This window comes from Streptomyces sp. PKA51 (assembly GCF_057552455.1).
This window is the reverse complement of the sequence record NZ_BAAJPZ010000024.1, coordinates 1-56,081: the sequence shown is the minus strand read 5'-3', so window position 1 is coordinate 56,081 and position 56,081 is coordinate 1. Positions and strand designations below refer to the sequence as shown.

The 56,081-nt window shown below is 72.4% G+C and carries 51 protein-coding genes, 1 pseudogene and 1 riboswitch; of the genes and pseudogenes, 16 read left to right on the top strand and 36 right to left on the bottom strand.

Annotation, left to right across the window (positions count from 1 at the left end):
• Nucleotides 1–14: 14 nt before the first annotated feature.
• The 5 genes from AC27L3_RS26200 to AC27L3_RS26180 all read right to left on the bottom strand — a co-directional run bounded on the left by AC27L3_RS26200 (nt 15) and on the right by AC27L3_RS26180 (nt 6,961).
• Complete coding sequence (locus AC27L3_RS26200; protein ID WP_487236525.1) at nt 15–2,117, bottom strand: putative bifunctional diguanylate cyclase/phosphodiesterase; 2,103 nt, start codon at nt 2,115–2,117, stop codon at nt 15–17.
• Nucleotides 2,118–2,290: 173 nt separating this feature from the next.
• A complete protein-coding gene (gene ligA / locus AC27L3_RS26195; RefSeq protein WP_487236524.1) occupies nt 2,291–4,522 on the bottom strand; it encodes an NAD-dependent DNA ligase LigA in 2,232 nt (743 codons plus the stop codon).
• Nucleotides 4,523–4,556: 34 nt separating this feature from the next.
• On the bottom strand, nt 4,557–5,588 hold the full coding sequence (locus tag AC27L3_RS26190; protein ID WP_487236523.1) for a methionine synthase: 1,032 nt from the start codon (nt 5,586–5,588) through the stop codon (nt 4,557–4,559).
• Between the two features lie 88 nt (nt 5,589–5,676).
• Nucleotides 5,677–6,375 (bottom strand): SDR family oxidoreductase, encoded by a 699-nt coding sequence (locus tag AC27L3_RS26185; RefSeq protein WP_487236522.1) that lies wholly within the window; start codon nt 6,373–6,375, stop codon nt 5,677–5,679.
• 46 nt (nt 6,376–6,421) lie between these two features.
• On the bottom strand, nt 6,422–6,961 hold the full coding sequence (locus AC27L3_RS26180; protein ID WP_487236521.1) for an LOG family protein: 540 nt from the start codon (nt 6,959–6,961) through the stop codon (nt 6,422–6,424).
• Nucleotides 6,962–7,182: 221 nt separating this feature from the next.
• On the opposite strand from AC27L3_RS26180, the gene AC27L3_RS26175 reads away from it, so the two are divergent.
• A complete protein-coding gene (locus AC27L3_RS26175) occupies nt 7,183–7,782 on the top strand; it encodes a hypothetical protein (RefSeq protein WP_487236520.1) in 600 nt (199 codons plus the stop codon).
• A 14-nt stretch (nt 7,783–7,796) separates the two neighbouring features.
• Here AC27L3_RS26175 and mnmA read toward each other — a convergent pair whose 3' ends face one another.
• Nucleotides 7,797–8,954 carry a tRNA 2-thiouridine(34) synthase MnmA gene (gene mnmA / locus AC27L3_RS26170; protein ID WP_487236519.1) on the bottom strand — a complete coding sequence of 386 codons (1,158 nt, stop codon included), beginning with the start codon at nt 8,952–8,954 and terminating at the stop codon, nt 7,797–7,799.
• Nucleotides 8,955–9,027: 73 nt separating this feature from the next.
• Here mnmA and AC27L3_RS26165 point away from each other — a divergent pair, with 73 nt between their 5' ends.
• Complete coding sequence (locus AC27L3_RS26165; RefSeq protein WP_487236518.1) at nt 9,028–9,687, top strand: N-acetylmuramoyl-L-alanine amidase; 660 nt, start codon at nt 9,028–9,030, stop codon at nt 9,685–9,687.
• Between the two features lie 238 nt (nt 9,688–9,925).
• Here AC27L3_RS26165 and AC27L3_RS26160 read toward each other — a convergent pair whose 3' ends face one another.
• Together AC27L3_RS26160 and AC27L3_RS26155 are read right to left on the bottom strand one after the other, a co-directional pair.
• A complete protein-coding gene (locus AC27L3_RS26160; protein ID WP_487236517.1) occupies nt 9,926–11,095 on the bottom strand; it encodes a cysteine desulfurase family protein in 1,170 nt (389 codons plus the stop codon).
• 13 nt (nt 11,096–11,108) lie between these two features.
• Nucleotides 11,109–12,134 (bottom strand): helix-turn-helix transcriptional regulator, encoded by a 1,026-nt coding sequence (locus tag AC27L3_RS26155; RefSeq protein WP_487236516.1) that lies wholly within the window; start codon nt 12,132–12,134, stop codon nt 11,109–11,111.
• Nucleotides 12,135–12,255: 121 nt separating this feature from the next.
• On the opposite strand from AC27L3_RS26155, the gene AC27L3_RS26150 reads away from it, so the two are divergent.
• The gene (locus AC27L3_RS26150) at nt 12,256–12,846 is read left to right on the top strand and encodes a TIGR03086 family metal-binding protein (protein ID WP_487236515.1); all 591 of its coding nucleotides are present in this window, start codon (nt 12,256–12,258) and stop codon (nt 12,844–12,846) included.
• A gap of 28 nt (nt 12,847–12,874) precedes the next feature.
• Here the strand turns inward: AC27L3_RS26150 and AC27L3_RS26145 are convergent, their stop codons facing one another.
• From AC27L3_RS26145 to AC27L3_RS26100, 10 genes are all read right to left on the bottom strand, one after another.
• A complete protein-coding gene (locus tag AC27L3_RS26145; RefSeq protein ID WP_487236514.1) occupies nt 12,875–13,555 on the bottom strand; it encodes a trimeric intracellular cation channel family protein in 681 nt (226 codons plus the stop codon).
• 79 nt (nt 13,556–13,634) lie between these two features.
• Nucleotides 13,635–15,209 (bottom strand): M1 family metallopeptidase, encoded by a 1,575-nt coding sequence (locus AC27L3_RS26140; RefSeq protein WP_487236513.1) that lies wholly within the window; start codon nt 15,207–15,209, stop codon nt 13,635–13,637.
• Between the two features lie 98 nt (nt 15,210–15,307).
• On the bottom strand, nt 15,308–16,366 hold the full coding sequence (locus AC27L3_RS26135; RefSeq protein WP_487236512.1) for an ABC transporter ATP-binding protein: 1,059 nt from the start codon (nt 16,364–16,366) through the stop codon (nt 15,308–15,310).
• Nucleotides 16,367–16,377: 11 nt separating this feature from the next.
• Nucleotides 16,378–17,427 carry an ABC transporter ATP-binding protein gene (locus AC27L3_RS26130; RefSeq protein WP_487236511.1) on the bottom strand — a complete coding sequence of 350 codons (1,050 nt, stop codon included), beginning with the start codon at nt 17,425–17,427 and terminating at the stop codon, nt 16,378–16,380.
• Nucleotides 17,424–18,434 carry an ABC transporter permease gene (locus tag AC27L3_RS26125; protein WP_487236510.1) on the bottom strand — a complete coding sequence of 337 codons (1,011 nt, stop codon included), beginning with the start codon at nt 18,432–18,434 and terminating at the stop codon, nt 17,424–17,426. The genes AC27L3_RS26130 and AC27L3_RS26125 overlap by 4 nt, the downstream gene beginning before the upstream one ends.
• A gap of 107 nt (nt 18,435–18,541) precedes the next feature.
• Nucleotides 18,542–20,302, bottom strand: a complete 1,761-nt coding sequence (locus AC27L3_RS26120; protein ID WP_487236509.1) for an ABC transporter substrate-binding protein — start codon at nt 20,300–20,302, stop codon at nt 18,542–18,544.
• A gap of 113 nt (nt 20,303–20,415) precedes the next feature.
• Nucleotides 20,416–21,414: an ABC transporter permease gene (locus AC27L3_RS26115; RefSeq protein WP_344435809.1), complete on the bottom strand. Its 999-nt coding sequence runs from the start codon at nt 21,412–21,414 to the stop codon at nt 20,416–20,418.
• 304 nt (nt 21,415–21,718) lie between these two features.
• A complete protein-coding gene (locus AC27L3_RS26110; RefSeq protein ID WP_487236508.1) occupies nt 21,719–22,522 on the bottom strand; it encodes an enhanced serine sensitivity protein SseB C-terminal domain-containing protein in 804 nt (267 codons plus the stop codon).
• A 41-nt stretch (nt 22,523–22,563) separates the two neighbouring features.
• Entirely contained in the window at nt 22,564–23,310 is a 747-nt protein-coding gene (locus tag AC27L3_RS26105) for an enhanced serine sensitivity protein SseB (protein ID WP_487236507.1), read from the bottom strand.
• Between the two features lie 192 nt (nt 23,311–23,502).
• Nucleotides 23,503–24,075, bottom strand: a complete 573-nt coding sequence (locus tag AC27L3_RS26100; protein WP_487236506.1) for an AAA family ATPase — start codon at nt 24,073–24,075, stop codon at nt 23,503–23,505.
• 179 nt (nt 24,076–24,254) lie between these two features.
• A riboswitch (glycine riboswitch) is annotated at nt 24,255–24,361 on the top strand.
• A gap of 154 nt (nt 24,362–24,515) precedes the next feature.
• Between AC27L3_RS26100 and gcvT the strand changes: the two genes are divergently transcribed.
• The 4 genes from gcvT to AC27L3_RS26080 all read left to right on the top strand — a co-directional run bounded on the left by gcvT (nt 24,516) and on the right by AC27L3_RS26080 (nt 28,954).
• On the top strand, nt 24,516–25,634 hold the full coding sequence (gene gcvT / locus AC27L3_RS26095; RefSeq protein WP_487236505.1) for a glycine cleavage system aminomethyltransferase GcvT: 1,119 nt from the start codon (nt 24,516–24,518) through the stop codon (nt 25,632–25,634).
• Between the two features lie 67 nt (nt 25,635–25,701).
• Nucleotides 25,702–26,079, top strand: coding sequence for a glycine cleavage system protein GcvH (gene gcvH, locus AC27L3_RS26090; protein ID WP_487236504.1), 378 nt, complete (start codon nt 25,702–25,704; stop codon nt 26,077–26,079).
• A 35-nt stretch (nt 26,080–26,114) separates the two neighbouring features.
• Entirely contained in the window at nt 26,115–27,377 is a 1,263-nt protein-coding gene (gene glyA / locus AC27L3_RS26085; RefSeq protein ID WP_365966641.1) for a serine hydroxymethyltransferase, read from the top strand.
• A gap of 194 nt (nt 27,378–27,571) precedes the next feature.
• Nucleotides 27,572–28,954: an L-serine ammonia-lyase gene (locus tag AC27L3_RS26080; RefSeq protein WP_344435797.1), complete on the top strand. Its 1,383-nt coding sequence runs from the start codon at nt 27,572–27,574 to the stop codon at nt 28,952–28,954.
• A 75-nt stretch (nt 28,955–29,029) separates the two neighbouring features.
• Here AC27L3_RS26080 and AC27L3_RS26075 read toward each other — a convergent pair whose 3' ends face one another.
• The 5 genes from AC27L3_RS26075 to AC27L3_RS26055 all read right to left on the bottom strand — a co-directional run bounded on the left by AC27L3_RS26075 (nt 29,030) and on the right by AC27L3_RS26055 (nt 32,655).
• Nucleotides 29,030–29,503: a hypothetical protein gene (locus tag AC27L3_RS26075; protein WP_487236503.1), complete on the bottom strand. Its 474-nt coding sequence runs from the start codon at nt 29,501–29,503 to the stop codon at nt 29,030–29,032.
• Between the two features lie 309 nt (nt 29,504–29,812).
• Nucleotides 29,813–30,328, bottom strand: a complete 516-nt coding sequence (locus AC27L3_RS26070) for a hypothetical protein (RefSeq protein WP_487236502.1) — start codon at nt 30,326–30,328, stop codon at nt 29,813–29,815.
• Nucleotides 30,329–30,389: 61 nt separating this feature from the next.
• Nucleotides 30,390–30,932, bottom strand: coding sequence for an RNA 2'-phosphotransferase (locus AC27L3_RS26065; RefSeq protein WP_487236501.1), 543 nt, complete (start codon nt 30,930–30,932; stop codon nt 30,390–30,392).
• 32 nt (nt 30,933–30,964) lie between these two features.
• Nucleotides 30,965–31,741, bottom strand: a complete 777-nt coding sequence (locus AC27L3_RS26060; protein ID WP_487236500.1) for a helix-turn-helix transcriptional regulator — start codon at nt 31,739–31,741, stop codon at nt 30,965–30,967.
• 2 nt (nt 31,742–31,743) lie between these two features.
• The gene (locus AC27L3_RS26055; RefSeq protein ID WP_487236499.1) at nt 31,744–32,655 is read right to left on the bottom strand and encodes an SRPBCC domain-containing protein; all 912 of its coding nucleotides are present in this window, start codon (nt 32,653–32,655) and stop codon (nt 31,744–31,746) included.
• Nucleotides 32,656–32,783: 128 nt separating this feature from the next.
• On the opposite strand from AC27L3_RS26055, the gene AC27L3_RS26050 reads away from it, so the two are divergent.
• The 3 genes from AC27L3_RS26050 to AC27L3_RS26040 all read left to right on the top strand — a co-directional run bounded on the left by AC27L3_RS26050 (nt 32,784) and on the right by AC27L3_RS26040 (nt 36,208).
• Nucleotides 32,784–34,100 (top strand): ABC1 kinase family protein, encoded by a 1,317-nt coding sequence (locus AC27L3_RS26050; protein WP_487236498.1) that lies wholly within the window; start codon nt 32,784–32,786, stop codon nt 34,098–34,100.
• A 24-nt stretch (nt 34,101–34,124) separates the two neighbouring features.
• Nucleotides 34,125–35,384 (top strand): KR domain-containing protein, encoded by a 1,260-nt coding sequence (locus AC27L3_RS26045; protein ID WP_487236497.1) that lies wholly within the window; start codon nt 34,125–34,127, stop codon nt 35,382–35,384.
• Between the two features lie 206 nt (nt 35,385–35,590).
• The gene (locus tag AC27L3_RS26040; protein ID WP_487236496.1) at nt 35,591–36,208 is read left to right on the top strand and encodes a DUF4352 domain-containing protein; all 618 of its coding nucleotides are present in this window, start codon (nt 35,591–35,593) and stop codon (nt 36,206–36,208) included.
• Here the strand turns inward: AC27L3_RS26040 and AC27L3_RS26035 are convergent.
• From AC27L3_RS26035 to AC27L3_RS26020, 4 genes are read right to left on the bottom strand one after another with little or no spacing between them, the layout of a single operon-like run.
• Nucleotides 36,198–37,211, bottom strand: coding sequence for a methyltransferase (locus tag AC27L3_RS26035; protein WP_487236495.1), 1,014 nt, complete (start codon nt 37,209–37,211; stop codon nt 36,198–36,200). The two genes, AC27L3_RS26040 and AC27L3_RS26035, sit on opposite strands and share 11 nt — an antisense overlap.
• 24 nt (nt 37,212–37,235) lie before the next feature.
• Complete coding sequence (locus tag AC27L3_RS26030; RefSeq protein WP_487236494.1) at nt 37,236–39,326, bottom strand: methyltransferase domain-containing protein; 2,091 nt, start codon at nt 39,324–39,326, stop codon at nt 37,236–37,238.
• Nucleotides 39,327–39,381: 55 nt separating this feature from the next.
• Entirely contained in the window at nt 39,382–40,053 is a 672-nt protein-coding gene (locus AC27L3_RS26025; RefSeq protein WP_487236493.1) for a DUF6073 family protein, read from the bottom strand.
• A gap of 53 nt (nt 40,054–40,106) precedes the next feature.
• Nucleotides 40,107–41,432: a HEAT repeat domain-containing protein gene (locus AC27L3_RS26020; RefSeq protein WP_487236492.1), complete on the bottom strand. Its 1,326-nt coding sequence runs from the start codon at nt 41,430–41,432 to the stop codon at nt 40,107–40,109.
• A 318-nt stretch (nt 41,433–41,750) separates the two neighbouring features.
• Here AC27L3_RS26020 and AC27L3_RS26015 point away from each other — a divergent pair, with 318 nt between their 5' ends.
• Nucleotides 41,751–42,245: a hypothetical protein gene (locus AC27L3_RS26015; protein ID WP_487236491.1), complete on the top strand. Its 495-nt coding sequence runs from the start codon at nt 41,751–41,753 to the stop codon at nt 42,243–42,245.
• A 110-nt stretch (nt 42,246–42,355) separates the two neighbouring features.
• Here AC27L3_RS26015 and AC27L3_RS26010 read toward each other — a convergent pair whose 3' ends face one another.
• Complete coding sequence (locus tag AC27L3_RS26010) at nt 42,356–43,075, bottom strand: TetR/AcrR family transcriptional regulator (RefSeq protein WP_487236490.1); 720 nt, start codon at nt 43,073–43,075, stop codon at nt 42,356–42,358.
• A 92-nt stretch (nt 43,076–43,167) separates the two neighbouring features.
• Here AC27L3_RS26010 and AC27L3_RS26005 point away from each other — a divergent pair, with 92 nt between their 5' ends.
• Nucleotides 43,168–44,841 carry a CocE/NonD family hydrolase gene (locus AC27L3_RS26005; RefSeq protein WP_487236489.1) on the top strand — a complete coding sequence of 558 codons (1,674 nt, stop codon included), beginning with the start codon at nt 43,168–43,170 and terminating at the stop codon, nt 44,839–44,841.
• Between the two features lie 99 nt (nt 44,842–44,940).
• Here AC27L3_RS26005 and AC27L3_RS26000 read toward each other — a convergent pair whose 3' ends face one another.
• A complete protein-coding gene (locus tag AC27L3_RS26000) occupies nt 44,941–45,342 on the bottom strand; it encodes a hypothetical protein (protein WP_487236488.1) in 402 nt (133 codons plus the stop codon).
• A gap of 151 nt (nt 45,343–45,493) precedes the next feature.
• On the opposite strand from AC27L3_RS26000, the gene AC27L3_RS25995 reads away from it, so the two are divergent.
• Complete coding sequence (locus tag AC27L3_RS25995; protein ID WP_487236487.1) at nt 45,494–46,408, top strand: LysR family transcriptional regulator; 915 nt, start codon at nt 45,494–45,496, stop codon at nt 46,406–46,408.
• A 65-nt stretch (nt 46,409–46,473) separates the two neighbouring features.
• Here AC27L3_RS25995 and AC27L3_RS25990 read toward each other — a convergent pair whose 3' ends face one another.
• Nucleotides 46,474–46,890 carry a TetR/AcrR family transcriptional regulator gene (locus AC27L3_RS25990; RefSeq protein WP_487236486.1) on the bottom strand — a complete coding sequence of 139 codons (417 nt, stop codon included), beginning with the start codon at nt 46,888–46,890 and terminating at the stop codon, nt 46,474–46,476.
• Nucleotides 46,891–47,050: 160 nt separating this feature from the next.
• Here AC27L3_RS25990 and AC27L3_RS25985 point away from each other — a divergent pair, with 160 nt between their 5' ends.
• A complete protein-coding gene (locus AC27L3_RS25985) occupies nt 47,051–47,620 on the top strand; it encodes a dihydrofolate reductase family protein (RefSeq protein WP_487236485.1) in 570 nt (189 codons plus the stop codon).
• A 15-nt stretch (nt 47,621–47,635) separates the two neighbouring features.
• Here AC27L3_RS25985 and AC27L3_RS25980 read toward each other — a convergent pair.
• The 3 genes and pseudogenes from AC27L3_RS25980 to AC27L3_RS25970 form a co-directional block, all read right to left on the bottom strand.
• A pseudogene (locus AC27L3_RS25980) lies at nt 47,636–48,158 on the bottom strand (transposase); the annotation flags it as partial.
• A 117-nt stretch (nt 48,159–48,275) separates the two neighbouring features.
• On the bottom strand, nt 48,276–48,782 hold the full coding sequence (locus tag AC27L3_RS25975) for a DUF6624 domain-containing protein (RefSeq protein WP_487236484.1): 507 nt from the start codon (nt 48,780–48,782) through the stop codon (nt 48,276–48,278).
• Between the two features lie 897 nt (nt 48,783–49,679).
• The gene (locus tag AC27L3_RS25970) at nt 49,680–50,249 is read right to left on the bottom strand and encodes a DUF6415 family natural product biosynthesis protein (RefSeq protein ID WP_487236483.1); all 570 of its coding nucleotides are present in this window, start codon (nt 50,247–50,249) and stop codon (nt 49,680–49,682) included.
• 245 nt (nt 50,250–50,494) lie between these two features.
• Here AC27L3_RS25970 and AC27L3_RS25965 point away from each other — a divergent pair, with 245 nt between their 5' ends.
• Together AC27L3_RS25965 and AC27L3_RS25960 are read left to right on the top strand one after the other, a co-directional pair.
• Entirely contained in the window at nt 50,495–51,364 is an 870-nt protein-coding gene (locus AC27L3_RS25965; RefSeq protein ID WP_487236482.1) for a helix-turn-helix domain-containing protein, read from the top strand.
• Nucleotides 51,354–51,647, top strand: coding sequence for a DUF397 domain-containing protein (locus tag AC27L3_RS25960; protein WP_487236481.1), 294 nt, complete (start codon nt 51,354–51,356; stop codon nt 51,645–51,647). The genes AC27L3_RS25965 and AC27L3_RS25960 overlap by 11 nt, the downstream gene beginning before the upstream one ends.
• Here AC27L3_RS25960 and AC27L3_RS25955 read toward each other — a convergent pair.
• Genes AC27L3_RS25955 through AC27L3_RS25945 form a run of 3 tightly spaced genes read right to left on the bottom strand, consistent with a single transcriptional unit; the run spans nt 51,565 to nt 55,891 of the window.
• Entirely contained in the window at nt 51,565–52,467 is a 903-nt protein-coding gene (locus AC27L3_RS25955; RefSeq protein WP_487236480.1) for a hypothetical protein, read from the bottom strand. The genes AC27L3_RS25960 and AC27L3_RS25955 overlap by 83 nt on opposite strands.
• A gap of 14 nt (nt 52,468–52,481) precedes the next feature.
• Entirely contained in the window at nt 52,482–52,913 is a 432-nt protein-coding gene (locus tag AC27L3_RS25950) for an acyl-CoA thioesterase (RefSeq protein ID WP_487236479.1), read from the bottom strand.
• Nucleotides 52,910–55,891, bottom strand: a complete 2,982-nt coding sequence (locus tag AC27L3_RS25945) for an SDR family NAD(P)-dependent oxidoreductase (protein WP_487236478.1) — start codon at nt 55,889–55,891, stop codon at nt 52,910–52,912. Before AC27L3_RS25945 ends, AC27L3_RS25950 begins: the two co-directional genes overlap by 4 nt.
• Between the last annotated feature and the right edge of the window lie 190 nt (nt 55,892–56,081).

Sequence of the window (56,081 nt, the reverse complement as noted above, 5' to 3'; positions counted from 1 at the left end):
GGGCCGGGGCATGGCTACGTGACCGGCTGATCGGCCGCGTCGGGGTCCGGGGCCGCAACGGCCTCCGTCGTGAGGGGGGCCCGGCGCCAGCCGGACTCGTGGCGCAGCCGCAGCCACGCCGTCGTCTCGTCCGGCGGCATCGCGGCCGCCACCAGCCACCCCTGCACTGCGTCGCACCCCAGGTCGCGCAGCCGCTCCCAGGTCTCGTCGTCCTCGACGCCCTCGGCGACGACGAGCAGGCCCAGGGAATGCGCGAGGTCCAGTGTGCAGCGGACGATCTCGGCGTCCTCGTTGTCGATGGCGAGCCGGGCCACGAAGGAGCGGTCGATCTTCAGCTCGCTGACCGGCAGCCGGCGCAGGTGGACCAGGGAGGAGTAGCCGGTGCCGAAGTCGTCGAGGGACATCTTCACCCCGTGCCCGGTCAGTCCGGCGAGCGTGTCGGCCGCCCGCTGGGGGTCCTCCAGCAGCACGTGCTCGGTTATCTCCAGTTGCAGGGCGCCCGGCGGGACGCCGTGCCGGGCGAGGCGGGCGGCGACGGAGCCGGCGAAGCCGGGGGTGTGCACGTCGCGGGGCGAGACGTTGACGGCGACGGGCACCTCCAGGCCCATCGCCCGCCACTTGGCGACCTGCCCGAGGGCGGTCTCCAGGACGTACTCGGTCAGGCGGGGCATCAGCCCGGAGGACTCGGCGATGGCGATGAACTCGTCCGGCGAGACCCGGCCGCGCTCGGGGTGGACCCAGCGCACCAGCGCCTCCAGGCCCTCGACGTGGCCGTCGAAGCCGACCTTGGGCTGGTAGTGCAGTTCGACGTCGCCGGCGTCGAGGGCGCGGCGCAGGTCGCCGAGCAGGCCGAGCCGGTCGGGCGTGTTGCCGTCGCGGCGGGCCTCGTAGACCTCCACGCCGCTGCGGTCGCGCTTGGCCTGGTACATCGCGACGTCGGCGCGGCGCAGCAGCCCCTCGGCGTCGAGGGCGTGGTCGGGGTAGACGGCGACGCCGGCGCTGGCTTCGAGGACGAGGGTGAGCCCGTCGAGGTCGAGCGGGGAGCCGAGGTCGGCGACGAGGGAGCGGGCCACGCGCTGGGCGCTGGTGAGGGAGTCGGTGACGGGCAGCAGGACGGCGAACTCGTCGCCGCCGAGCCGGGCGGCCTCCGCGTCGCGCGGCAGGGCCAGGCGCAGCCGTTCCGCTATTTGCAGCAGCAGCCGGTCGCCGGCGAGGTGGCCGAGGGTGTCGTTGACCGACCGGAAGCGGTCGAGGTCGATCAGGACGAGGGCGGTGCGGGCGCCGGCCTGTTCGGCCTCGTCGAGGGCGGTCCAGGTGCGCTCCAGCAGCCACTGGCGGTTGGGCAGGCCGGTGAGGGGGTCGCGCAGTTGTTCCTCGGCGCGGGCCCGGGCGATCCACAGGGTGGAGTCCAGGGCGACGAGGGGGACGGCGAACAGGGGCAGCAGGACCGGCGAGTGGTCGGCGACGACGGCGATGAGCGGGGCGATGCCGAGCAGGGCGCCGCCGACGAGGGCCTGGCGCAGCAGTGCGGTGCGCGCGATGGAGGTGAGCGCGGCGCGCGGGGCCATGGAGCGCCACAGCAGGGCGCGGGTGACGGCGAGGTAGCAGAACGCGGCGGCGGCGATCTTGGGGGCGGCCGCGGGCGTCCAGGTGTCGGGCAGCCAGGGGGCGTCGACGCCGGGGCCGGCTCCCAGGGCGGCGAGGCCGAGACCGGCGGCGGCGATGCCGAGGACGTCGACCGCGCCGTGGAGTAATGCCTGGCGCCATCGGTGCCGGCGGGCGGCGGTGACGAGGGTGACGACGGCGACGCCGGCGAGGGCGGCGGGCACCCAGCCGTACAGCAGGAGCACCGCGAGGGTGAGGGCGGCACCGGATCCGGTGCCGCCCCACCAGCGGTCCCTGCCGAGGGCCACCAGATGGACGACGATGAGCGCGGTCAGCGCGGCCAGCGCCCCGCCGGCGGTGCCGCCGGGGAAGAGGGGGTGCCCGCCGGCGAGCTCGCCGAGGACGCCGCCGGCGAGGGTGAGCGCGGCCAGGGTCACGCAGACCGTGGGCAGCGTGGGTGGGGAGAGCCGGCGCAACCGTGATGCCGGTTCGGCGCTGTCGGTGGGTTTCATGCCCGTCCCTCTCACAGCCGGCGGTGCCCGCGTCACGGCAGGCGCACATCTCAACAGTAGGCCGCAGAAGGCTACGGCGGGCAGCGATCGGCAGCGGTTGCCCGAATGCGATCCGGCGTTCTGTAGCCATCTGGTACGCGCTGTAGGGGTAATGCCCACTGACTATGCGGGCATTACTCCGCGGGGGTGGCCTCCTGGGGCACGGCCGCCGCGCGCGCCGCCTCCGGCCCTTCGTTCAGGAGTACGACGAAGGCGTCCTCTTCGAGCACGGGAACCTTCAGCTGCATCGCCTTGTCGAACTTGGAGCCGGGGTTGTCGCCGACGACCACGAAGTCGGTCTTCTTCGACACCGACCCGGTCACCTTCGCTCCGCGCTGCTGCAGGGCCTCCTTGGCGGCGTCGCGCGTGTAGCCGGCGAGGGTGCCGGTGACGACGACGGTCAGTCCGGCCAGCGGACGCGGCCCCTCGTCCTCGGCGACCTCCTCCTCCATCCGCACGCCCGCGGCCTTCCACTTGGCCACGATCTCGCGGTGCCAGTCCTCGGCGAACCACTCCTTGACCGAGGCGGCGATGACGCCGCTCACTCCCTCGACGGCGGCCAGCTCCTCCTCGCTCGCCTCGGCGATCCGGTCGATCGAGCGGAACTCGCGGGCCAGCGCGACGGCCGCGACCGGGCCCACGTGCCGGATGGACAGGCCGGTCAGGATGCGGGCCAGCGGGCGCTGCTTGGCGGCCTCGATGTTGGCGAGCATCGCCTCGGTGTTCTTCTTCGGCTCGCCCTTCTGGTTGGCGAAGAAGGTGACGACCTTCGGCTCGCCCGTCTCCGGGTCGCGCTTGGGCAGGCCGGAGTCCGGGTCGACCACGTAGGACTTGACGGGCAGCAGTTCGTCGATGGTCAGGTCGAACAGGTCGCCCTCGTTGCGCAGCGGCGGCTCGGAGGGCTCCAGCGGCTGGGTGAGGGCGGTGGCGGCCACGTATCCGAGGTTCTCGATGTCCAGGCACTTGCGGCCGGCGAGATAGAACAGCCGTTCGCGGATCTGGGCGGGGCAGGAGCGGGCGTTGGGGCAGCGGAGGTCGATGTCGCCCTCCTTCATCGGGCGCAGCTCCGTCCCGCACTCGGGGCACTGCGCCGGCATCATGAACTCCCGTTCGGTGCCGTCGCGCAGGTCGGACACCGGGCCGAGGATCTCGGGGATGACGTCGCCCGCCTTGCGCAGCACGACGGTGTCGCCGATGAGCACCCCCTTGGCCTTGACGACCTCCTGGTTGTGCAGGGTGGCGAACTCCACCTCGGAGCCGGCGACCGTGACCGGCTCCACGACCGCGTACGGGGTGACCCGGCCGGTGCGGCCGACGCCGACGCGGATGTCGAGCAGCTTGGTGTTGACCTCCTCCGGCGGGTACTTCCAGGCGATCGCCCAGCGGGGCGCGCGGGAGGTGGAGCCGAGGCGGCCCTGCAGCGGGATCTCGTCGAGCTTGACGACCACGCCGTCGATCTCGTGCTCCATCGAGTGCCGCACCTCGGGGTCGCCGTAGTGCGCGATGAACGTGCGCACCTCCGCCAGCGAGCCCACGACCTTGGCATGCGCGGCGGTGGGCAGGCCCCACTCGCGCAGCAGCTCGTACGCCTGCGACTGGCGCTCGATGGCGAAGCCCTCGCGGGCGCCGACGCCGTGCACGACCATGTGCAGCGGGCGGGAAGCGGTGACCTTGGGGTCCTTCTGCCGCAGGGAGCCCGCGGCGGCGTTGCGCGGGTTGGCGAAGGGCGGCTTGCCGGCCTCCACCAGGCGCGCGTTGAGCTCCTCGAACTTCTCCACCGGGAAGTAGACCTCGCCGCGCACCTCGACCAGGGCGGGGATCCGCTCGCCCTCGAGCTGCTCGGGGACGTCGGTGATGGTGCGGATGTTGGGCGTGATGTCCTCGCCGGTACGGCCGTCCCCGCGGGTGGCGGCGCGGGTGAGACGGCCGTGCTCGTAGGTGAGGTTGACCGCGAGGCCGTCGACCTTGAGCTCGCACAGGAAGTGGTACGGCGTGCCCTCGCCGATGTCCTTGGCGATGCGCTCGGCCCAGACGGTGAGCTCCTCGTCGTCGAAGGCGTTGTCGAGGGAGAGCATCCGCTCGCGGTGCGCGACCTCGGCGAACTCCGTCTCGTACTGCCCGGCCACCTTCTGGGTCGGCGAGTCGGGGCTGCGCAGCTCCGGGTACTGCTCCTCCAGCTGCTCCAGGGAGCGCATCAGCTTGTCGAACTCGGCGTCGCTGATGACGGGAGCGTCCTTCACGTAATAACGGAAGCGGTGCTCCTCGATCTGCTCGGCGAGCAGGGCGTGCTTCTCCCGCGCCTCCGCGGGCGTGGTGCTCGTGCTCGTACTGCCCGCGAGCTCTTTGCCGTCCCGTTCGACCGCCACCGTCTCGTTCCTCCCGTTGCGCCCCCGAGCACCGTCACTCAGGGTTGTCTGCGAGTGATTTCGCCGCCCGGACGCAATGGGCGAGCACCGCGCGGGCATAGGCGGGTGAAGCGCCCGCGAGCCCGCACGCGGGAGTGACCACCACGGACTCGCTCAAAGTCCCCGGGGGCAGCCCCAGCCTGCGCCACAGCGTCCTGACACCCATGACGCTACCGGCAGGGTCCGACAATCGGCCGTCCACGCCGGGCACGACGCCCGCGAACAGCGTGGTGCCGGCCTCCACCGCCTCGCCCAGCGCGTCGTCCTCACGCTCGGTGAGCAGCGAGAAATCGAACGACACGGCGTCGGCGCCCGCCCTGCGCAGCAGCTCGAAGGGCACGCCGGGGGCGCACGAGTGCACGACGAGCGGGGCCCCGGCCTCCTTCGCGACCGCCGCGAGCTCCCGCAGCGCGCCCTCGACGACGGCCCGGTCCACCGCCCGGTGGGTGCGGTAGCCGCTGGCCGTGCGCACCCGTCCGGCCAGCACGGCCGGCAGCGACGGCTCGTCCAGCTGCAGCACCGGCCGCGCGCCCGGCACCCGGCGGCGCAGGTCCGCCAGGTGGGTGCGCAGGCCCTCGGCGAGCGAGGCCGTAAGGTCCCGGCAGGCGCCGGCGTCGCTCAGGGCGGCCTCGCCGCCGCGCAGCTCCAGGGAGGCGGCGAGCGTCCACGGGCCGACGGCGGAGACCTTCAGCGCGCCCTCGTGGCCCTGGGTGAACTCCTCCAGCGCGTCGAGGTCCTCGCCGAGCCAGGCGCGGGCCCGCCGGGTGTCGCGCCCGGGCCGGTCACTGATCCGCCAGCCGCTGGGCTCGACGTGCGCGTACACGTCGACCAGGAGCCCGGCCGTCCGCCCGATCATGTCGGCGCCCGGACCGCGCGCGGGCAGCTCCGGCAGATGGGGCAGCGCCTCCAGCGACCCGGTGACGGTCTTCGCGGCCTCGCGGGCGTCCTCCCCGGGCATCGAACCGACGCCGGTGGCGGCTCCGGCGCCCCACACCTTCGACTTACTGTTCTCGCTGTTGTGGCTCACGGAAGGAGCCTACGAGACCCGGCGCCGGCGCCTGTCCGGCGGATCGCGCAGTGGCCCGTCAGGGGCGCGGGACCGTACGGGGCGCCGACTAGCCGCCGGAGTAGCCCGGGCGCACCGACAGGTCGTGGACCTCCGCGTCGCGCGGCAGGTCCAGGGCGAGCAGCATGGTGGCGGCCACCGACTGCGGGTCGATCCACTTCTCGCCGTCGTACGCGGCGCCCTCCTGCTGGCGCACGCGCACCTGCATGGGCGTGGCCACGCGGCCCGGGTAGACGCTGGTGACCCGCACGCCGTTGGTGTGCTCCTCGGCGCGCAGCGAGTCGGCGAGCGCCTTCAGGCCGTGCTTGCTGGCCGCGTACGCGCCCCACTGGGGGTTGGCGCGCAGGCCGGCACCGGAGTTGACGAAGACCACGTGTCCCTTGGAGACGCGCAGCTGCGGCAGCAGCAGCCGCGTCAGCTCGGCCGGGGCGACGAGGTTGACCGCAAGGGTGCGGTTCCAGGTCCTGGTGGTCAGCTCCCCCACCGCGCCCAGGTCGGCGACGCCGGCGACGTGCAGCAGGGAGTCCAGCCGGTCGGGCAGTTCCTGGTGGCCCAGGGCCCACGACAGCCGGTCGGGGTTCTCGAGGTCGGCCACGAGCGTGCGCGCACCGGGGAAGCGCCCGGCCAGCTCCTTGGCCCGCCCGGCGTCCCGGGCCACGAGCCACAGCTCGTCCCCGCGCTCGTGCAGCCGCCGGGCGACGGCCTCGCCGATGCCCGACCCGGAACCGGTGATCAGATGTGTTGCCATGCCCCCAGCTTGCCCTAGGCCGCGCCCGGCGGACATGCGGTGCCCCTTACAGGACGCCGTGCGCCTCCTCCAGGTACGCCATGGCCGCGGCGCCGTCCTCGGCGAAGAAGACCAGCTCGGCCAGCGGGCGTGGCAGGAAGCCCTCGGCCTCCATCCGGCGGAACTGCTGCAGCAGGCCGTCGTAGAAGCCCGCCGCGTTCAGCAGCACGACCGGCTTGTCGTGCAGCCCGTGCTTCTTCAGTTCCAGGATCTCGGTCGCCTCGTCCAGCGTGCCCGTCCCGCCGACCATGACCACGATCGCATCGCCCCTGGCGAGCAGTTGGGCCTTGCGCTCGCCGAGGTCCTTGGCGATGACCATCTCGTCGGCGTTCTTGCGGGCCTTCGCCGCGAGGAATTCCACCGAGACGCCCACCAGCCGGCCGCCGTGCTCCTGCACGCCGTCGGCCATCACCTTCATCAGCCCCGACTCCGAACCGCCCCACACGAGGGTGTGTCCTCCCTTGCCGATGAGTTCGGCGAACTCGCGGGCGGGAGCGGTGTAGCGCTCGTCGAGATCGGCGGCGGAGCAGAAGACGGTGATGTGCATGGCATCACGGTACGCCGGGGCGCACCACCCGCGCGCCCTTGCGTATATGACCCGTTTTCAGCCGCCCCAGGTAGCGGTTCGGAACCCGTTCCGTCGCGGTGGTGTCACAGAACGCCCCTGGATTTGGCGGGGTGTAAGGACGTTGTTAGCGTGACGTGCGCTCGTCAAGAGACGGCAAAATCCAGTCATCGATCCAGTCACTCCAACGGGGGAGTTCCAGCGTGAAGCTTCGTCACGTCCGCGCGGCCGCGGTCTTCGGCGTCTGCGTCGTGGCCCTGACCGGTGCGCGCGGCCACCACGGCGGCAGCTGCGGCGGGTCCAGCCACGGCAGCAGCCACCACTCGTCCTCCGACAGCGGCAGCACCTCGACGAGCGGCGGCACCACCGGGGGCTCCACGGGCAGCGACTCCTCGTCGGGCGGCTTCACCTCGGGCGGCACGGGCAGCGGCACCACCAGCGGCACGGGCAGCAGCGGCAGCACGACCTCCGGTTCCACCACCGGAGGCGGCATCGGCGGCAGCCGCAACGACGCCATGCGCGACATCAAGATCAACGACTGCGCCTACAGCGACCGCCTCGGCATCACGGCGAAGCTCAGCGCCACCAACAGCAGCGCGACGCTGAAGTACACCTACCGCCTGACGGTGCAGTTCACCGACCCCACGGGCAAGGTCACCGTCCGCAACCCGTCGATCCCCTACGTCGCCCCCGGCAAGACCGAGAACCTCGACGTCTCGACCCCGTACGTGCCCAAGGCGGGCTCGCCGAGCACCGGCGGCAAGTGCGAGGTCACCAACGTGACGCGGACGATCGAGCGCTGATCCCGGAGGAACCCCTAGCGGGCGGCCGCCGACGAGGTGGTCGCCCGCTCCGTCGAGGCGATCGTCGCCGAGCCGACGACGCGCGTGCCGTCGTACAGCACGATCGCCTGGCCGGGGGCCACGCCGCGCACCGGCTCGGCGAAGCGGACGCGCAGCTCGCCGTCCACCAGCTCCGCCGTCACCTCGGTCTCGCCGCCGTGCGCACGCAGCTGCGCGGTGTACGTGCCGGGGCCCTCGGGGGCGACGCCGCACCAGCGGGGCTTGATCGCGGTGAGGGCCGAGACGTCCAGCGCCTCGACCGGGCCGACCGTCACCGTGTTGTTCACCGGCGAGATGTCGAGGACGTAGCGCGGCTTGCCGTCCGGGGCCGGGTGACCGATGCGCAGGCCCTTGCGCTGGCCGATGGTGAAGCCGTACGCACCCTCGTGGGTGCCCAGCTTGGCGCCGGACTCGTCGACGATGTCGCCCTCCGCCCTGCCCAGGCGCTTGGCCAGGAAGCCCTGGGTGTCGCCGTCGGCGATGAAGCAGATGTCGTGGCTGTCGGGCTTCTTCGCCACGGCCAGGCCCCGGGCCTCCGCCTCGGCGCGGATCTCTTCCTTCGTGGTGATCGTGTCACCCAGCGGGAAGAGCGCGTGCGCCAGCTGGCGCTCGTCGAGGACACCGAGGACGTACGACTGGTCCTTGGCCATGTCGGAAGCCCGGTGCAGCTCGCGCGTGCCGTCCTCGTTGACGACGATCGTGGCGTAGTGGCCGGTGCACACCGCGTCGAAGCCGAGGGCGAGCGCCTTGTCCAGCAGCGCCGCGAACTTGATCTTCTCGTTGCAGCGCAGGCACGGGTTCGGGGTGCGGCCGGCCTCGTACTCGGCGATGAAGTCCTCGACGACGTCCTCGCGGAAGCGCTCGGCGAGGTCCCAGCAGTAGAAGGGGATGCCGATGACGTCGGCGGCACGGCGGGCGTCGCGGGAGTCCTCGATGGTGCAGCATCCGCGGGCACCGGTGCGGAAGGACTGCGGGTTCGCGGACAGCGCGAGGTGCACGCCGGTCACGTCGTGTCCGGCCTCGACGGCACGCGCGGCGGCGACGGCGGAGTCCACGCCGCCGGACATGGCGGCGAGCACACGGAGGCGACGTCCGTCGCGGGGGGCTGAAGGTGCACCGGGGAAGTCACTCATAGCCCTCCCAGGGTACGGGGTGCCCGGAACCGGACGACTGTCGCACGCGTGTCCGGTGCGGAGGGGGTGCGTCGTGGGAGGGACGGAACGGCCGGGACGGCCCGGCATCGACCGGCGCGGGCTGCTGATCGGGACCGCGGGCGCCGTGGCGGCCACGGCGGGCTACCTGGAGCGGGACGAGCTGGCGCGGTGGTGGTGGCGGTTCACGGGACGGGAGAGGCCCCGGACCGACGGGGCCGTCGACCACCCGGGCGCCGAGTGGGTGGCCGCCTCGTCGGCGAACTGGCGGCGGGCCTCCCGCCCCGACGACTACGCGATCGACCGGATCGTCGTCCACGTCGTGGAGGGCGACTACGGGGACGCCCTGCACGTCTTCCGCGACCCCCTGCACCAGGCCGCCGCCCACTACGTCGTGCGCCGGGACGGGCACGTGGCGCAGACCGTCCGCGAACTGGACGTGGCGTTCCACTCCGGGAACCGCGCCTTCAACGAGCGCAGCGTCGGCATCGAGCACGAGGGGTACGTGGACCGGCCGGGCGACTTCACGGACGCGATGTACGCCGCGTCCGCCCGGCTCGCGGCGGGCATCTGCGCCCGCTACGGGATCCCGGTGGACCGGGAGCACATCGTGGCCCACTCCGAGGTGCCGGGCACCGACCACACGGACCCCGGCCCCCACTGGGCCTGGGACCGGTACGTGGGGCTGGTGCGGCGGGCGCGCACGGCGGGCTAGGCGAGTGCCCGTCTGCGGGCGCATGGCGGCTTGTCGCGCAGTTCCCCGCGCCCCTGACGGGGCACTGCACCAGCCCACGGCGCCCCATAGGGGCGCGGGGAACTGCGCGATCGGCCACCGACGGCCCGCAGCCGACGCGCCACCCCGAGGCCCGGGCGAAGCACGGCACCCTGCCTGCGGGCGCGTGGTGGCTTGTCGCGCAGTTCCTCGCGCCCCTACGGGGCGCCGTGATGACGTCCTAGCTCAGGCCCGCGCTGCGGGCGCGCTGCACCACCGGGCCGATCGCCTCGACGACCGCCGTCACGTCGTCGCGCGTCGACGTGTGCCCCAGGGAGAAGCGCAGCGTGCCGCGCGCCAGGTCCGGGTCCGTCCCGGTGGCGAGCACGACGTGGCTGGGCTGGGCGACGCCCGCCGTGCAGGCCGAGCCCGTGGAGCAGGCGATCCCCTGCGCGTCCAGGAGCAGCAGCAGGGAGTCGCCCTCGCAGCCGGGGAAGGAGAAGTGCGCATTGCCGGGCAGCCGCCCGGCCGGGTCGGGGTCGCCGCCGAGGACGGCGTCCGGCACCGCCGCGCGCACGCCGCTGATCAGTTCGTCGCGCAGGGCGCCGATGTCGCGGGCGAAGCCGGCGCGGCGTTCGGCGGCGAGGGTGCCGGCGACGGCGAAGGCGGCGACGGCGGGGACGTCGAGGGTGCCGGAGCGCACGTGGCGTTCATGGCCGCCGCCGTGCAGCAGCGGTACGGGCGCGTACTGCCGTCCCAGGAGGAGGGCGCCGATGCCGTACGGGCCGCCGATCTTGTGGCCGCTGACGGTCATCGCGGCGAGCCCGGAGGCGGCGAAGTCCACCTCCAGCTGGCCGACGGCCTGGACCGCGTCGGCGTGCAGCGGAACGTCGAACTCCGCAGCGACCTCGGCCAGTTCGCGCACCGGCATGACGGTGCCGATCTCGTTGTTGGCCCACATGACGGTGGCGAGGGCGACGTCGGCGGGGTTGCGGGCGATCGCCTCGCGCAGGGCGTCGGCGTGCACGCGGCCGTGGGCGTCGACCGGGAGGTACTCGACGGTGGCGCCCTCGTGCGTGGCGAGCCAGTCGACGGCGTCGAGCACGGCGTGGTGCTCGACGGGGCTGGACAGCACGCGCGTGCGGGCGGGGTCGGCGGCGCGCCGTGCCCAGAACAGACCCTTGACGGCGAGGTTGTCGGCCTCGGTGCCGCCTGCGGTGAAGACCACTTCGCTGGGGCGGGCGCCGAGGGCCGCGGCGAGGGACTCGCGCGCCTCCTCCACGGTGCGGCGGGCCCGCCGTCCGGCGGCGTGCAGCGACGAGGCGTTGCCGGCGAGCGGGAGCTGGGCGGTCATCGCCTGCACCGCCTCCGGAAGCATGGGGGTGGTGGCGGCGTGGTCGAGGTAGGCCATGGTGGCACCGATTCTACGAGGCGGGGTGCGCGCCCGTGCGGGGCGTTCCCGGCCGCCCCGCCCCGCCCGGCGACGGCGCCTCCTCCCCGTCCCGCTCGTACTGCCGCACGACGGCCGCCGCGATCCGGGCGAGGTCGTCGCGGACCTCCTGCGGGGCGACGACCTCCACGTCCGGGCCGTAGGCCAGCAGGGAGCGCGCGCCGCGCGGGTCCGGGAAGGCGAACTCCACGGTCGCGGGGTCGCCGTCGCCGGGCGGCCCGGTGACGAACCGGCCGAGGATCCGCAGCAGCATCTCCAGGCGGGTGCGGCGCACGAGGGCGGTGACGTGCAGGCCGGCGGGGCGCTGTTCGACCTCGCGGCGCAGGACGTCCCAGGCGTCGGCCAGTTCCACGCCGGGCCGGCGGCGTACGGGCTCGTCGAGCACGGTCACGGCCTCGGTGCGGTCGGCGCGGTACAGGCGGGGGCGGCCGCGGTGGTCGGCGACGAGGTACCACACGCCGGCCTTGGCGACGAGGCCGTAGGGGTCGACGGTGTACACCTTGGGGCGTTTGGTGCCGCTGTGGCGGTAGCGCAGGCGCAGCCGGCGGTCGGTGAAGACGGCGTCCTGCAGCTCTCCCGGCTCGCCGGCGGGGCCGGGGCCGAGCATCCAGCGGACGGGGTCGACGAGGATGCGCCGCCCGGTGGCCTCGGCGGCGGGGCGGTGCGGGGCGGGGAGCGCGGCCATGACCTTGCGCAGGGCGGAGCCGAGGGCGGCGTCGAGGCCGAGGGCGCTGTGGGTGTCCCCGGCGGCGAGGACGAACAGGGCGCGGGCCTCGTCGGCAGTGAGCCCGGTGACGTCGGTGCGGTAGCCGGGCAGGAGGGATATCCCGCCGTGCCGGCCGCGCTCGGCGTAGACGGGGACGCCGGCGGCCGAGAGGGATTCGACGTCGCGGTAGACGGTGCGGACGGAGACCTCCAGGCGCTCCGCGAGCTCGGCGGCGGGCATGCGGTCGCGGTTCTGCAGGAGCAGCAGGATCGACAGCAGCCGGGATGATTTCACGCTTGTCGCACCTATCCGGGGTCCTGTGGAAAACCTGACGGCAGGTGTCAGCTTATGCGGGCATGCTCGTTCTCGGCCGACGGAAACGGCGACGGCGAAGACGGAGACGAAGGAGCCTGCCATGCGCACCACCGACCCCCGCACCACCGACCCCCGCCCCCTGCTCGACCGCGCCACTGCCCAGGTGGCCGAGCTGATCGCGCGGGTGCCCGCCGAGCGGATGGCGGATCCCACGCCGTGTACGGAGTTCGACGTCCGCGCCCTGCTGGGACACCTGGTCGCGGGGGTGTGGGCCGCGGCCGCGCTGGGCGAGACCGGCGAGCGCACGGGCCTGGTGCCGCCGGCGGACGTGCCGGACGACGGCTGGTTGAAGGTCTACGAGGAGGGGCGCGAGCGTCTGCTCGCGGCCTGGGCCGACGACGCCAAGCTGGAGGCGCCCATCAGCGTGCCGTGGGGCGAGATGCCGGGCCGGGCGTATCTGTTCTCGGGGTGCGTGCTGGAGTCGGCGACGCACGCCTGGGACCTGTCCATAGCCCTCGGCGCTCCCCTCGCGCTGGACGAGGAGCTCGCGGAGCGGGCCCTGGAGTGGGCGCACCGGTTCCTGCCGGCCGAGCGGCGGGGCGAGGGCGTTCCGTTCGAGCCGGTGCGCCCGGCTCCGGAGGGTGCGGACGCCTACGGGCGGCTGGCGGCGTGGCTGGGCCGCACGGTCTGACGCCGCGCGGGTCCGGGGCGGTGGGGCGTCACACCGCGCCGCTGCCGGTGGCCGGGTCCTCGGCGGCCGCGCTGCGCCGGTGCCAGGCGCGGGGGGCGCGCCAGTTGTAGTGCATGGCCAGCAGGCGCAGGACGAAGGCGGTGGCGGCGGAGATCATGCTGGTGGTGACGTTGAGCGCGTCGTAGTGGATGAGCAGGGCCGCCATGGTCGAGCCGACCATGGCCGGCACGGCGTACAGGTCGCGGTCCCAGCGCAGGAGATTGGGCACCTCGTGGGCGAGGACGTCGCGCAGCACGCCGCCGCCGACGGCGGTGGTGAGGCCGAGCGTGGCGGCGAAGGTCAGGCCGAGGCCGTGGGAGTGGGCCTTGACGGTGCCGGCGACGCAGAAGAGGCCGAGCCCGGCCGCGTCGAAGGCGTTCACGGCCTTGGTGATCCGCTCCACCTCGGGATGGAGGAAGAAGACGATCACCGTGGCGACCAGCGGGGTGATGAAGTACCCGAGGTCGGTGAAGGCGGCGGGCGGCACGGCACCGATGATCAGATCCCTGATGAGCCCGCCGCCCAGGGCCGTGGCCTCCGCCAGCACCGCCATGCCGAAGACGTCGAAGTTCTTGCGGACGGCGAGGAGGGCACCGGAGATCGCGAAGACGAAGATCCCGGCAAGGTCCAGCGAGTGCTGGACGGAGGGGGTGAACAGATCGGTGAGCACGCGACATTCTTACTCGTCACGGGCGATGCCCCGTCCCCGTCCCGAGGGGTGGGACGCTCCGTACCGGCGGGGAGCCCGGTCATTTCTTCGGCAGTGCGGGCTTGCCCGGCTGCGACAGCCAGGTGGCGAACAGGTCGCCGAGGTCCTGGTGGGAGACCGCTTCGGCGAGGCCGATGAACTGGGAGGTGCGCACGTTTCCGCCGCGGTGCAGCTGCGTCCACCGCGGCAGCAGCCGGAAGAAGGCCCGGTCCCCTATGCGCTCGCGCAGCATCTGCAGGGTCATGGCGCCCCGGAAGTAGACGGCGCGGGAGAAGAGGGTGTCGCGCTGCGGGTCGGCGATGTCGACCTTCCAGAAGGGGTCGTCGGCCTTGCGCTGGTTGTAGGCCTCCAGGAAGGACTGGTGGGCGCTCTTGTGCTGCTTGTGCTCCGCCCACAGCCACTCGGCGTAGGTGGCGAAGCCCTCGTTGAGCCAGATGTCCTTCCAGCGCTCGATGGACAGGGAGTCGCCGAACCACTGGTGGGCCAGTTCGTGGACGACCGTCGACTCGTCGCGCACGGCCGAGTAGACGGGCTTGCTCTGGGCCTCCAGCGAGAACTCCGCCTGCGGCATGTCGTCGACGACGGCCCCGGTCTCCTCGAAGGGATAGGGGCCGAAGAGGGCGGCCCAGTAGTCGGTGGCCTCGGCGGTGATGCCGTAGAAGTCGAGCTTGCCCTTGGGCAGCGTCGGGTCCGTGGCCACGTAGATGGGGATGCCGCCGGGGGTGGTGCCGCGCCGGACGTCGAACTTGCCGATGGTGGCGGTCACCGCGTAGGTGGCCATGGGCCGGGTCTCGCGCCAGTGGCTCACGGTGGTGCCGCCGCGGTCCTGGGTGGCCAGGAGTCGGCCGTTGGAGACGGCGGTCAGGCCCTTGGGCGCCCGGATGCGGATGTCGTAGGTCGCCTTGTCGGAGGGGTGGTCGCTGGAGGGGAACCAGGTGGAGGCCGCATTGGGCTCACAGGCGACGAAGACGCCGTCCTTGGTCTTCATCCAGCCGTACTTCGAGCCGAAGACGATGGGGCCGCTCAGCGCCTGGGGTATGCCGCCGTAGACGACGGTGGTGGTGAAGGTGCGGCCCTTCTCCAGCGGGACGGCCGGGCGGACGCGCAGGTCGTCGCCGCTGCGGGTGAAGGCCGCCGGGAGTCCGTCCACCTCGACGGACTTCACGGCCAGCTGCTGCAGGTCCAGGTGGAAGGAGTACAGGCTCTGCACGGCCCGGGCGGTGATCGTGGTGCGGCCGTCCAGGCGCCCGGAGGCGGGGGCGTACTCCACGTCGAGGTCGTAGTGACGGACGTCGAAGCCGCCGTTGCCGAGCCCGGGGAAATAGGGGTCGCCGATGCCGGGGGCCCCGGCCATGGGCATGCCGTGGATGCCGGGGGCCGCGTCGTCGTCGGGGGCGAAGGCCGTGACCGCGGTGGTGGCGACGGCCACCGCCAGGGCCAGGAGCCGGATGGCCCGCCGGCGCCCGCCCACGGCGCGTATCAGACGGGCGGGGCGTACGAGCCGGGCCCGGCGTATCAGCTCGGCCCGGCGTATCAGCGCCGCCCGGCGCATCGGCTGGGCCGGGTGAGTCGGCCGGGCCGGGCGGGCCCGGCGTATCGAGCGGGGGAGTGCCATGAGCCGTCCCTTCGAACCTGCCGGCCCCTGCGGCAACGGGCCGGCTCCGCACCCTCCCCGCTCGCCGCACTCGCGTCCTCACCAACGTGGCACGGCCCTCACCCGGTCGCACCTTCCGTTACTGCGTCGGTGGGACCGGCGCCTTCCGGGGCGTTCTCCGGGTGGTGGCACGCCACCCGGTGGCCGGTGCGCAGTTCGGCCAGCGGGGGCTCCTGCTGCTTGCACACCTCCGTCGCCTTCCAGCAGCGGGTGTGGAAGCGGCAGCCGGACGGCGGGGAGATCGGCGAGGGCACGTCCCCCTTGAGCAGAATGCGTTCCCGCTTGGCGCGCCGCTTGGGGTCGGGCACGGGCACGGCCGACAGCAGCGCCTTGGTGTACGGGTGCATGGGGCGCTCGTACAGCGAGCTGCGGTCGGTCAGCTCCACGATCTTGCCGAGGTACATCACGGCGATGCGGTCGGAGACGTGCCGGATGACCGACAGGTCGTGGGCGATGATCACGTACGTCAGGCCCAGCTCGTCCTGCAGGTCGTCCAGGAGGTTGACCACCTGGGCCTGGATGGAGACGTCCAGGGCGGAGACGGGTTCGTCGGCGACGACCAGCTTCGGCTTCAGGGCCAGTGCCCGGGCGATGCCGATGCGCTGCCGCTGGCCGCCGGAGAACTCGTGGGGGTAGCGGTTGTAGTGCTCGGGGTTCAGGCCCACCAGCTCCAGCAGCCCCTGCACCTCCTTCTTCACCCCGCCCTCGGGCGTGATGCCCTGCAGCCGGAAGGGCGCGCCGACGATGGTGCCGACCGTGTGCCGGGGATTGAGCGAGGAGTACGGGTCCTGGAAGATCATCTGGACGTCGCGGCGCAGCGGTCGCATGCCGGAGACGCCCAGGTGGCTGATGTCGCGCCCCTCGAACTCGATCCTGCCCCCGCTCGGCTCGATCAGCCGGGTGATGAGCCGGCCCATGGTCGACTTGCCGCAGCCGGACTCCCCCACCACGCCCAGGGTCTCCCCCGAGCGCACCTCGAAGTCGATGCCGTCGACGGCGCGCACGGCCCCGACCTGGCGGCGCAGCAGGCCCTTGGTGATGGGGAAGTGCTTGACCAGGCCCTCGACCTTCAGCAGGGTCTCGGGGGCGGCGGGCGCCTGCTGTTCGGGGATCGTCATCTGGTGGTCCTTCACAGCTTGGGCGCAATCTCTTCGGTCCAGATCCGCAGGCGCTCCTCGGGCGAGAGGTGGCAGGCGGAGTGGTGCGGCCGGCCGTCGTCGGTACCCGGCACCAGGCGCAGTTCGGGCCGCTCGCTGCGGGTGATGCCGTCGCGTGGCACGTCGGCGTAGGGGCAGCGGGGGTTGAAGGCGCAGCCGGGCGGCACGTTGATCAGGCTGGGCGGCGAGCCCTTGACCGGGATCAGCCGCTCGGTCTGGGCGCGGTCGATGCGCGGCATGGAGCCGAGCAGGCCCCAGGTGTAGGGGTGCTGGGGCGAGGAGAAGACCTTCTCGGCCGGTCCGCGCTCCACGCACCGCCCGGCGTACATCACCAGCAGGTCGTCGGCGAGCTCGGCGACGACGCCGAGGTCGTGGGTGATGATGACGACCGCGGAGCCGAACTCCTTCTGCAGGTCCCGGATGAGGTCGAGGATCTGGGCCTGGACGGTGACGTCGAGGGCGGTGGTGGGTTCGTCGGCGATGAGCAGCTCGGGGTTGTTGACCAGCGCCATGGCGATCATGGCGCGCTGGCGCATGCCGCCGGAGAACTGGTGCGGGTAGTCGTCGACGCGCCGGTCGGGCTGGGGGATGCCGACCCGGTCGAGCATCTCGATCGCCCGCTTGCGGGCGGTCTTCTTGTCGACGTCGTGGTGGGTGCGGTACGCCTCGGTGATCTGGTTGCCGACCGTGTAGTAGGGGTGCATGGCCGACAGCGGGTCCTGGAAGATCATGGCCATCTTGCGGCCGCGCAGGGTGCGCACCCGGTCGGGGTCGGCGGCGATGAGCTCCTCGCCGTCGAGCCAGACCTCGCCGGAGATCTTCGCCCGGGCGGTGCGGTGCAGGCCCATGACGCCGAGCGAGGTGACCGACTTGCCGGAGCCGGATTCGCCGACGATGCCCAGGGTCTTGCCGGCGCGCACGTCGAAGCTCACGCCGTCGACGGACTTGACCAGGCCGTCGTCGGTGTCGAAGTGGATGCGCAGGTCGCGCACGGAGAGGAAGGCTTCGGCGTGCTCGCTCACGAGTACCTCACCCTGGGGTCGATGGCCGCGTAGACCAGGTCCACCAGCAGGTTGCAGACGACGATGAAGAAGGCGGCGACCAGGGTCACGCCCATGACGATGGGCAGGTCGTTCTCGGTCACTCCCTTGACCGCGTACTCGCCGATGCCCTTGAAGGAGAAGACCGACTCGGTGATGACGGCGCCACCGAGCAGCAGACCGAAGTCCATGCCGAAGATGGTGACGATGGGGGTGAGGGCCGAGCGCAGCCCGTGCCGGACGACGACCTTGCGTTCGGTGAGGCCCTTGGCCCGGGCGGTGCGGATGTAGTCCTCGTTCATCGTCTCCAGCATTCCGGCGCGGGTGAGCCGGGCGTAGAGGGCGGAGTAGAGGAAGGCGAGGCTGCACCAGGGCACGAGCAGGTTCCAGGCCCACTGGGCGGGATCGTCGGAGAAGGGGACGTAGTTGATGCCGTGCCAGATCTCTACGTCGACCGTCAGGACGTTCAGGGCCAGCATGCCGGTGAAGAAGATCGGCAGCGAGACGCCGGCCAGGGCCACGCCCATGAAGAAGCGGTCGAGCAGGCTGCCCCGCTTGAGCGCGGAGAGCACGCCGATGGCCACGCCGGAGAGCACCCAGATCACCGCGGCGCCGACGGCCAGCGACAGGGTGACGGGGATCCGGGAGGTCAGCTGCGGCCAGACCTCGACATGGGTCTTGAAGGAGTAGCCGAAGCACGGGGCCGAGCAGTGCGCGGCGTCGGGGCCGAACCTGTAGTCGGCGCCGACCACGAGGGCCTTGATGAAGTGCCAGTACTGAAGGTAGATGGGTTGGTCGAAGCCGAGGTTCTTCTTGACCGCGGCGACGGTGTCGGGGTTGGCGTCCTTGCCCACGTACTGGGTCGCGAGCTGGTCCATCGTCTGCCCGGCGATGCGGGGGACGAGGAAGAAGATCGCGAAGGTGACTGCGCTGACCACCAGCAGCAGCAGTACCGCGGCGAACAGGCGTCGGATGATGTACGCAGCCACAGTTGTGCGGCGCCGGGCGCGCCGGACCGGAAGGCGGGCCTTTCCGGTCCGGCGGCCGCAGGTGCCTTCACCTGCCTTTCGAAACTCTTCGGCGGACGGTGCCGCGGCTACTTGGCGGAGCCCATCAGCAGGTAGTTGTACGTGCCGAGGTAGGCCTGGTCGACGGTGACGTTGGTGGCCGACTTCGGCCGCAGGAGCAGGTTCTTGCGGTAGACCAGCGGCACGGCGGAGGCGTTCTCCGCGATCAGCTTGTCCACCTCGCCCCATGCCTTGGCGCGGGCCGCGGCGTCGGTGTTGGCGATGCCCTCGTTGAGGGCCTTGTTGACCTGCGGGTCGTCGAGCTCCTGGACGTTGTTGCCGCCGGAGGGCTTGATGGCGGAGCCGTTGGCGATCTGGTCGAGGAAGCCGAAGCCGGTCGGCCAGTCAGGACCCCAGGCGGTCATGAGCATGCCCAGGTTGTGGCTGTGGACGTAGTCCGGGACGCCGGCGAAGTTGGTGAAGTACTTGCCGGTCGGGAAGGACTTGATCTCGACGTTGATGCCGATCTTCTTCATCGACGCCTGCACGGCCGTGGCCATGGCCATCTCCGCCGGGCGGTCCGAGCGGGCCGTCAGATTGGTGGAGAAACCATTCGGCTGACCGCATTCCTTCAGCTCGGCCTTGGCCTTGTCGATGTCGCCCTTGCTGCCGGGCGTCTGGTAGAGGTCGAACTTGGTGTAGCCGTCGACGGACGGCGGCAGCAGCGTGCTGGCCACGTCGCCCTTCGGGTCACCGCCCATGGCCTCCTGGACGGAGACCTTGTCGATGCCCCACTGCACGGCCTTGCGGCAGTGGATGTTGTCGAACGGCTTCACCTTCAGGTTCAGGCCGATGTAGCCGGTGGCGCTGGCGTACGGGTTGTCCGTCTGGTTCTTCAGCTTGGCGTCGCGCAGCACCTTCGGCTGGGTCTGCGGGGCGACGCCCGCACCGCCGGCGTCGACGCCGATGCTGTCGTTGAGCAGGTTGTTGTCGACCGTGACCTGGTTGACCTTGAACTTGATGGTGATCTTGTCGGGCAGCGCCGGGCGGTTGGGGTCCGTCTTGGGGTCCCACTGCGCGTTGCGCACCAGCGTGGCGCCCTTGCCCTCCTCGTACGACTCGAACTTGTACGGGCCGGAGGAGATGACGTGCTGGACGTACTGGGCGCCCTTGTCGGCCTTCTGGGGGACCGGCGCGGTCTGCGAGAAGGTCGCCAGGTAGTCGAAGTCCGCGAAGGCGTCCTTGAGGTGGAAGACGATCGTCTGGTCGTCCGGCGTCTCGATGGACTTGATCCCCTCGGGCGACTTGTCCTTGTACGGGCCCTCGTACTTGTCGCCGCCCTCGAGGTGGGCCTTGAAGTAGGTGGGGCCGTTGGACAGGGCCTCGGGCGCGAAGTTGCTGCGCTCGATCGCGTACTTGACGTCCTTCGAGGTGATCGGCGAGCCGTCCTCGTACTTCAGGCCCGCCCGGAGCTTGTACGTCCACGTCTTGGCGTCCGCACTCGGCTTGCCCAGGCCCTCGGCCAGGTCCGGCACGACCTTCAGGCCCTCCTTGCCGGGGGCCGGCTTGAACATGGTGAGCGTGCGCCCGTAGAGCCGGGCGAAGTTCTGCACCCAGCCGTAGTAGGTGTTGCCCGGGTCCAGCGAGTCGGCGGCGTCCGCCATCTCGAAGGCGAGCGTGCCGCCCTTCTTGTCCGACTTGTTGGCGAGCCCGGTCAGTGCGGCGTTGGCCGCCGAGCTGCCGCCGCCCTTGCCGCCGTCGCTCTTGTCGTCGGAGCCGCCGCACGCGGACGCCCCCAGGGCCAGCACCACCGCCGTGGCGATCGCAACCGTCGTTCTCTTCGTCTTCACCTGAGGAAAGCCCCCTCTTTCGTCTTCGTGGCACGGTGGACCACAAGGGCCGCCGCTGATCGCTTGCTGTGGAGAGGTGTGACAGAGGTGTGGAGCGGTCCGGTGGCCCGGGATCACTTGCTGCGCGGGTCGAGCGCGTCCCGCAGCCCGTCCCCGAGCAGGTTGAAGGCCAGCACCGTGATGAAGATGGCGAGGCCGGGCACGAACATGTACTGCGGGTCGGCCTGGTAGAGGTCCGTGGCCTGGCTGAGCATGCCGCCCCAGGAGGCCTGCGGCGGCGCGATGCCGACGCTGAGGAAGCTCAGCGCGGCCTCGAAGAGGATGTTGGTCGGGATCAGCAGCGTGGAGTACACCAGGATCGGCGCGACCAGGTTGGGCAGCAGCTCGCGGAAGAGGATGAACGTCCCCCGGGCACCGAGGCTGCGCGACGCCTCGACGAACTCGCGTTCGCGCAGGCTGAGCGTCTGGGCCCGCACGATGCGGCCCATGTAGGGCCAGTTGAAGAAGCCGATCACGAAGATGAGCACGCTGATGCGCAGCGGCAGGCCGGACAGTCCGAAGGCGCCGTCCTGCAGGGCCGCGGAGATGGAGATGGCGAACAGCAGCAGCGGGAAGGCCAGGAAGGTGTCCATCATCCTGCTGATCACGGTGTCCGCCCAGCCGCCGTAGTACCCGGCGACCACGCCCAGCACGGTGCCGATCACCACGGACAGCAGGGTGGCCCCGGTGGCGACCAGCAGGGAGACCCACGAGCCCTCGATGATGCGCGCCAGGATGTCGCGGCCGTACTGCGGGTCGACGCCCAGCGGATGTTCCCAACTCATGCCGCCCCAGGCGTCCTTGGGCGCGAGCAGGCTGGGGTCGATGAGGTCCTGGTGGAACTCGTTGGGATCCAGTCCGAAGACGGCCTCGATCGGCTTGGCCAGGACGGCGAGGAGGATCAGCAGGATCACCACGATCCCGCCGGCCACGGCCACCTTGTCCCGCTTGAAGCGCAGCCAGGCGATCTGCGTGAGTGATCGACCCTCGATCTGGCTCTTGCGGGCACCGGCCAGAACGGCTTCCGGCTGCGCCCCGGCGGCCGACCCCGTGGTCTCGATAGGTGCGGTCACTGTGCCAACGACCCCTCTCGGCCGGAGGTGACCGGCCCACGCCCGCCGCAACACTCGCGGCCTGGTACTCACATGTACGGGAGATGTGCAAGTGGTGCAGATGGAGCGGAGGTTCGGGAAAGAGCGCCCGTGACGCGCCGTGATGCCGGCCGGGCCGTCTCTTGTTGGCGGGAGTCTTCATCGCGTCGGCGATCACTCGCCAGCCCTCGCCCGCAATGTATGCGCAACCGTGATGTGTGATGGAGGGTTCCGTTATCCGGACAGCGCGGTCGACTGCCCGGTGCGCGCCTGCAGGGCGCGCAGGTCAGTACGCCCCGGCCTGCCAGCCCTGGGGCGGCTGCGGGTAGCCGTAGGCACCCGAGGGCCCGGCCGGCGCGACGGCACCGCCGCCGTAGGCGTCACGGTCGAAGAAGGGCCGGGCATGGGCCCGCATCCACAGCGCGACCGGGTCGTACTCGTCGGCCATCGACACCGTCGACACCGGCAGCCCCTCGGGCACCACGCCGACCGACTGCTGCATCATCTGCCGCACGGCCTCGACGGCCGCCGGCGAGCTGTCGTACAGGTCCAGACCGATGCACAGGTACGGGGTGCCCAGGGCCGGCTGCACCCAGGCCCGGCGCAGGGTGCGCACGACCGGCGTACGGTGGGCGTTCTGCCCCAGCAGGGCGTAGAACTGCGGGATCTCCACGGCCGGTTCGCTCAGCTGCAGCGGCCCGGCCGGCAGCCGCTCCATGCCCTCGGCGACGCGGCGCAGGTCCGCCCAGGGAATGCCGACGCCCCCGCCGGGCGCGTGCGGGTTGAGCCACAGGCCCCAGCGGTCGGGGTACAGGGAGGCGGCCACCGTACGACCGGGGACGACCTCGTGGGAGCGGTTCCAGCCGCTGGCGGCGAGCTCCTGGGCGGAGGTCACGCACGGGGCGTAACCGAGGCCCTCGACCTCCATGTTGCCGTACTGCGCCTCCGGCGAGCCCGGCTCGCCGTGCCACAGCAGCATCCACACCCGACCCTCGGCCACGGCCCGCAGCAGCGCCTCGTACGCGTCGTACCGGCCCGGCGCCACTTGGCGCAGCACCTGCTCGACGCCGCTCTCCGCGCCCGCGCTCACCTGGGTCCGCCTTGTCTCTCGGCCGTGTGTTGCCACCAAGCTTACGAGTACAGGTCGCGGTCGTAGAACGGACGCAGCTTCTCCCGCATCCAGTGCCCCACCGGGTCGTCCGCCACGTCCAGGAACACCAGCTGCACCGGCCATGCCACGGGAGCCGTGGCCAGTGCCCGGCCCACCGCCTCCATCGCGGCGCCCCGGCTGCCGGGATCCGGAAGATCCAGCTCCACCCCGATGAACAGCGCCGGATCGGCACCCTCCACGCTCGCCAGCGCACGGCGCGCGGTCCGCACCGGACCCGCGGCCGCCAGCTCCAGGCCCGCCGCCGCCAGGAACGCCGTCGGCTCCTCCTGCCAGTCCGGCTCGAACAACCGCACCCGGCCGCCCGTGGGATCCCCCTCCCACGCCGCCCGCCCCACCCTGCACAACTGTGCGACGGCCGGCGGCGGCAACGGCACCCCCACCGTGCCCTCCGGATTCACCACGATGCCGACCTGCGGAGGCAGCCCCCGCGCGAACTCCACGGCCGGAGCCACCGCGAACGCCATGGCCGGCCCGGCCACGGCGAGGAACTGCTCGTGCGAACTGAACACCGGCACGAACGCGGCCCCGTCCAGCTCGATCGCCGGCAGATCCAGATCCGCGCTCTGCGGCCCCCCGCCCTTGGGCAGCGGCACCCACACACTGCTGCGGCCGAGCACGTCGAGGATGCGCGGGGCGGCGTCGGGGACGCCGACGGAGGCGGCGAGGACTTCCTCGAGTTCATTGGCGGGCCAGGCGCAGTTGCTCACGCTCCCGCACCTTAACGGCTGCGCCTGGGCCGTGGTACGGGGGGTGGGCCGCACCCGGGGCTCCGCCCAGGCGGCACTACGGCGCCCCGTAGGGGCGCGGGGAACTGCGCGCTCGGCCACCGACGGCCTGCAGCCGAGCACGGCACTCCGCCTGCGGGCGCGTCGTGGCTTGTCGCGCAGTTCCCCGCGCCCCTACGGGGCGCTGCAGGCGAACGTCAGCTTCTGCAGCGCGTCCGCGGCCCCGCGGTCCAGGAGGGTCGCCGACGCGGCGCCGCGGGGCATGCGGCCGGCCTCCGCATCGGTCACCAGCCGCCGCATCGCCCGCCGGTGGCGGGCGAACGAGCGCGGCGGCACGCCGCGGCCGCGGGCCCGCTGGCCCGCCCGCGCCTGCGCCGCGTCCACGACCAGCATCACCACGTGCAGCCGCCGCCCCCGCCGCCGCGCCTCGCGCGCCAGCCACCACCGCACCCAGCCCCACTGCCCGCAGTCGTGCACGACGACGCTGTGCCCGGTGCGCAGGGCGCGCCACAGGGCGGCGTAGTGCGCGAGCCGGGCGGCCGGCCGGTAGGCGGCGTACGGCAGCCGGCGGGGTACGCGGCGTTCGATGCGGCGGCGGGTGTCCTGGGAGTCCACGCGGTGCACGCCGGGCCCGACCACGCGCCGCATCAGGGTGGACTTGCCGGCTCCGGGCAGCCCGGAGACGACGACCAGGTCCCCGGCCCGGTAGCGCAGCTCCTCGACCGTCCCGCCGCGCAGGTCGACCACGCCCGCCACTCCCCCCGTACGCACCGTGACCGTCGCCCCCTCCTTTCGTACGCAAAGGAAAGGTAATCCAAATCGGGACCTGGTGGGCGGTCCGTCGCACGGCCGTACGTGCAATGATGTGCGCGCCAAGCGCCATCGGCACGCTCGACAATCGCACGACCAACTGCATATTGGCCGCTCGAATCCGCGCGGGAGAGTCCTGGTGGGCGCATTGCGCCGTGCACCGGGCGCCGAAGGAGCAAGTTCCTCCCTTGAATCTCTCAGGCCCCGATACCGCGAGGGTGAGGCAGATCTGAAAAGCGGGCCGCCCCGGCGGTCCCACCCAAGGTGCAAGCCGGGCTCTCCCAAGGGGCTCCCGGTGAACCTCTCAGGTTCCGATGACAGATGGGGAGGCCCCGATTCCTCGGTACCTCCGTGACTTCTTGCCCGGGAGCCTGACCATGACGACCGACGCCCCCCGCCGTACCGCCCTGGACGCGCTGCACCGCGCGCTCGGCGCGACCATGACCGACTTCGCGGGCTGGGACATGCCGCTGCGCTACGGCAGCGAGCGCGACGAGCACGTGGCGGTGCGCACCCGCGCCGGCCTGTTCGACCTCTCGCACATGGGCGAGATCACCCTCACGGGTGCCGAGGCCGGCCGGGCCCTGGACTTCGCCCTCGTCGGCAACATCTCCGCGCTGGCCGTCGGCCGGGCCCGCTACACGATGATCTGCAACGCCGACGGCGGCATCGTGGACGACCTGATCGTCTACCGCCTGGCCGAGCAGGAGTTCATGGTCGTCGCCAACGCCTCGAACGCGCAGGTCGTGCTGGACGCGCTGACCGAGCGGGCCGCCGGTTTCGACGCGGTCGTGCGTGACGACCGCGACGCCTACGCGCTGATCGCGATCCAGGGCCCGGCCTCCCCGGCGATCCTGAAGTCGGTCACGGACGCCGACCTGGACGGGCTGAAGTACTACGCGGGCCTGCCGGGCACCGTCGCCGGCGTCCCGGCGCTGATCGCCCGCACCGGCTACACGGGCGAGGACGGCTTCGAGCTGTTCGTGGCCCCGGGCGACGCCGAGAAGCTGTGGCAGGCGCTGACCGAGGCGGGCGCGGACGCGGGCCTGGTGCCGTGCGGGCTGTCCTGCCGGGACACCCTGCGCCTGGAGGCGGGCATGCCGCTGTACGGGCACGAGCTGACCACCTCGCTGACCCCCTTCGACGCGGGCCTGGGCCGCGTGGTGAAGTTCGACAAGGCGGGCGACTTCGTGGGCCGCGAGGCGCTGGCCGCCGCTGCCGAGCGCGCCGAGAGCGCGCCGCCGCGCAAGCTGGTGGGCCTGATCGCCGCCGGCCGCCGGGTGCCGCGCGCCGGCTTCGCCGTCGTGGCGGGCGGCGAGGTCGTCGGCGAGGTCACCTCCGGCGCCCCCTCCCCCACGCTCGGCAAGCCGATCGCGATGGCGTACGTCGACGTGGCCCACGCCGCCCCGGGTACGGAAGGGGTGTCCGTGGACATTCGCGGCACCCATGAGCCGTACGAGGTCGTGGCGCTCCCCTTCTACAAGCGGGAACGCTGAGACCCTCTCATCTCACCTGTCAAGACCCCTTGCACAAGCACTCACGCGCGTACAGGAGAATCTAGCCATGAGCAACCCCCAGCAGCTCCGTTACTCCAAGGAGCACGAGTGGCTCTCGGCCGCCGACGAGAACGGCGTGGCGACGGTCGGCATCACCGAATTCGCGGCCAACGCGCTCGGTGACGTCGTCTACGCCCAGCTCCCGGCGGTCGGGGACACCGTCACCGCGGGCGAGACCTGTGGCGAACTGGAGTCGACGAAGTCGGTCAGCGACCTGTACTCCCCGGTCACCGGCGAGGTCGTCGCGGCCAACGAGGACGTGGTGAACGACCCCGCGCTGGTGAACACCGCCCCGTTCGAGGGCGGCTGGCTGTTCAAGGTGAAGATCACGGACGAGCCGGCGGACCTGCTGTCCGCCGACGAGTACACCGACTTCGCCGGCTGAACCCCGCTCTCCCCTCCCTCGTCCAGGAAGAACTCATGTCGCTCCTCAACAGCTCCCTCCATGAGCTCGACCCCGACGTCGCCGCCGCGGTCGACGCCGAACTCCACCGCCAGCAGTCCACCCTCGAGATGATCGCCTCGGAGAACTTCGCTCCGGTCGCGGTCATGGAGGCCCAGGGCTCCGTCCTCACCAACAAGTACGCCGAGGGCTACCCGGGGCGCCGCTACTACGGCGGCTGCGAGCACGTCGACGTCGTCGAGCAGATCGCCATCGACCGCATCAAGGCGCTCTTCGGCGCCGAGCACGCCAACGTGCAGCCGCACTCCGGCGCGCAGGCCAACGCCGCGGCGATGTTCGCCCTGCTCAACCCGGGCGACACCATCCTGGGTCTGAACCTCGCGCACGGCGGGCACCTGACCCACGGCATGAAGATCAACTTCTCCGGCAAGCTCTACAACGTGGTCGCCTACCACGTCGACGAGCAGACCAACCGGGTGGACATGGAGGAGGTCGAGCGCCTCGCCAAGGAGCACCGCCCGAAGCTGATCGTCGCCGGCTGGTCCGCCTACCCGCGCCAGCTGGACTTCGCGGCCTTCCGCCGGATCGCCGACGAGGTCGGCGCGTACCTGATGGTCGACATGGCCCACTTCGCGGGCCTGGTCGCCGCCGGGCTGCACCCCTCCCCGGTGCCGCACGCGCACGTGGTGACCACCACCACGCACAAGACCCTCGGCGGCCCGCGCGGCGGTGTGATCCTGTCCACGGCCGAGCTCGCCAAGAAGATCAACTCCGCGGTCTTCCCCGGCCAGCAGGGCGGCCCGCTGGAGCACGTGATCGCCGCCAAGGCGGTGGCCTTCAAGGTCGCGGCCAGCGAGGAGTTCAAGGACCGCCAGCGCCGCACCCTGGAGGGCGCGAAGATCCTCGCCGAGCGCCTGATGCAGGACGACGTGCGCGAGGCCGGCGTCTCCGTGCTCTCCGGCGGCACGGACGTCCACCTCGTCCTGGTCGACCTGCGCAACAGCGAGCTCGACGGCCAGCAGGCCGAGGACCGCCTCCACGAGGCCGGCATCACGGTCAACCGCAACGCCATCCCGAACGACCCGCGCCCGCCGATGGTCACCTCCGGCCTGCGCATCGGCACCCCGGCCCTGGCCACCCGCGGCTTCCAGGCCGAGGACTTCCGCGAGGTCGCCGACATCATCGCCGAGGCCCTCAAGCCGTCCTGCGACACCGAGGCCCTGCGCGGACGCGTCACGGCCCTGGCCGCGAAGCACCCGCTGTACCCCGGCCTGAAGTAGCACGCGGCACCGCATTCACGCCGGATTAACCGGTTGGTACGGGGCATCCCGCACACTGGAGAAGTGGGCGGGATGCCCCGCACCACGTGGCGCACCCCACGCGTCACAGGGCGTGACACCCCCGCGTACCCCCTGCGCTCCCCCACGCCCGCCGCACGACCCCCGTACCACCACCGACCCGAGGAGCAGCCACCGTGGCCATCTCCGTATTCGATCTCTTCTCGATCGGCATAGGCCCGTCCAGCTCTCACACGGTCGGCCCCATGCGCGCCGCCCGCATGTTCGTGGGCCGCCTGAAGAAGGACGGCCTGCTGGCCCAGACCACCGCCGTGCGGGCCGAGCTCTTCGGCTCCCTCGGCGCCACCGGCCACGGCCACGGCACCCCCAAGGCCGTCCTGCTCGGCCTGGAGGGCCACTCCCCCCGCACCGTCGACGTCGAGATCGCCGACGACGAGGTCGAGCGCATCCGCACCACCAAGCGGCTGCGCCTGCTCGGCGCCGAGATCGGCACCGACCACGAGATCGACTTCGACGAGTCCACCCAGCTGATCCTGCACCGCCGCCGCGCCCTGCCGTACCACGCCAACGGCATGACCCTCGCCGCCTACGACGAGACCGGCGCGCCCCTGCTGGAGAAGACCTACTACTCCGTCGGCGGCGGCTTCGTCGTCGACGAGGACGCCGTCGGCGCCGACCGCATCGTCCTCGACGACACCGTCCTCAAGTACCCCTTCCGCACCGGCGACGAGCTGCTGCGCATGTCCCGCGAATCCGGCCTGTCGATCTCCGCGATGATGATGGAGAACGAGAAGGCCTGGCGCACGGAGACCGAGATCCGCGAGGGCCTGCTGGAGATCTGGCGCGTCATGCAGGCGTGCGTCACGCGCGGCATGTCCCGCGAGGGCATCCTCCCCGGCGGCCTGAAGGTCCGCCGCCGCGCCGCCAGCACCGCCCGCCAGCTGCGCGCCGAGGGCGACGCCCAGGCCCGCGCCATGGAGTGGATCACCGTCTACGCCATGGCCGTCAACGAGGAGAACGCCGCCGGCGGCCGCGTCGTCACCGCCCCCACCAACGGCGCCGCCGGCATCATCCCGGCCGTCCTGCACTACTACATGAACTTCGTGCCCGGCGCCGACGAGGACGGCATCGTCCGCTTCCTCCTCGCCGCCGGCGCCATCGGCATGCTCTTCAAGGAGAACGCCTCCATCTCCGGCGCCGAGGTCGGCTGCCAGGGCGAGGTCGGCTCCGCCTGCTCCATGGCCTCCGGCGGCCTCGCCGAGGTCCTCGGCGGCACCCCCGAGCAGGTCGAGAACGCGGCCGAGATCGGCATGGAGCACAACCTGGGCCTGACCTGCGACCCCGTCGGCGGCCTCGTCCAGATCCCCTGCATCGAGCGCAACGGCATGGCCGCCGCCAAGGCCGTCACCGCCGCCCGCATGGCCCTGCGCGGCGACGGCCGCCACCACGTGTCCCTCGACAAGGTCATCAAGACCATGAAGGAGACGGGCGCGGACATGAAGGTCAAGTACAAGGAGACGGCACGAGGCGGCCTGGCCGTCAACGTCATCGAGTGCTGATCCGGCCCCACGGCCGCCGGGGCGGGTACACGCTTGCGTGTACCCGCCCCTTTTGCATGGCCCTGGCCGTGCCCGCTACCGGACTCGGCAAAGGTGTTCCTGCACCACAGTGAGGATCCTCTCGGCCTGCGCCTCGGTGACCTGCGTCGCACCGCTGAAACGTCGCTGCGTGAGGCTCACCTGCTTGCCGTGGTCGGCCGGGAACGAGTGGATGGTGCCGCAGGTGTCGCGTCCGCGGCTGACGGCGCGGTCTTCCCTGCCGTTGACGAGAGCCGGGGAGATCGCTGCGAGGGCCCGGATGTAGACGGCCTGCGTGACGGCATCAGGCTTGGGCGGAATCCCGCTCTTCGCCTCACCTTCGGCCAGTGCCTTGCCGGATGCGACGGGCGCCGAGGGCGCTGCGGGTGCTGCGGGTGCTGCGGGTGCGCTCGACGCAACCGACGGCGGAGGCTTCACCGCATCCTTGTCCCCCTTGTCGCTGCCGCATGCGGTGAGTCCTGCTGCGGCGATCACAACACCGAGTAAGGCGGTGGCGGTGCGGTGGTTCACTGTGGCTCTCCCCTGGCCGGTGGGCATGATCACCTCATCCTGGCACGCAAAGCCCTCGCCGCAAGGGCATCGACCAGGGCCTGTCCGGTGGATCTTCGTCATGCGGCAGCACGGCGCCCCGAAGGGGCGCGGGGAACTGCGCGATCGGCCACCGACGGCCCGCAGCCCACGCACTACCCCAGGGGCCGGGCGGAGGGCGGCACTCCCTCTGCAGGCGCGTCGTGGCTCGTCGCGCCCGTGCGGCAGCAGCCGCAGATCGACACCGCACCGCGCCCCTCACCGGGCGCTGCACGATCCGCCGGACAGGTCCTAGAACCGCGTGTCTCGGGCTGCCTCGACGAACGCCGAGACCGCGCGCCAGTACTCGTCGATCAATCGAAAATACGCGGTTGCCTCCGCTGTACCACGCGCTATGTGCCCCAGCACCATGTAGATCGCGCGCGAGGCATCGGACACGGCGTACGCAGCCTGGATCGTCTCCGCCTCGCCGTCCAGGGCCACAAGTTGTACACAGTGCCTGAATCGGCCGTATTGCTCTCGCAAGTGTTGCTGATGTTCCTCAAGAGCAGCCCGGCGCTGAGTGGGGTCTTCCAGCCCCAGGATGGTAGGGACCTCCCGGTACTCGACTCCCGTGAGGTGCGCCTGTTCCACGAAAGCAAGGTACGCGTCCCGACGGGCATGACGACGCCGAGCAGCTTCCTGCACCTCTGCGGCCGCCTCTGCCTGTACCCGGGCGGCCCTGGTGTGACCGCGGCTGGTCACCCAACTGGCCAGAACCGCCGTGGCAGCGGTCAGCGCGGCAACCCATATCCCGTTGTCCCCCATGTGCCGAAGTGTGGCCGGGCATACGTCGATACGGCAGGGCGCTCAAGGCTGGCGCCCCGTTTCACCCGGGAAACCGCACGAACTCCGGTGGTACCGCCGCCGTCAGCCACACTCCGTTGCCGGTCACGTGGAAGACGTGGCCGGCTCGGTGCATTGCGGCCGCGTCCACCGCGAGGACGACCGGGGTGCCGCGGCGGGCGCCGACGCGGGTGGCGGTTTCGCGGTCCGGGGAGAGGTGGACGTGGTGGCGGGCCATGGGGCGCAGGCCCTCGGCGCGGATGGCGGCGACGCTGCGGGCCACCGTGCCGTGGTAGAGGTACGCGGGCGGCTGCGCCGGGGGCAGGGCGAGGTCGACGGTGACCGAGTGGCCCTGGCGGGCTCTGATGCGGTCGGTGTCGAGTTCGAAGCGCTGCTTGTCGTTGGCGGCCACGACGTGTTCCAGCTCCTCCCGGCTCACGGTGAAGCCGTGCGCGGCGGCCGCGGTCAGGAGGACGTCGACGGCCACCCAGCCGTGCTCGTCGAGCTCGATCCCGATGCGGGCGGGCTCGTGGCGCAGGTGCTTGGAGAGGTACTTGGAGATGCGTACGGTGCGTCGTTCGTCCATGGGTCCAGGTTGGCGCGCCGGCGGCGCGGGTGTCATCGGGTTTCCGTGGCCAGCAGCAGTGGCAGGGCCAGGACGATCGGGGGGTCGCTGAGGGTCGGGGGGCGGAGGTGGAGGGGGAAGGGGCCTCGGGGTGGGGCCGGGGTGGCGGCCACCAGGCGGTGGGCGCCGGTCGGGTCGTCGAGGGCGTCGGCCACGCGGGTGGCGCGGTCGAAGCACACGGCCAGGATCTGGTGGCCGGGGCCGGGCGGGGGGCGCAGGTGCACGGAGGCGGGGGTGGGGACGACCGTGCAGGCCAGGGGGAGGTCCTGGGGGACGCCGTGGGGGAAGAGGCCGGCGAGGACGATGCCGTCGGCGGGGACGCGGCCGGTGACGCGGCCCGTGATGCCGTGCGCGGGCGGGGGCAGGGGGGCGGTGTCCACGACGTCGCCGACGCGGCGGTCGCCGTACCGTTCGGCCAGGGCCTTGAAGCGGCTGGGCGGCATGCCGACGAGCCGGGTGAACTGGGTGGTGAAGGTGCCGAGGCTGGAGTAGCCGACGGCGGTGCACACGTCGGTGACCCGGGGTGAGCCGCGCAGCATCAGGCGCTGGGCCTCCGCCATGCGCAGTGCGGCCAGGAAGCGGGCCGGGGTGACGGCGGTGACGCTGCGGAAGACGCGATGGAAGTGGAAGGGGCTGAACAGGCCGGCCTCGGCGTGGTCGGTGAGGCACTGGACCTCGCCGAGGTGGTCGCGCATGCGGCGGATGGCGCGCTCGACGGAGGCGAGCTGGCCGGCCGTCGGGGGCGGCGGGGCGGGTGCGGCCGGGCGCACGGTCAGTCCGGGCGGGCGGCGTGGTGGGCGCGTTCGCGGGCGGCGGCCAGCGAGGCGGTCCAGGTGGCGGTGAAGCGGCGGCGCAGTTCCTGGGCCCGTCGGTCGGGCAGGCCGAGCCGGGTCCAGCCGCGGTGGGTGAAGGCGAGCCGGTGGCCGGTGCCGTCCGCGAGGGGTGCGAGGGTGATGCGGGCGCGGGGGTGGGTGTGGGCGCCGGGAATCCCCACGGCGAACTCCAGGCGCTGTCCGTCGCGCAGTTCCCAGTCGCGCAGGGCGAAGCGGCGGGGTCCTTCGTCGTCGACGACGAAGAACCAGGCGGGCCGGAAGCCGTCCTCGGCGACGGGCAGCCAGTCGAGGAGCGCGGGGTGGGTCAGCGGCCGGTACGGGCCGGGGGGCAGGTCGACGGCGCCGTCGATGTCGTCGCGCAGGGCGTAGCGGGCTCCGGTGCCGGTGTGCAGGTGGGTGGCGAGGCGGGTGAGGAAGTCCCGCCAGCCCTCCAGCAGCTGGCCGGCCTCGGCGGGGGTGCGGGTGGTGTCGTGGTCGGTGACGGTCAGCAGGGTGCCGGCGCCGTCCCGGTCAAGGGTCCAGGCGATGCGCTGTCGTGTGCCGATGCCCAGGAAGCGCCATTCGTACGTGAGTTGGCGTGCGGGGTCGAGGAGGGTGGGGCGCAGGGTGAAGAAGTCGCCGTCCTCGAAGTCGAGGCGGTTGTCCTCGCCGGGGCGCAGCGGGGCGGCGAGGTCGCCGAACCATTCGGCCACCCGGTCGGGCTCGGTCAGTGCGGGCCAGACGCGCTCGGGCGGTGCGGCGAGGCGTACGGCGAGGCGCACCGCTCCCGGCACCGCCTCCCCGGCGGGTACCCCGAGGGTCGTCGCGCGCGGCTGCTGGTCCGGGCCGGGGCCCGGTGCGTCCTGCGGCATGGTCGTCCTCCGTCGCCGCTTCCGCCGGACAGATCGCTCCCATATTATGTAGCCTCCCAGCACTGTCAACGCTCCAAGTCGGCGTTTCTCCAGGCGAGTTCGCCCGCCGAGAGGAGAGAACGTTGCAGATGTCAGAACGCACCGCCCCCGCCGGCCGCACCACCCCCGTCGACCGCACCGCCCCCGTCGGCCGCACCGCGCTCGCGGCCCGGATCGCGTGCCTGACCGCGCTGACCGCCCGGCACGCCGCGGCCGGCGCCCTCGACGCCGTACGGGCGGGGCCGCGGCAGGTGCCGGACGTGCTCGGGCGCCGGGCGGCGCGGCTGCTGTGCGGTCTGGGGCCGACGTACGTCAAGGGCGGGCAGTTGCTGAGCACCCGCAGCGATCTGCTGCCGCCCCGGGTGTGCACGGCGCTGGGCCGGCTGCACGACCGGGTGGCGCCGATGACGCGGGCGCAGACGGACCGGGCGCTGGCCGAGGCGTACGGGCCGGAGCCCGCGGCGCGTCCGTTCGCCGTGTTCGACCACCGGGCCACGGCCAGCGGCAGCATCGCGTGCGTGCACCGGGCCGAGCTGGCCGACGGGCGCCGGGTGGCGGTCAAGCTGCGCCGCCCGGGCATCGAGCGCCGCATGCGCGCCGATTTCGCGCTGCTGCGGGCAGGTGCGCTGCTGGTGCAGCGGTTGCCGCCGTTGCGCAAGGTGCCGGCGCTGCGCATCGTCGAGGAGGTCGGCGGGGCGGTGCTCGGCCAGCTGGACCTGGAGCAGGAGGCGCGGTCGCTGGCGGCGCTGCGGGCGAACCTGGCCGCGCTGCCGTACTTCCGGCTGCCGGCCCCGGTGCCGCAGGCGTGCGGTCCGGGCGCGCTGGTGATGGACTTCGTCGAGCCCCTGCACCGCTTCCGGGCCGGGCAGCTGGACCGCGAGCAGCGGCGGCAGGTCGTGCGGCACGTGCTGCAGGGCGTGTACCGGATGCTGTTCATCGACGGTCTGGTGCACTGCGACATGCATCCGGGCAACCTCTATCTCGCCCCGGACGGGGTGGTGGTGCTGCTGGACGCGGGGTTCGTGGTCCGGCTGGAACCGCCGGTGCGCCGGTTGTTCGCCGAGTTCTTCATGAACATGTCCCTGGGGCGGGGCGAGGAGTGCGCCGACGTGGTGCTGCGCAGCGCCGAGCACATTCCGCCGGGCGTCGACCTGGACGCCTTCCGGGCCGGCATCGTCGCGTTGGTGGCGGCCACGACGGGGCGCAGGGCCGGGGAGTTCCGGCTGGCGCCGTTCGCCACCCGCCTGTTCGACCTGCAGCGGCGCTCGGGGATCGCGGCCGCGCCGGCGTTCGTCTTCCCGTTGATGTCGCTGCTGGTCCTCGAAGGAATGATCAACGAGTTCGACGTGGACGTCGACTTCCAGGGGGAGGCCGTTCCCACCTTGCTCACGGCCCTCAACAGCTGACGTCCCCGACCTCCTGGAGCCCCCATGGACGGCCCCGCAGCAGTACGAGGAGTACGAGCGTTCCGTACGGCTCCGCAAGCGCTGCCCGACGAGGGCACCGCCCCGGTCGCCGCCCCCTTCCGCTGGTCCGTGCTGCACGGCACGGCCGCGCCCGACCGCCTCGTCGCCGCCCTGCAGCACGCCTCCCGGCCCGACGGCGAGAGGGCCGTCGCCGTCGTGCTCGGCGCCGAGCACCGGCCGCGGGACAACGCCCTGCTGCTGGAGGGCGTCGCCCGGGCCGCCGCCACCCCCGGCCGCCGTCTGGTGCTGGTGCACCGGGGTGCGGGCGGCGCGAGCCTGCTGCGGGCGGCGGCGCTGGAGGCGCCGGGCCTGAAGGTCATCGCGCTGGAGCAGTCCGGTCCGCTCACCGCCGAGCGCGTCGCCCGCCTGGTGCGGGCGGCCGGCGACGGGGCCGAGGTGCGCGTCGCCCAGGACGGTGCGGCCACCCGTACCGTCTGGCGGCCGGCCGCCCTGCCGGCGGCCGCGCCCGCCCCGGCCGGCGGCACCGTGCTGGTCACCGGCGGCCTGGGCGGGCTGGGGCTGCGGGCGGCGGGCGTGCTCGCGGCCCGCGCCGGGTGGCGGCCGGTGCTGCTGGACGTGACCGCACCCGGGCAACTGGACCCCGTCTCCGCCCGCCTGCTGGCCCGCCTGCGGGCCGCCGTGCCCCGTACCCGCGTGCTCACCGCGGACGTCACCGACCCCAAGGCCGTGGCGGCCGCCCTGTGGCGGCTCGCCGCGCCCGTGCACGCGGTGGTGCACTGCGCGGGCCTGGTGGACGGCGGCCCGGTGGCCGGCGCCCACCCCGCGGACCTGGCCCGGCTGCAGGCGGCCAAGGCCGGCGGCCTGCACGCTGTCCTGGACGCCCTCGACGTCACCGCGCTGCGGCAGGTGGTCGTCTTCGGCTCGATCACCGCCCGTGTGCCGCACCGGCAGATGGGCGGCTACGGGCTCGCCAACGAGCTGCTGCGCCGGCAGGCCCTGCGCCGCGCGGCCGTGCTGCCGCACTGCGCGACCGTCGTCGCGGAGTGGTCGGTGTGGAGCGGGGCGGGGCAGGCCCACACGATGCGGGCCGTCCCGCAGGCGCGGCGCATGGGCATGGCACCGGTGCCGCTGGGGCCGGGCATGGCCGCCCTGTTGCGCCTGATGGCCTGGCCGCCGGGACCGGGCCGGGGCGTCTCGCTGGTGCTGACCGGTGAGGGGGACCACACCTTTCCGCCGGAGGCTGACCGGTCGACGGCTGTCTGATCGGCGGCCTACTGATCGACGGCTGGCCGATCGGCGGCCGGCTGATCGACAGCCGACTGATCCGCGGCTGATTGATCGGAATGCGCCATGGTTTGATCACCGCCCTGTCACAGAACGTCCCGGACGGGCTTCCGTGGGCGGATCACGGGTCGGCGCGCGGTAAGAATGTGCACGTCAATCCAAAGATCAACCACGGGGGATCCACCATGCGCCGCAAGCTCGGCACCGCCCTGATCGTCGGCACGCTCGCGTTCGCCGCCACGGCCTGCAACGACAACGCCGACCCGGCCGACCCGGCCACCGCGCCGTCCGGCGCCGCCTCGAGCGCCGCACCCGGCAAGGAGACGCCCGGCAAGGAGGCCCCGGGCAAGGACACGCCGGGCGGCGATGCGACGGCCCCCCAGGGCACGCCGACCTCCGGCTCCACCGTCCCGGTCAAGAACAAGGCCGGCGTGGAGATCGCCGTCACGCTGAAGAACTGGGTCGACCCGGCCCAGAGCAACAACAAGTTCATGAAGCCCGCCGCGGGCAAGCACTGGGTCGCCGCCCAGCTGGAGATCGTGAACAAGGGCAAGGCCGTCTACGACGACAGCCCCGCCAACGGCGTCAAGGTCCTGGACGCCCAGGGCCAGGGCTTCACCCACTCCATCGGCGAGACCACCGCGGGCCCCAACATGCCCGCCTCGGTCAAGCTCGCCCCCGGCGAGAAGGCCCTGGGCTACGTCGTGGTGTCCGTCCCGGACGGCACCAAGCCGCAGAGCGTCCAGTTCACCCCGGACTCCGGCTTCGCCAAGGAGACCGCGAAGTGGGTCCTCACCAAGTGACCCGCGGGGAGTGGGTCAGCAGGCTCACTCCCGCTTTCGTCGGCGTCACCTCCGTCAGCTCCAGGCCGGCCGGTGACGCCACCGCGCGGAAGTCGTCGAGGGTGCGTTCGCGGCCGCCGTAGACGAGGAGCAGGAGCAGGTCGAGCTCCAGCAGGCCGGCGTCGGCGGTGGCGTCGCGGACGTGTTCGGCGACCAGGACGCGACCGCCGGGCGGCAGGGCCTCCCGGCAGCGGCGCAACAGCGCCGTGGCGTGTTCGTCCGGCCAGTCGTGCAGGACGTTCGCCAGCAGGATCACGTCCGCGCCGGGCGGCAGGGGGGCGAAGAAGCTGCCCTCCGCGAAGGTGCAGCGGCGGCCTCCCGCCGTGTCGCCCCACGCGGCGCGGGCCGCCGCCACCGCCGTGGCACGGTCCAGGAGCGTGCCGCGCAAGTGGGGGTGGCTGCGCAGGAGTTCGGCCAGGATCGCGCCCGTGCCGCCGCCCGCGTCCAGGACGTGGCGTACGGTCCGCCAGTCGTACGCCGCCGCCAGGGCCGGGGCCAGGGTCGCCGCCCGGTGGCGCATGGCCTCGTCGAACGAGGCCGCCAGCGCCGGGTCGGCGGCGAGGTCGTCCCACACCCCGCGCCCGTACGCCCGCTCGTGGACCGGGGATCCCGTGCGCAGGGCCTCCACCATGTGGACGCAGGCCCGGTCGCCGCGGCCGATGGCGCCGTCGAGGTCGAGCCAGGGGCGCAGGCTCATGGGGTGGCCCGATTCCAGCAGCCGGGACAGGCCGGTGGGAGCGAAGAGCCCGGGCTCGGGCTCGTGGAAGACGCCGTGCGCCGCCAGCAGGCGCAGCGCGCGGTGCAGGGCGTCCGGTGCGGTGCCGGTGCGGGCGGCCAGTTCACCGACGCCGACGGGCCCGCCGGCCAGCAGGTCGGGCACCCCCAGGGTGACCACGGCCCGCAGGGCCCACGGCGTCATGGTGTCCTTCAGGGCCAGCAGACGCTCGAAAGGGTTCTCGTTCATCGGGGCATCACGGCCATCGGGTCATCACGGCCGCAGGGCGTACAGGGCGGTGAACGGGCTGCCCGTGGGCACCTCTTCCACCCGGCCGAAGCCCGCCTCCCCCGCCAGGCGGTGGATCTCCGACGGCGGCAGCCCGAGCGTGCCGTGGCCGGGCGCGCCGTCGGCGAGGGCGGTGGGCAGGCAGTACAGGGTGCTGGTGGCGTACAGGACGGTGGCCTGCGGGCCGGCGTTGTCGGCGGGGTCGTCGGCCGCGGGGGCCTCCAGAACGAGCAGCACCCCGTCCGGCTCCAGCGCGGAGCGCACGGCGCGCAGGAGGTCCTCGGGCGCGGCGGCGTCGTGCAGGACGTCGAACATGGTCACCAGATGCAGCGGCCCGGCGTCCGCCAGGGCCGAGGCCGCGTCGGCGGCCGCGACACTCACGCGGTCCGCGAGGCCCGCCTCGCGCACCGCCTCCCGCGCCCGGCGCACGTTCGGCTCGTGCAGGTCGTAGCCGGTCAGACGGCAGGCGGGGAAGCAGCGGGCCAGCCGGATCAGGGCCAGGCCGCCACCACAGCCGATGTCGGCCACGGCACCGCCCTGTTCGAGGGCGGGCACCAGGCCGGGCACGGCCGGTATCCACTGCTCGGTGAGCTGCTGCTCCAGCCAGGTCGCGCTCATGCGCTCCATCGCCGTGAACAGCTGCTCGGAGTACGCCGTACGCTCCAGCCCCTTGCCGGTGCGGAAGTCGGTGGCGACGTCCTCGACGGCGGCGGCCAGCGGCGGGATGAGCGCGAAGCCGGGCGCGAGGTGCAGGGGGGAGTCCTCGAAGGCGAGGACGGCGGCGTGGGCGGGCGGCAGCGCGTACCGGTCGTCGGCGCGGTCGTGTTCGAGGTAGCCGGCGCTGGTCAGGCCCCGCAGCCACTCCAGCAGGTGCCGCTGCGACAGGCCGGTGCGGTCGGCGAGTTCGGTGGCGGTGGCCGGTCCCGCGGTGCCGAGCGCGGCGAAGAGGCCGAGGCGTACGCCCAGGGCGCACAGCACGCCGGCCATGGCGGTGGCCAGGTCGTCCGTCACGCGGCCGAGGAATTGCGCCGCGGCCAAGGGGTCCTGGGCGCCGGCCGGCATGGCGGGCGCCGCCGCGCCCGTCGACCAGCCGTGGGGGCCGGCGGGCGGGCCCTGGGGCAGGAACAGCGCGCGGGCGCGGTCCGCGGCGGCCGTCCAGTAGCCGGTGAGGATGCGGCGTTCGGTGAGCGGGTCGGGGATGTCGAGGTTCTCCCAGCCGAAGTGGCACACCTGCAGCAGCGAGCTCTCCAGCCCGGCCGGTTCGATCCACAGCCGGCCGCCGAGCGCCGTGTCCCAGGCGGGGCGGCGCAGCTCGAACTCCAGGTACGGCAGGTACGAGGGGAACTCCTGGGCCGCCTCCACGGCTCGGGTGACGTGCATCCGTACGGTGCCACTGGCGTCGCCCATGACGAGCACGAGGTCCTCGCCGGCGGCGAGCGTGCCGGTCGTGCGCTGCAACCAGTGCTGGACGCCGGCCGGCGAGGTGAGCTCCTGCCAGGCCCGGTAGGCGGGGACGGGCAGGGGGATCTGCAGGTAGGGGCCCACCCGGCGCCAGGGCCAGCGCCAGGTGGTGCCGGTGCGCAGGTGGGCGGCGAGCTGGTCGAGGATGCCGGGCCAGCCCATGCCGTTCCAGGAGCGCCAGTCCGAGGGCGGGTTGTCGGCCTCCTCGACGACGGTGACGACCGACCCCGCCGGGTCGGCCGTCACCGTCCAGGTGACGGCGGTGGCCGGGCCCACGCCGACCCACCGCCACAGCAGGCGCAGCGTGCCGGGCCGCTGCGCCCGCGGGGCGGTGGCGGCGAGGGTGCGGCACCAGAAGAACTCGCCGTCCTCGAAGTCCAGCATCGACTCCCGCCCGGCGACCGCCCACGGGCCCCGGCAGACCGCCAGCCAGTGCGCCACCCGGTCCGGGTCGGTGAGGGCGGTCCACACCGCCTCCGGCGGCTCGGGCACGGTGACAGTGCTGACGAGACGTTCGAACCGGTCCTGGGCGACGGGCCGGGCGCTGCCGCCCAGGGGCGGGAACGCGGCGGACTCGCGGGCGAGGCCGCGCGGACGGAAGTCGTCGGACGACATGAGCACCTTCCTTCACGGAAACGGTGGTGGTCGTGCGCCTACTCGCCGTACTCCTCTACTTGCCGTACTCCTTGCGCTCCTCGCCGAAGCGCTCCCAGGGCAGGTAGCCACCCATGGTGAAGCGCAGGCTGGTGACGTAGGCGACGGGCGCATCGTCCATGCGCCGCACGTCGTGCAGCGGCAGCATCCGGTAGATCTGCCCCTTGCCGGGGGAGCCGGCCGGCGGGATCTGCCGGACGTCGTCGATCGTCAGGATGATCGGTTCCTTGTTGGCCAGCTGCAGGCCCAGCTTGGGCATGTCGAAGGTGGCGCCGACGGCCATGCGGCACGCCTTGGCGGCCGGGCCCTCGCCGGCGTACGGGTCGAAGGGCGTGCGGATCTGGCCGGTGGACAGGCAGTCGGGGTTGAGGGTGACGGTGATGTGGCCGAGTTCTTCGCAGGAGCCCTCCATCTTCATCTCGATGAGGTTGGTGTAGACCTCGGCCTTGGACCACTCCTCGGAGGTGGGCCGGGAGCGCACCACGCGCACGTACCCGTCGAAGGGCACGGTGTACTCGCCGACACCGGGTACGGCGAAGGTGTCCACGGAGGTGATGCCGAGGTTGTCGATGCCCGGGTCGGGCGGGGTCCAGGGCACGACCTTCGTGCCCGAGTAGAGGTTGCGCACACCGTCGGTGGTGACCGGGCGGCCATAGACCACGGACGGCCGCTGCGTAGGAGCGGACATCTCTCCCCTTTCAGGGCTGTGGGTTACCGGGTGCTGCGGCGCGGCGCGCCGCCTCACGGCAGCTGCTGCCGGGCCGTCCAGTCGCAGCAGGTCAGGCCGGGCTCGTCGGCGATGCCGTCCTGGTCGGAGTCGATCTCGCCGTCGACGGTGGAGTAGACGGGACGGGAGTTGAGGTCGATGACGCCGTCGCCGTCCCAGTCGTTGAGCTTGCCCTTGAACGTGCCGAGGATGAAGGCGTTGGTCATCGGGCCCACCTCGGGGTCGTGCAGGGTGGACAGCACGCCGTTGCCCGGAGTGAGGACCTCCTCCAGCGGCTTGCCCGCGATCCGGGCGAGGTTCAGGTGACCCCAGCCCTGGAAGCGGCCGCGCACGTACCGGATGGCGTACTCGTCGTGGATCGTGAAGCGCGGCTCCAGGTGCCAGGTGCCGTAGCGCGCGAAGCCGATCTGGGCCTGGCGCACGCCCTGCGAGGGGTCGTCGGCGCGGCCGGACTTGAAGAACGGCCGGGGCACCAGCGACTCGAAGAAGAAGTTGCCCCGGTCACGGCGCGTGCGGTCGGTGAAACCGCGGAAGAGGTAGTTGTCCACGTGCGGGGAGCCGTCGGCGTGCAGGCCCTCGATCGTCTTGGCGATCACCAGCTGCTTCTCGCGGGTGGCGACGTTGGGGCAGGCGTGCGCCTGACCGTAGACGCGGGCCAGGCCCTGCGGGGCGAGGGAGAACTTGCCCCAGTGCTGGTTGGAGTCGTCCAGCCGCACGTACAGGTCGCAGTGGATGAGCAGGAAGATCGTCTCGTCGAAGGTACGGCCGGGTGTCGACTTCCCCTCGCGCCCGTCGAAGGCCGGATCGCCGGTCTGCAGCTCGCTGATGAACAGCCGCGACCACTCGGCGATCTCGGGATCCGGGTCCTTCAGGAACGTCTGCAGCGTCGCCACGGCCCGCGCCCCGCCCAGCTTCTCCACGGCCCACAGCGCGTCCCAGCGCACCTGGCGGTCGGTGTCGTCGCGGATGGCCTGGGCCAGCAGCTCGATGGCGTCGGCGTGGTCCCGGTCGGCGTACTCGTACAGCGCCTGTTCGCGCATCGCCGGGTCGGGGTGCTTCAGGGCCTGCTCGCGCAGCTCGTCGTTGGAACGGTTGTCGAGCCGGATGGCCACGCGGTCCAGCGCGTACCCGAAGTCGCTGGCCCAGGCGGCCGGGTCGCCGGCGACGAAGCGCGGGTCGACGTTGCTGAGGGTGGTGCGGTAGGCGAAGTTGAGCGCGTCACGCTGCTCGGACCCGAGGTCCTCCAGCAGCACCGGGTCCTCGGGCCCGGCCGCGGCCCACGCCCCCGGGTCGCCCTCGGCCAGGGAGGCCGGGGACTTGTTGCACAAGTCGATAGCCATGAGTGAGCTTCCTTCCGGTAGAGGGAGAACTCGCTATCGGTAAGTTATGCGACCCGGGTGCGGTTGCCTTCTTTCAAGTTGGGCTGTTGGCGGTGGCCCCTCCGGGGCCTCGGCGGACTCACGACAGCAGGCGAACACCACCCGCACAACCAGACAAACGCCGGCTCTTCAGCACAGGCTAGTCATTTCCTGCAACACGTGCGAGATGGCCTTTTTTCGCCTCCAATCCCTGGGATTCCGCAGATAGGTTCCCTTCCGCACCGCAAACGCGTTGCCGGACATCCGGGGCGCTCATCACGCCTGAAGGGGGTTTCAGAGGTGGATGTGACCACGTATCTCACCGACGAACTGCGTCCAGTCGCCGAATGGGTCGGCGAGGACGTGTCCGATCTCGTGAAGAAGTACGAGGCGGCCGTCGCGGAGCTGCCCGAGCCTCAGTTCACGGAAATAGCGGCAGCCGAGTCCGCGACCCGGACCGGGGCCGACATCAGCAAGCAGTTCAACATCACCATCGTCCCGGGCGTCCTCTCCCTGAGGATTTCGGTGGACGCGCAGCTCGGTTCCGATTGGCACGCGAAGCTGGACGTCACGCCCACGGTCTTCGGTCACGGTCTGGCGAGTTCGCACTTCGAGCTCTCGCGACTCCACAGCAGCATCACGATCCACCCGTCCATCTCGGTGGCCGGCGCCGACCTGACCCTCGGTCTCTACGGACCGAAGCTCTGCTTCGGGGTGACGGGTGACGTCTGGTACTGGGCCCTGAAGAAGCACAAGAAGCACATCGATGCGTCGAACCTCTTCTGCCTCGGCTGAGTTCCTCCGGGCACGCGAAGACAGGTGAAGCAGTCGAGTGATCCGCCCTGCCGGTGGCATTCGCAGGGCGGATTGCTCATTTCCCGCGTCATTTCGCCGCGACTGCCCCGTCAGCCGCTGTCGAGGCCGTCGATCAGGCGGTCGAGGAACCGGGCGAAGGTGGCTTCGGGGGTGAGGGAACGCCCGGGGGCGGAAAGGGCTTCGGCGAGTTCCGGGTGGCGGCCGTCCGCGGCGACAGCGGCGAGGTAGCGGGCTTCGGCCGCGGCCCGGTCGGGGCACTGCGCGGCTGCGGCCTGCGCGATCTCATGGGCGAGATGCCCGGCCACGAATCCCGTGAGCTGGGCGAAGATCTCCAGCTTCGCCGCACCGTTCAGCCCCGTGGGCCGCAGGGCGACCAGCACGCGTTCCAGGAAGGCCAGGGTGTTGGGTCCGGGGATGCGGCGGGTGGCCAGGGCGGCGGGCAGCCAGGGGTGGCGCAGCATGAGGCCGCGCTGGAGGTGGGCGATGGCCTTCAGGTCGGCACGCCAGTCGCCGGTGAGCGCGGGTGCGGTGGTCGGCAGTTCGCCGCTGACGTGGTCGACCATCAGGTGCAGCAACGTCTCCTTGTCGGGGGCGTAGCTGTAGAGCGACATGACACCGGCTCCGACCCGTGCGGCCACCGCACGCATGGTGACCGCTTCGAGGCCCTCGGCGTCCGCGAGGGCGACGGCGGCGGCGGTGATCGTCTCCCGGCTGTAGGCGGGCTTGCGGCCCCTGCGGGGCCGGTCGGGGCTCAGCCAGAGCTGCCGGGGGTCGATGCCCGGGGTGCCGGCCCCTTCGTCGCGGGGCATGGTCCACGCTCCTTCCTTGATCCCGGTGGCCGTGACCCAGTCAAGCACCCTCTATTCTCGTACATCGTACGGAATACAGGAGGGGAACGACGATGTCACGCACGCACCGTTCTGCTGCCGGGAAACCGCCCCTGTCCTCACGGCTGATGAGGGCGGCGTGGCGCCGCCTCCCGGCCGGAGCGCACAAGGTCGGGTGGGAGCCGGGGCTGGTGGTACCGGCCGCCGACGGCAGCCCGCTGATCACGGACCACTACTTCCCCCGCACCGAAGGGGACTTCCCCACCCTCCTGGTGCGCTCGCCCTACGGCAGGGGCCTGCCGTGGTCCCCCATGTACGGCCTGCTCTTCGCCGAACAGGGCTTTCACGTGATCCTGCAGAGCTGCCGCGGCACCGGCGGCTCGGGCGGCGCGTTCGACCTGTGGCGCAACGAGGCCGCCGACGGCCGGGCCACGGTGTCCTGGCTGCGCGAGCAGCCCTGGTTCAACGGAACACTCGGGACCGTCGGCCCCAGCTACCTCGGCTACGTGCAGTGGGCCCTCGCCACGGACCCGCCGCCGGAACTGAAGGCCATGGTCGTACAGGTGGGCCTGCACGATCCCCACGCCCTGTTCCACGCGCACGGTGCGCTGCACCTGGAGACCGCCCTCGCCGTCGGCGTGGGCATGACCTACCAGCACCAGGGCACGGCACCGTTCCTCAGGGCGACCCTGCGCCTGCACCGCCGCCTGCGCGAGGTCACCACCGCGCAGCCACTGCGGGGTGCGCACGCGTCGGCCTTCCGCAGCGAGGTGCCCTGGCTGGACGACGTGATGACACACCCGGACGCCGACGACGCCTACTGGCACGGCGCATCGCTCGCCGAGGCCGCGGAACGGCTCGCCGTGCCCACGAGCCTGATCACCGGATGGCACGACGCGCTGGCCGACCAGACCCTGGAGCAGTACGCCCGGTTGCGCCGGGCCGGATGCGAGACCGCCCTGCTCGTCGGCCCCTGGACCCACACCTCCGCCCTGCAACAGGGCTGGCCCGAGGTCTTCGCCGAGAGCCTCGCCTGGCTGCGCGCCCACCTGCACGCCGACCCCTCCGGCCTCCGCCCCACCAGGGTGCGCGTCCACGTCGGCGGCGAGAACGCCTGGCAGAACCTCGACGACTGGCCGCCGGCCGTCACCCCCTGCCCGTGGTTCCCCCTCGCCCAGGGCCACCTCACCCAACAAGCCCCCACGGACTCCGCACCGTTGGCGTCCTTCCGCTACGACCCGGGCGACCCGACCCCCTCCCTGGGCGGCCCCCTGCTCTCCCGCACCGCCGGCCCTCGCGACAACGGCAGCCTGGAGTCCCGGGACGACGTCCTGACGTTCACCAGCGCCCCACTGACCGAGCCCGTCGACATCCTCGGGCCGGTCTCGGCACGGCTCGGCATCTCCACGGACACCGGTCACGCCGACGTCTTCACCCGCCTGTGCGACGTCGACGCACAAGGCCGCTCCGTCAACATCTGCGACGGGCTGGGCCGCGTGAATGCGGACGCGGAGAAACCGTCGCAGATCACCGTGCCGATGAGCTCGACCGCCCACCGATTTGCCGCCGGCCACCGCATACGCTGGCAGATCAGCGGAGGCGCCCACCCGCGCTACGCCCGCAACCCCGGCACCGGGGAGTCCCCCGTGGACGCCACCACCTTCGCACCGGTGCGCATCACGCTCCACACGGACTCGGCACTGATGCTGCCGACGCACGCCCGCGCCTCCGAGCCGGGGAACGGCTGACCGGCCGGACCACGGCGCCCCGCAGGACGAAGCTCCGCAGGACAGGCCCTGCCCCCGTCTCCGGGAGCAGGGCCTGCGGGGCGAGGCGTCAGCGGTGGGTCACCACCGGGTGATGCCCATGGTTTTCGCCGCGGCGTGGACGGCGTTGTAGTGCGGTATCGACATGCCCGACTTCTTTTGCTTCGCGGGGAGATGGCGGTCGGTGTTGCGGAACTCGTCCCGGGACGCGGCCAGCAGGCTGGTGCCGTAGCCGACGGGCACGTCGTCCTTGCCATGGATGGGGTGCGACTTGGCGGCCGTCTGGCTTCCGGCGTTCGCCAGGATGCTCCGCGCCTGGTTGTACGCGGCGGCCTTGATCGTCTTGGGGTTCGCCACCGCCGCGTGCACGCCGGCCACGGTGCCGGTGTGCCCGGTCACGGCAGCGGAGGCCGGTGCGACGGCCGCGGCGATGGTGCCCGCGGCCAGGACGGCGGCGAGCCCGGTCCGGACGATGAGTTTCATGAGTACCTCACTTGCTCGGGATTCCAACCGGTGTCCCCACCCTCGCCCCACCCCGCCCCCGCGGTCCAAGACCTGTTCCGGAACACGCGATGCGCCATGAGCATCACCACAGACCGGCGGCCCGTGCCCCGGCTCGGAATACAGTCGGAACATGCCTGAGACGTCCGACTCCTCCGTGGATCTGGATTTACGCCTGGTGCGCTACTTCACCGTCGTGGCCGAACAACGGCACTTCGGACGCGCCGCGGCCGTCCTGCACCTCGCACAGCCGTCCCTGAGCCGGCAGATCCGCCGCCTGGAAGAACAGCTGGGAGCCCGCCTGCTGGACCGCACCCCTCAAGGCACCCACCCCACCGAGGCCGGCGAAACCTTCCTGCGGCACGCGAGGACGCTCCTGCGCTCCGCGGCCCAGGCCGTGGCACAGACCCGCGAGACGGCCGAGCCCACCCGCGTCGCCATCGGCTACACCACCGGCCTCATCATTACCCCCGCCGTACGCGACCTGCGCCGCCGGCACCCGGAGGCCGAGGTGCACACGCACCACCTCGCATGGAACCAGCCGCGCGCGGCACTGCTGAAGCACCAGGTCGACGTCGTGGTGGCCAGGATGCCGTTCGCCACCGACGGCCTGCAGGTGACGGTCCTGTACGACGAGCCGCGGCTGCTCATGGTGCCCGTCGACCACCGGCTGGCCGGCAAGGAGTCCGTCGCCCTGGACGACATCGCCGAGGAACCCATGGTCTGCCTGCCCGACCCGATGTGGAACGCCTTCTGGCGCGTCGACCCGCGCCCGGACGGTCGCCGCGCACCGGAGGGCCCCGTGGTGGAATCCATCGAGGACAAACACGAAGTCATCGCGAGCGGCCAGGCCGTGGCCCTCGTACCGGCGGGTGCCATGACGACCAACCGCCGCCCGGACCTCGTCACGATCGCCGTGCGGGGCGTCGAGCCCGGCCAGGTCGTGCTCGCCAGCCGCGCCGGCGACCGCAGGAGCCTGGTCGCGGCCTTCCGCACGGCAGCCCTGACCCACCTCACCGGCCCGCCCCGGCCCCGGGACGCGCCCTAGGGCCTGTCTGACGGGTCGAGCGTGCCGAGGTGCCGCTCCTCGGTGGTGTCAGATGCCGCGCTCGATCATGTCGATGAGGTGCTGGCCGGCGTCGTGGGCCGGGGTGGGGTGGAGGCCCCGGAGGGGGCCGTCAATGAGCAGGACGGCGAGTCCGTGGACGGCGGACCAGGCGAGGAACTCGGCGCCGGGGCGGCGGACACCGGGTCCTCGGTGGGCAGCAGGGCGGCCTGCTCGGCCTCCATCGTGCGGGCGACCTGGGCCATGGCCGCCTGGGAGACGGCGTGCAGCAGGGCGTCGCGGTCGGCGAAGTGCCGGTAGGCGGCGTTGGGGACCACCCCGGCCTGCCTCGTGGCGGCGCGCAGCACGATGGCCTCCGCGCCGCCCTGGCGGGCGAGTTCGAGGGCGGCCTCGATCAGTGCGTTGCGGAGGTCACCGTGGCGGTAGGTATCCCGTTGAGGCTTTTCGTTCCCGGCTGTCGCCATGGCCGCTGCCTCCAATGTGGACAGCATCCACTTAGGTCGTCTAGGCTTCACGCATGATCACTCGGGGGTGCGGATCGCCGCACCCTTCGAATGTGGACATCGTACACAAGGGCGGCCGACGGCCGTCCGGATACCTGTAACCAAGGGGGACCCGGTACTCATGGGCAAGATCACGCACTTCGTGCACCAGTCGCTGGACGGCTTCATCGAAGGCCCCAACGGGGAGTTCGACTGGCCCCGCATGGACGGTGAACTGTCCGCCTACTCGCAGGCCCTCACCGACAGCGCCGACATCTTCCTGTACGGCCGGGTGGTGTGGGACATGATGTCCGGCTTCTGGCCCCGCGCCGAGGAGTACTCCACCCACGAGCACGACCTCGCGTTCGCGCCCGTGTGGCGCAAGGCGTCCAAGGTCGTCGTCTCCTCGACGCTGACCGAGGCGGACTGGAACACACGCGTCATCAACACCGACGTCATCGAGCAGCTCACCGCCCTCAAGGACAGCGGCGCCCACCTGCTGCTGTTCGGCGGCTCCACGCTGGCCGGCTTCCTCACCGAGCACCAGCTGATCGACGAGTACCAGATCTTCGTCCACCCCGTCGTGCTCGGCGGCGGCAAGCCCGTCTTCACCACCCCGCAGCAGCGCATCGACCTCACCCTGACCGAGTCCCGGACCTTCGACTCCCAGGTGGTCCTGCTGCGCCACGAGCGCACCGCCCGGACCTCCTGACCTCGCCCGGAGCCAGAGCCAGAGCCGGAGCGCGGCGATGGTGACGGTGCCGTGAAAGACGCACGCCCGCTTCTCGTACCGGGTCGCCACGGCCCGGAACCCCTTGAGCGCCAAGATCGTTCGCTCCACTTCGTTCCTGCGCCGGTGGGTTGGCCGGTCAAACCCGCAGGGCCGGCCGCCCGCACTGCCGCGGCGCTGGCGGTTGGCCCGCTGGTTCTTCGGCTCGGGGATGGTGTGCTTGATCTGCTGCCGGCGCAGGTAGCGGCGGTTGCGCCGTGAGCCGCAGGCCCGGTCCGCGCACAAGCGGTCCGGCCGCGTACGCGCACGGTGCCGTCCGCCGGCGATGGCGGGGGTGGACCGTCTGCCATTTCCCGAACCGAGTCGGCAGATCCCGCCACGGGATACCGGTCCGCAGACGGAACAGAATCCCGTCGATCACACGACGGTGACACTGCCACCGCCCACCCCGGCCCACGTTCTTGGGCAGGTGCGGCTCCGGCCGAACCCACTCATCGTCTCTCCGATCGCCCCGCCCCACATTGACCAGAACGACTTGTCCTCCCGACCGTCACCGACCCGTCAGGCAGGCTCCAGGCCGTCCGGCGGCTCACTCCCCGCGGCGAGTGAGCCCGCCGGACACGGCTGGGGACGGGCGTCAGGCCATGGAGAACTTGGCGACGTACTCGTCGAACGGCTCGATGCCGACTTCCGCACGGAGTGCGTCCATGCGCTCGGGCTCTTCACAGGGCCACGGAACCGGTGCCCCGTCCTTCACACCGGCGATCTGAGTGCCGTAGATCTGTTTGCGGCCCTCGTTGACCAGCGTGCGGTCGCGCAGGAAGGCCAGCTCGCGGGCGCCGGCCGAGCCTGCCGACACCGCTTGCTCCATCAACTGCAGGGCCCGACGCTGAACGTCGAGCTGCCGGTCGGCATGCTGGGCGATCAGCCATGCCGCGCGTGCGGCCTCCTCGCCGACGAGTTCCGCCGTCGGCCAGCCGTATTCCTCCATGATCTCGCGGAGCCGGTCACCGTGCCGTGCGGTCAGTCGCCGCCAGGCCAATTGCTCCGCGGGCTCATCGCTGTTGGCGCAGACTGCGGACCGGTGATCGGCCGCAGCCATGTCCCTCAGTTCCCCTGCCAGCGCGGCAACGTCGTGCGCCACTTTCAACTCCCTGGTCGGATCCGGGTTTGTGTCCGCCGCAAGCCTAGGGGTGCAAATCCGACGTAAAGATCATTCCGGAGCACGGTGACAGACGCCTCCCCGCGTGGGGATAATGGATCTACCCCCGAAGCCGGAGCCGCCTTGTCGCATCCGGTGGGCCGTCCCAGCTCACCCCCTTTCCCCTCCTCCCAGCGGCTGCGGCATCGATGCTTTCGGGGGCACCCCGACGGCAATCAGCCACACGGGTCAGCCGGACGCCCCGCCACGACGAACGTGACACGAGCGGAGCGTCTCCACCGGCGTCAGCCACATCGCGGCAGCAGCCAGCTCCCCCTCAGCCACGGACGGACGGCGCGGTCTCCGTACGCTGCTGCAGTGGTGACGGCAGGAGAACGGCGACCGGCCTCCCACCGGCCCGCAGACCGGGAACCGACCCGCGCCCCCCACCCCTCCCCTCGTAGCCAGCCAACGTTCTGACCGCAGGCAGGACGCACGGGGCAGCGGACGACGCGCCTGTGCCAGCGTTCCAGCTCGTGCCTGGGCCTAGCGAGGCCGGTGCGTACGTGCCCTGTGCGTACGTGCCCTGTGCGGACGTGTGCGGCAGGGCGGGGGCGATGCGCCGCTGCGGGCTTCGTCCGTGGGCTGGTGCGGGTCAGAACTTTGGCTGGCTACGAGGGGAGGGGTGGGGGGCGCGCCTCGGTTCCCGGGCTGCGGGTGGGCTTGGAGCTGGTCGCCGTTCTCGTGCCGTCGCGGATGCGGGTGCGTGAGGAGATCGCGCCGTAGGTTCGTGGCTGAGGGGGAGCTGGCTGCTGCCGCGATGTGGCGCGCGCCGGTGGAGACGCTCCGCTCGTGTCACGTGTGGTGTGGCTGAGCGTCCGGCTGCGGGTCGTTCTTGGTTCAGCACAGTGCGGCGTGAGCCGCACTGCGGTGTGCGGCGAGCTGCGCGTTCGTGCGGCGAGCTGCCGACCAGTCGCGGTGGAGTTCCTGGGCCTGGCGGCGGCCGACCAGGGTCAGGCAGTGGGCGCAGGTCTCGGTCGGTCCCAGCACGATGACGTCCTGCCCGGCCGTGCCGGGCACGGTGACCGCAGGAACCTGCGTCATGGCGCGCTGGTGGTGGAGGAGTTCCTCTGCCACGCGGCCGAGGCTGCGGGCGAACGTGATCGCCGACGCGTAGCCGGCCCCGGCGCCCAGCCCCAGCCGGTACCGCGCCTCCCGTACGGCGGTCAGCGCCTCGGCGCGGACGGTGTCCCCTGCGGGGAGCCGCACGGCTGCTGCCTCGACCTCGGCGGCAGTTCTGTCGACGAACACGCGCAGGCGGGCCGTGACGGTGCGGACCCTCGCGGGGGCGGGCAGCCAGCGTTCATTGGCGACGGTTTCGTTAATCAGTTCGCTGATGGTTCGGATATTCGCGAGGTCGGTGCGGATTGCAGCACCGCCGGAGTGTCCGGTGAAGGGGAACGGGGGCATGCGTCGACTCCTTGCGGACGGCAGCAAGTCGGGGGGCTGACTCGACCACCGTCGCGCAGTCGTCAGTTGCGGTGCAACTTAATGGGCGGATGCTTTGAAACTGGCATATGCCTGCTCACGGCAAACGCCTTCGCGCAGACCATCAGCGGGTGGAAACTCGCCTAACAGGGGCGCGCCGAGGGCCAACAGGGCTGAACTGAGCGGGTACTGAGGCGCGCGGACGGGTACGGCAAGGAAGGGTCGGGATGGCAGCGCGACGTGGTCCCACGTTTCGGCGGAGGGAGCTCGGCAAGGAGCTCCGGCGCCTGCGGGAGAGGAAGGGATTCGGCACGAAGGAGGCAGCAGCTGCCATCGAATGCTCGGAATCGAAGCTCAGCAGGGTCGAGTCCGGTCACAACCAGCTGCCTCGCGTGCGCGACCTCGAAGACCTGCTCGACTTCTACGGGGTGACCGACATCGATGGCCGCGATCACCTGCTCAGTCTTCACCGGGACTCCCTCAGTGACGACTGGTACCGCCCGTACCAGAACTTCATGCCGTCGGGGCAGCCGCTGTACGTCGGGCTGGAGTCGGACGCCAAGGCCATGCGCGCCTGGCATTCCCAGGTGGTCTTCGGGCTGCTGCAGACAGAGAACTACGCTCGCGCGATGTTCATGGTGGCCAAGCCGGTCGACGAAAGGACGACCGAGTTCGTCGAAGAGAACGTGGCCTTCCGCATGAAGAGGAAGCACATCTTGGGCGGCGAGAATCCTGTCGAGATGCGGGTGATCCTGGACGAGAGTGCTCTGCGATGCATGATCGGAGGTCCTGACGTCATGCGCGAGCAGTATGAAGAGATCGAGCGAATGGCCTCGCTCGACCACGTGACGGTGCAGATCCTGCCGCAGAATCTGGCCACGTATCGCGCTTTCCACAACTTCGTCATCTTGGACTTCGATGGTGGCCTTGATCCTGTCGTCATGACGGAAGGGCCATCCGTCATGACCGTGTCGGACAAACGACGGGAAGTGTGGAAGCACGCCCGGAAGTTCGACGCAATGCGGGAAGGTGCTCTGGCTCCCGCCAAAACCCCCGATTTTCTTCACCGACTGGCAAGAGAGATCGATGAATACTGAATCTCGCCTCGCAGCTCCCAACGTTGACGAGCCCCTCTGGTTCAAGTCCTCGTACAGCATCGACGACGGCGGCGGCAGCTGTGTCTCCATAGCCGTCCTGCCGGAACGCATCGGCATACGCGACTCCAAGGCCCCCGACGGCCCCGCCGTCATCGTCCCCCGCGCCGCCTGGGTGGCTTTCGCCGCCTTCGTCGGCTCGCTCAGGCCGCATTCCACGGCATCGTCGGGAACCACCCGTAGTCGTAGCGGGCCGGGAGGCGGATGCCCCAGTAGACGACGGTGAACGTGCCGAACAGCAGGAGCGCCGTGCCGGAGAGCGCTGCCGCGCGGCCCGGGGCGGCGTGGAGGCGGCGGGGGATGCGGCCGTGGCCGGGCAGGGCGAGGAGGAGGAAGAGTACGGCCACGACCGCGACGTTGCCGAGGGCGATCAGGGCGAAGAGGAGGGCGCCGTACAGGGCGTTGTGCGTGTCGGCGGCGTAGGCGAAGGTCTTGCGGAAGAGGGGGTAGGGGCGGCCGATGACGAAGCCGCCGATGAGGGCGCCGATGAGGAGGAGTCGGGTGCGGTGGGTGAGGGGGTCGGGGGCCAGGCCGAGGGCGGAGAGGCCGAGCCAGATCATCGTCAGGCCGATGACGGTGAAGGCGATCAGGGCCTGGAGGGCGCGTGGCGGGATGCCGCCGTTGCCGGTGGACTGCGAGAGTTGCGGGATGTCCGGGCCGATGGCGGCGCAGATGCCGCCGTAGAGCGCGGCGACGGCGACCGCCGCGGCCGTGACCAGGCCGAGCGGCCGTAGTGCGGCCGCCAGGCGGCCGCTGCGGGTGTCGGCCGTGCCGGCCATGGGGGCGAGGGCGCCGAACGCGGCCACGTTGCAGGCCGTGAACGTGCCCGCGAGGCCCACGACGAAGGCGAAGAGGGCGCCGGCGCCGGTGCCGGGGATGTCGTCCTTGAGGGAGTCGCGGCCCAGGAGGCCGTCGGCCGTGTCCACGCCCAGGCCGTCGACGAGTTTGGCCGACCAGAGGACGGCGAGCAGGATGCCCGCGGCGAGGCCCACGAGGGCGCAGGCCGTGGTGCGCCGGTCGGTGGTGACGGGGAGGGTTCGGGCCATGGTTGTCCCCTCGGTCAGCGGCTGAAGGGTTCGAGGGCGGTGAGGAGTTCCTCCGGCAGGGGCTCGGGCTCCATGACGTCGCCGGTGCGGCGCATGCAGGCGACGGTCTGGTGGCCGCGGGCCACGAGCTCCGGCGGGGTGCCGGCACGTAGGTAGTCGAAGGCCATCTCGATGCGGTTGCCGGCGAGGTGGCGCAGGGAGAGGTGGAGGTCGATCTCGTCGAGGGCGCGGCACTCGCGCAGGTACTCCATGTCGCAGGAGACCGTCACGAGGGTGAGGCCGTGGGCGAAGGCGGCGACCGTGCCGGGGGCGTGGTCGGCCAGGAAGGCTTCGCGGCAGTGGCCCTGCCAGCGCACGTAGTGGGCGAAGTAGACGTTGCCGGCGAGGTTGGTCTCCTCGAACGGCACGCGGTGGCGGTGGACGTAGGTGCGCGGGGCGGGCGTCATGCGCGGCCCCCGGCGACCCGGATGCGGACGGACTGCGGTACGGGGAGGGGCGGCGCGGTGGCGATCGCCACGGCGACCGGGGAGGGCAGGCCGGTGACGCGGACGACGACGGTGGCCACGGTCAGGTCGCCGGCGCGCAGCAGGACCCAGCCGTCGGCGGTGACGCGTTCCACGCGCAGGGCGGCGTCCGGGCGGGCGCCGAGGGCGAGGAGGGTCTGGCGGCAGGTCAGCAGGCGGGCGTATCCGTGGCCGGGTCCGCCGCCTGTCGCCCGCTGCGCTTCGTCGGCGACGGCGGCCGCGCGGGGACCGAGCAGGGCGCGCCAGCGCTCGGGGGGTGCGCCGGGCACGGGGGCCCAGTCGACGGCCACGGGCCGGCCGGCGAGGGCGACGAGGGCGCGGTCGCCGAGGTGGGCGGCGCTGCGGAAGCCGTGCGCGGCGGACGGGCCGTCGGCCGCGGCACCGGCGGTGAGGTCGGCGCGGGCGTCGGGCAGCAGGTGGTCGAGGCTGCGGGTGAGGTACGGGCCGAGGAGTTCGGCGGGCCAGGGCGCACCGGCGGGCCGGGGCAGGGGGCCCACGTCCTTCAGCCGCAGGCCGTGCCAGGTCTCCAGGACGGTGCCGGTGGCGTCCTCGACGCGTACGTCGTAGCGGTGGCCGTCGGCGTCGTGCGCCGTCTCGTGGGCGTGCACCAGCACGGTGCCTTCCCGGGGTGCCGGGCCGTGGAACCGTACGGCGTCCACGGCCACCGGCAGCACGCGCCGGTGCGGCACGCAGCCCTGCAGCACGTGGACGTACGCGTCGCGCAGAGCAGCGTCGCCGAGGAGCAGCCGCGGACTGTGGAAGCCGCCGAACCACTCCCCCGCGCCGCCCGCCGCCACCTCGGCCACGCAGCTGCGGCCGCTGAGGTGCCGGTAGCGCACCAGGCGGTGGAAGCGGGGGCCGTGGAAGAACAGGTCGCCGTAGTGCGGTGAGCGGGCGGGGTCGGTACGGCCGGAGGGCGGCGCGGGGGCGGCGGGCTCGGCGGCCGTGCGAAAGGTGGCGCGGAAGTGGTCGGTCGCGAAACCGGTCTCGTCGCTGCGCACGACCGTGACGACGGTGCCGTCGTCGTGGCACAGGGCGGCGACGCGGACGGTGCGGGAGCCGTCCGGGGGGACGGTGACGGGCCGTTCGAAGGCGACGTCGGTGACGGTGCGGACGGTGTCGTGCCCCGTCCCCGTGACGGCGGCCGCCGCCTGGGCCATGGCCTCCAGGCCGACCACGGCCGGCAGCAGGGGTACGCCGTCGAGGGCGTGGTCGGCCAGGTACGGGTCGCTGCCCGGGCCCACACGGGCCTCGGCCACGACCTCCACGCCGGGCTGGTGGACGAGCGGCCGCTCCAGGAAGCGCAGCAGCGGCAGGGACTCGTCCGCGTACCGCAGGGTCGGGGTGCGCGGCAGGCGCCCGGCCACCATCACGGTCGTGGGCAGGTCGCCGGCGGCCAGGAGGGACAGCAGGACGCGGGTGCCGGCCGCGACCGGGATCGGCGCCACTCCCTGGCGGCGCAGCGCCTCCACGGCGCCCAGGCGGTGGGCCATGCCCGTGCCCTCCCACTGCGACCACTCCACGCTCAGGCAGCGGCAGTGCGGCAGGGCGGCCGCCAGTTCCTCGGTGCGGTGGCGCAGCCGGTCGTTGGCCAGGGCGTAGTGCGCCTCCCCCGGCAGGCCGATGCGGGCGATCACCGAACCGTACGTCACCAGCAGGCGCAGCCGCTGCGGGTCGACGGCGGCCAGGACGGCCTCCAGGCCGTCGCACTTGGGCGCGAGCGCGGCACGCAGGCGGGCGGGGGTGAGGTCCTCGATCCGGCCCGGGTCGTTGCGGCCCGCGCAGTGCAGGACGGCGGTGACGGGGCCGGTCCCGGCGAGGGTCCCGGCGACGGCACGGCGCACGGCGGCCGGGTCGGTCACGTCGGCGAGCGCGTAGCGCGCGGTGAGGCCCTCCGCGGCGAACCGGCGCAAGGTCGCGGCGACTTCCGCGTCCGCGGCCGGGTCGGAACGCCCCAGCAGGACGCACCGCACACCGGTCGCCCGGGCGAGGGCCAGCGCCGACTCGGCACCGATGCCCTTCGCCCCGCCGGTCACCAGGCACACGTCGGCGGGGCCCAGCGGTACGGCCGCCGCGTCGGGCGGGGGCAGGGGGTGGTGCGCGGTGACCGGTACGTGGCGTCGGCCCTCGTCGTCGTACACGACCTCCGCATAGCCGCGGATGCCGCGGGCCGCCTCCGCGGCGGCCAGGGCCGGACCGTCGGAATGCGGCGGCACGTCGACGACCAGGCAGTCGAGGCCGGGGCGTTCGGCGGCGAGGGAACGGGCCAGGGCGGGGCCGCAGCCGCGGTGATGGACGACGAGGAGAGGGGTGGTGATCGCGGCCGCCGCCTGGAGGGTGGCGAGCCAGGCGTCGGGGTCGCCGCGGCCCTCGTCGGGCGGGAGCGCCACCACGGTGGCGCGCGGGCCTTCGCCGCCCGTGGGGAACGCCTTGCGGACGGCCGGGGCGAGGGGGTGCTGCTCGGGGATGTCGTACGTCCAGTCGTAGGTGACCGGGGCCGCGGAGGGTGTGGCGGGGGATGCGGCGGCGGGGCGGGGTGCCAGGTGGTGGGTGTAGGCCCGCACCCACGGGCCGCCTGCACCGTCCGGGGCGCGGTCGTCGTCCTCCGCGGCGGCGGCTGGGGGCAGCGCCTCCAGGTACGCGGCCAGGCCGGCCACGGTGGCGCCGGCGAGAGCGCTGGTGTCGGTGGGGGCGGCGCGGCCGAGGGCCTGGGCGGCTTCGGTGGCGATCTGGGCGATGCGGAGGGAATTGATGTGGAGGTGGGTGAGGAGGAGGTCGTCGTCGTGGATGGTGTCCGGGGCGAGTTCGAGGGTGGTGGCGAGGAGGTGGCGGAGGGTGGTGCCTACGGGGGTGGGGGTGGGGGCGCCTGCGGCGGGCTGGCCCCGGTCCCGCCCTTTCACCGTTTCGGGGGGGGGGGGGGGGGGCGGCCCCCCCCCCCCCCCCCCCCCCCCCCCCCCCCCCCCCCCGCCGGGCGCGCGGGCCGGCAGGGGCGGGGGGGGGGGGGGGGTATTAATTTGGGTGGGTTCGGTGGGGTGGGGGGGGGGGCGCGCCTCGGTTCCCGGGCTGCGGGTGGGCTTGGAGCTGGTCGCC

Coding starts and splice junctions, on each gene's coding strand:
- AC27L3_RS26200 (WP_487236525.1), bottom strand. CDS start 2,117: ATGAAACCCACCGACAGCGCCGAACCGGCATCACGGTTGCGCCGGCTC.
- AC27L3_RS26185 (WP_487236522.1), bottom strand. CDS start 6,375: ATGGCAACACATCTGATCACCGGTTCCGGGTCGGGCATCGGCGAGGCC.
- AC27L3_RS26180 (WP_487236521.1), bottom strand. CDS start 6,961: ATGCACATCACCGTCTTCTGCTCCGCCGCCGATCTCGACGAGCGCTAC.
- mnmA (WP_487236519.1), bottom strand. CDS start 8,954: ATGAGTGACTTCCCCGGTGCACCTTCAGCCCCCCGCGACGGACGTCGC.
- AC27L3_RS26160 (WP_487236517.1), bottom strand. CDS start 11,095: ATGGCCTACCTCGACCACGCCGCCACCACCCCCATGCTTCCGGAGGCG.
- AC27L3_RS26150 (WP_487236515.1), top strand. CDS start 12,256: ATGCGCACCACCGACCCCCGCACCACCGACCCCCGCCCCCTGCTCGAC.
- AC27L3_RS26140 (WP_487236513.1), bottom strand. CDS start 15,209: ATGGCACTCCCCCGCTCGATACGCCGGGCCCGCCCGGCCCGGCCGACT.
- AC27L3_RS26135 (WP_487236512.1), bottom strand. CDS start 16,366: ATGACGATCCCCGAACAGCAGGCGCCCGCCGCCCCCGAGACCCTGCTG.
- gcvT (WP_487236505.1), top strand. CDS start 24,516: ATGACGACCGACGCCCCCCGCCGTACCGCCCTGGACGCGCTGCACCGC.
- gcvH (WP_487236504.1), top strand. CDS start 25,702: ATGAGCAACCCCCAGCAGCTCCGTTACTCCAAGGAGCACGAGTGGCTC.
- glyA (WP_365966641.1), top strand. CDS start 26,115: ATGTCGCTCCTCAACAGCTCCCTCCATGAGCTCGACCCCGACGTCGCC.
- AC27L3_RS26070 (WP_487236502.1), bottom strand. CDS start 30,328: ATGGGGGACAACGGGATATGGGTTGCCGCGCTGACCGCTGCCACGGCG.
- AC27L3_RS26065 (WP_487236501.1), bottom strand. CDS start 30,932: ATGGACGAACGACGCACCGTACGCATCTCCAAGTACCTCTCCAAGCAC.
- AC27L3_RS26055 (WP_487236499.1), bottom strand. CDS start 32,655: ATGCCGCAGGACGCACCGGGCCCCGGCCCGGACCAGCAGCCGCGCGCG.
- AC27L3_RS26050 (WP_487236498.1), top strand. CDS start 32,784: ATGTCAGAACGCACCGCCCCCGCCGGCCGCACCACCCCCGTCGACCGC.
- AC27L3_RS26045 (WP_487236497.1), top strand. CDS start 34,125: ATGGACGGCCCCGCAGCAGTACGAGGAGTACGAGCGTTCCGTACGGCT.
- AC27L3_RS26040 (WP_487236496.1), top strand. CDS start 35,591: ATGCGCCGCAAGCTCGGCACCGCCCTGATCGTCGGCACGCTCGCGTTC.
- AC27L3_RS26035 (WP_487236495.1), bottom strand. CDS start 37,211: ATGAACGAGAACCCTTTCGAGCGTCTGCTGGCCCTGAAGGACACCATG.
- AC27L3_RS26030 (WP_487236494.1), bottom strand. CDS start 39,326: ATGTCGTCCGACGACTTCCGTCCGCGCGGCCTCGCCCGCGAGTCCGCC.
- AC27L3_RS26025 (WP_487236493.1), bottom strand. CDS start 40,053: ATGTCCGCTCCTACGCAGCGGCCGTCCGTGGTCTATGGCCGCCCGGTC.
- AC27L3_RS26020 (WP_487236492.1), bottom strand. CDS start 41,432: ATGGCTATCGACTTGTGCAACAAGTCCCCGGCCTCCCTGGCCGAGGGC.
- AC27L3_RS26010 (WP_487236490.1), bottom strand. CDS start 43,075: ATGCCCCGCGACGAAGGGGCCGGCACCCCGGGCATCGACCCCCGGCAG.
- AC27L3_RS26005 (WP_487236489.1), top strand. CDS start 43,168: ATGTCACGCACGCACCGTTCTGCTGCCGGGAAACCGCCCCTGTCCTCA.
- AC27L3_RS26000 (WP_487236488.1), bottom strand. CDS start 45,342: ATGAAACTCATCGTCCGGACCGGGCTCGCCGCCGTCCTGGCCGCGGGC.
- AC27L3_RS25995 (WP_487236487.1), top strand. CDS start 45,494: ATGCCTGAGACGTCCGACTCCTCCGTGGATCTGGATTTACGCCTGGTG.
- AC27L3_RS25990 (WP_487236486.1), bottom strand. CDS start 46,890: ATGGCGACAGCCGGGAACGAAAAGCCTCAACGGGATACCTACCGCCAC.
- AC27L3_RS25985 (WP_487236485.1), top strand. CDS start 47,051: ATGGGCAAGATCACGCACTTCGTGCACCAGTCGCTGGACGGCTTCATC.
- AC27L3_RS25970 (WP_487236483.1), bottom strand. CDS start 50,249: ATGCCCCCGTTCCCCTTCACCGGACACTCCGGCGGTGCTGCAATCCGC.
- AC27L3_RS25965 (WP_487236482.1), top strand. CDS start 50,495: ATGGCAGCGCGACGTGGTCCCACGTTTCGGCGGAGGGAGCTCGGCAAG.
- AC27L3_RS25960 (WP_487236481.1), top strand. CDS start 51,354: ATGAATACTGAATCTCGCCTCGCAGCTCCCAACGTTGACGAGCCCCTC.
- AC27L3_RS25955 (WP_487236480.1), bottom strand. CDS start 52,467: ATGGCCCGAACCCTCCCCGTCACCACCGACCGGCGCACCACGGCCTGC.
- AC27L3_RS25950 (WP_487236479.1), bottom strand. CDS start 52,913: ATGACGCCCGCCCCGCGCACCTACGTCCACCGCCACCGCGTGCCGTTC.